The organism is Paramesorhizobium leguminum (assembly GCF_003217235.1).
Taxonomy (GTDB): domain Bacteria; phylum Pseudomonadota; class Alphaproteobacteria; order Rhizobiales; family Rhizobiaceae; genus Paramesorhizobium; species Paramesorhizobium leguminum.
Window position 1 is genome coordinate 54378 of record NZ_QJTF01000012.1, and the last position, 54843, is coordinate 109220.

A 54843-nucleotide genomic window follows, 5' to 3' on the forward strand; every position below is an offset into this window, starting at 1 on the left:
TCCCTTCCTCGAATTCGGGAAACAATATCGCTCAAGGTGCCAGATTGCGTTCGAAGAATGCCAACAAGTGTTCATGATGTTCATTTTCGGCGGCGCTTCCGGGAACATGATCCTGCCCTTCATAATAGTGAGTTTCGGATGCGCGACCGGAGCGATGCAGCCGTTCGGCCAAACGGCGCGTCATATCGACGGACCAGACCCGATCAGCCGTTCCATGACTTAGGAACAGAGGCCCTTCAAAGCGTTCGATTTCAATGGGAGTCGTAGGAAGAAGCTCATCAGAGGAGCCACGCCACGACCATGCGCGTTTGCCCGGATCCCACGATTGCCATCCGGGATCGCCTGCGTCCCGCCATACTCGACCATCGAATGCTCCGCAGATGACATCTGGCGGGCTATGAATGGCGACGGCGTCCGGTATGCCGCTCAAATTGTCGCGGACCATAAGAGATGTGAGCAGCAAGGCATGTTCCGCGCCGCGAGAAACGCCATAAAGTCCCACCTTCTTGCCCGTGACAGGAAACGCTCGCAATGCAGCAAGAGCATCGGCGGCCCTATCCAGAGGTACGTCAACGATATTTCCTGCATTCCAAGCATTGCCTCCATTTGAGTATCCAAAAGGAAACGCAAGGAAACCGTGCGCGGCAAAGATCACGGCATTTCGGTGGCTCCATCCTGACCAAGCGCCTTCCGAGCCGTGAAAGACCATGATAGCTGGGAAAGGACCATCGCCGGGCGGCCCATAGGTAGTGCCCCAATCGGGTATCAGGCGACGGACAATTTTCAGCGCCATGTTACCAACCTCTGCATCTGACAGCCCCCTCAATCCCCCTCACCAAACACATATTGCGTCACCTGCCGGTAGGTCTCCCCGGGTCGCAGCACCGCGCCGGGGAAATGCGGGTGGTGGATGGCGTCGGGGAAGCGTTGGGGTTCGAGGCACAGGCCGCCATAGCGGTGGCCTTCCCGCCCGCCGCGCAAGGGCTGCGGAACCGGGAGGAACTTGCCGTCGTAGAATTGCAGTCCGGGTTCCGTCGTCCAGATTTCCATCTCGATGCCGCTTTGGGGGCCTTCGAGGCGGGCGGCGGGGCGCGGGGTTATTGCGGGCTCCATGGCGAGGACGAAGTTGTGGTCGTAGCCGGCATGCGGATGGTCGGGATCGCCGGAACGGATCGCGCGGGGCGTGGTGAAATCGTAGATCGTGCCTGCCACGGGCGCGATTTCGCCGGTCGGGATGAGATCGCCATCGACGGGCGTATAGGCCTTGCCCATGATGGTCAGGCGATGGTCGAGGATCGTATCGGAGCCGTCGAGATTGAAATAGGCGTGGCCCGCCAGATTGACGAGCGTCGGCCGGTCGGTTTCGGCGGTGAGTTCCAGCGTCAGCGTCCGGCCTTCGATGGAATAGCGGCATGTCGCGCGCACTTCGCCCGGATAGCCTTCGTCATCGTGGGGCGATGTGAGCGTCAGCGTGACCGACGATGGCGTCAGGCCGGTGATTTCCCATAGCTTGGCGGAGAACCCTTCGACGCCGCCGTGCAGATGCGTGCGGCTGTTCTCGTTGAGGCTCAACTGGTGATCGACGCCGTCGAGCGTGAAGCGGCCGCCGGCGATGCGGTTGGCGCAGCGCCCGGCGATGGCGCCGACATAGGCGGTCTGGGCCAGATAATCTTCAAGCGTATCGAAGCCGAGGATGACCGAGTGCGGGCCGTCTTCTGCGCCAAGCGTCAGATCGGCAAGCGTCGCGCCATAGGTGAGGATGCGCGCGCGCAAATTCCCGTTGCCGATATCGATGGCGTGAACCGACTGCCCGCCCGCCAAAGACCCGAATTCCATCTTGCTCATCTTCTTCCTCCCACCTTTCAGCGCCTAATCTTTATGCGTATCTTCCCACTACTCTCCGGCGCCCGCAAATCACATAGGGAAATTGCAAATAGCCGCTTCTCTTTTCATATTACTATATGATAATAGCTAAGCCAGTTCGGGAGGACAGCGTATCGGAGGCATCTTGAGACTTGACGTCTCAGGATGGGGCGCTGGGCCGGACGTTGGAGTACTATTCTACTCAGACGACAAGGGAGGATCTAATGTCGTATTTCAAGCGCATGATGATGACCACGGTTGCGGCAATTGCGTTTGCCGGCGCGGCCAATGCCGCCGGCATGACGGTGGGTTTTTCGCAGATCGGTTCGGAATCCGGCTGGCGCGCCGCGGAGACCGCCGTCACCAAGCAGCAGGCGGAAAAGCGCGGCGTCGATTTGAAGATCGCCGATGCGCAGCAGAAGCAGGAAAACCAGATCAAGGCCATCAGAGGCTTCATCGCGCAGGGCGTTGACGGCATCTTCATCGCGCCAGTGGTCGCCACGGGCTGGGATTCGGTGCTCGAAGAGGCCAAGGACGCCAAAATCCCCGTCATTCTTCTCGACCGCACCATCGAGACGTCCAATCCCGATCTTTATCTGACGGCTGTCACGTCCGACACCGTGCATGAAGGCAAGGTTGCAGGCGACTGGCTGGTGAAGACGGTCGGCGACAAGCCGTGCAATATCGTCGAACTGCAGGGAACCGTCGGCTCGAGCCCGGCGATCAACCGCAAGAAGGGTTTTGAGGAAGGCATTGCCGGCCACGCCAATCTCAAGATTGTTCGCAGCCAGACGGGCGATTTCACCCGTTCCAAGGGCAAGGAAGTGATGGAAGGCTTCCTCAAGGCGGAGAATGGCGGCAAGAACATCTGCGCGCTCTACGCCCATAATGACGACATGGCCGTCGGCGCGATCCAGGCCATCAAGGAAGCGGGCTTGAAGCCCGGCAAGGATATCCTGGTCGTCTCCATCGATGCGGTTCCGGATATCTTCAAGGCGATGGCCGAAGGCGAAGCCAATGCGACGGTGGAACTGACGCCGAACATGGCCGGTCCGGCCTTCGATGCACTGAAGGAATTCAAGGACAGCGGCAAGGCCCCGGCGAAATGGATCCAGACGGAATCGAAGCTTTATACGCAGGCTGACGATCCGATGAAGGTCTATGAGGAGAAGAAGGGGCTGGGGTACTAGGTCCTTTTGATCTCTACGCCTGCCCCTCATCCGCCTGCCGGCACCTTCTCCCCGTGAAGAACGGGGAGAAGGAAGACGCGGCAACGCCTATGCCCCCTCTCCCCGTCCTTTACGGGGAGAGGGTAAGGGTGAGGGGCTAGCGGGAGGGTCTGCGGGTGAGGCTCAGTTGGAGGATCGCGGCATGATGGAGAATGCACTTGCGCAGACACCTGCGCGGGATTTGAGCCAGCACGACGCGCTCCTGAGCGTCGAGAATATCAGCAAGTCGTTTCTAGGCTTCCGCGCGCTCGACGGTGTCGATTTCGCCATTCGCGCGGGTGAAATCCATGCGCTTCTGGGCGAAAACGGCGCTGGAAAATCGACGCTGATCAAGGTTCTGACCGGTGTACATCAGCCGGATTCCGGCACGATCCGCTTCGAGGGCGAGGCCATCGGCGTTCGCGATACGCTGCAGGCGCAGCATCTGGGGATCGGCACCGTCTATCAGGAGGTCAATCTCCTGCCCAATCTGTCGGTTGCGGAAAATCTCTTCATCGGCCGCCAGCCCAAGCGCTTCGGCTTCGTCGATCGCCGCGAGATGGAAAGGCGCGCCCGGACGCTGCTCGCGCAATATGACATGAATATCGATGTTTCAGCCACTCTGGCGCAATATTCGGTGGCGGTGCAGCAACTGATCGCGATCGCCCGCGCCGTCGATCTCTCAGGCAAGGTGCTGATCCTCGACGAGCCGACCGCCAGCCTCGATGCGCATGAGACGGAGATGCTCTTCGCCGTCATGCGCCAGTTGAAGGCGCGCGGCATGGGCATCGTCTTTATCACCCACTTCCTCGACCAGGTCTATGCCGTCAGCGACCGCGTGACGATCCTGCGCAATGGCAGGCTTGCAGGGACGGCATTGACCAAGGATTTGAGCAAGATCGATCTTGTTTCCAAGATGCTTGGCCGCACGCTCGCCGAAGCGACCCATACCGGGCACCGCGCCGCGCCGGAACCTTCCTCCCGCCGCATCTCGTTCAGCAATTATGGTCTCGCACGCAGCATCGCACCGTTCGATCTCGATATCGGCGCCGGCGAGGTTGTCGGCGTCGCGGGCCTGCTTGGTTCAGGTCGCACGGAAACCGCGCGTCTGCTTTTCGGCATCGATGTTCCCGATAGCGGCAAGGCCTCTATCGACGGGCAGGAAATTCGTATCCGCAACCCGCGCGAGGCGATCAAGGCCGGCTTCGGCCTCTGCCCGGAAGATCGCAAGACGGACGGCATCGCCGGCGATCTCTCCGTGCGCGAAAACATCGCGCTGGCGCTGCAGGCGCGGCGCGGCTGGCTCAATCGCCTGTCCAGCCGCGAACAGGCGGAACTGGCCGACCGCTTCATCAAGGCGCTCGATATCCGCACCACCGATATGGAGAAGCCGGTCAAGTTTCTCTCCGGCGGCAACCAGCAGAAGGTCATTCTCGCCCGCTGGCTCGCCACCAATCCGCGCCTGCTCATTCTGGATGAGCCGACGCGCGGCATCGATGTCGGGGCGCATGCGGAAATCATCGCGCTCATCAACAAGCTCTGCGACGAAGGCATGGCGCTCGTCGTCATCTCCTCCGAGATCGAGGAAATCGTCGCCTACTCCACCCGCGTCCGCGTTCTGCGCGACCGGGTTCATACGGCGGAACTGACCGGAGCGGACATCAACGCGGCAACGATCATGCGAACGATCGCGGCGGATACGGGGAAGGTGCATTAGGATGTTATGCGTGGTCACCCCCCTCTGCCCTGCCGGGCATCTCCCCCACCCCCCATCATCGTCATCCTCGGGCTTGACCCGAGGATCCACGGCTAGGTGGCGGAAGCGGTATTATCACCCTCAACGGAATCATGAATCATCAGCTAGATATCGGCCCCATGCGCTTGCTGGATCGCGTCGTTGTGGTGGTAACGTCAGCGCCCCTCAGCCGTGGATCCTCGGGTCAAGCCCGAGGATGACGATGGGAGAGCCGTGGGAGATAACCGATCAGCTAAAGCAGGGTGCCATATACCTCGCAACTGTATCTCGCCATGAAAGGTTCGCACAATGAACCGCTTCATCCCTCCCTCCCTCACCAAGGCCATGCCGCAGCTTCTGTCGCTGGCGGTCATCCTGTTTTGCAACTATCTCGCCTTCCCCGGCTTCTTCGACATCCGCTTCCAGGACGGGCGTTTCTTCGGGAGCGTGATCGATGTGCTCAATCGCGGCGCGCCGGTGGTTATTCTCGCCATCGGCATGACGGCGGTCATCGCCACGAAGGGCGTTGATCTCTCGGTCGGCGCTGTCATGGCGGTTTCGGGCGCGGTGGCGGCGACGCTGGCGGTGCATGGCTATCCGCTGCCTGTCATCGTGATTGCGGCGCTTGGGGTCGGCCTCGTCTGCGGCTTGTGGAACGGCCTGCTCATCGCCTTTTTCGATCTGCAGCCCATCATCGCCACGCTGATCTTGATGGTGGCGGGGCGCGGCATCGCGCAGCTCATCACCGAGGGCAGCATCGTCACCTTCACCGATCCCGGCCTCATCTTCTTCGGCACCGGCGCGTTCCTTGGCTTTCCCATGCCGGTCATTCTGGCGGCGATTCTGGGTGTCGCCGCTATTCTCCTGGTGCGGCGCACCGCGCTCGGCTTGCTGATCGAGGCCATCGGCGTCAATCGCAGCGCCAGCACGTTTTCCGGCATCAACAGCCGGCTCATCCTTCTGCTGGTCTACGGCTTCAGCGGTCTTTGCGCCGGGCTCGCGGGTATCATCGCCGCCGCCGATATCCGCGGCGCGGATGCAAACAATGCCGGTCTCTGGCTGGAACTCGACGCCATCCTCGCCGTGGTCATCGGCGGCACATCGCTGCTGGGCGGCCGGTTCAGCATCCTGATGTCGATCCTCGGCGCGATCATCATCCAGGCGATGAACACCGGCATCCTGATTTCGGGCTTTCCGCCGGAATACAACCTCATCCTCAAGGCCGCCGTCATCATCATGATCCTGCTCGCGCAGTCCGCCTCGGCTTCGGGCCTTGGCATATTCCTCAAGCGCGAGCTGAAGCCGGCAAAAATCGAACGGCAGGAAATCCGTCCATGAACACCCGTCTTCTGCCCTTCTACGCCACGCTGCTGATCTGCGTGCTGCTCTATGCGGCCTGCGTGATCCAGTTTCCGAACATGCTTTCGACGCGGGTTCTCGGCAATCTCCTGACCGACAATGCCTTCCTCGGCATTGCGGCGGTCGGCATGACCTTCGTCATCATCTCCGGCGGCATCGATCTTTCGGTCGGCTCGGTTATCGCCTTTACCGGGGTTCTCATCGCCGTGCTGGTGACGCAGCACGACGTCCACCCGCTGGCCGCCTTCGCCATCGCGCTTGTCTTCGCGACCCTCTTCGGCGCGGCCATGGGCGCAATCATCCATTATCTCGATGTGCCGGCCTTCATCGTCACGCTGGCGGGCATGTTTCTGGCGCGCGGGCTCTGCTTCGTTCTCACCACGCAGTCGATCCCCATCAACCACCCCTTCTACACCACCCTTCAAGGGCTTTACTGGCGCTTGCCGGGCGGTGGAAGGCTGACGCTGGTCGGCGGGCTGATGCTTGCGGTGTTCGCGGCGGGCATCATCATCGCGCATTTCACCCGCTTCGGCTCTTATATCTACGCCATCGGCGGCAACCGTACATCCGCGGAACTGATGGGCGTTCCAGTGGGGCGCACCACCATAGGCATCTATGCGCTGTCCGGCTTCCTCGCCGCTCTCTCCGGCATTGTCTTCTCGCTCTACACCTCCGCCGGCTATTCGCTGTCGGCCGTCGGCGTCGAGCTCGATACCATCGCCGCCGTGGTCATCGGCGGAACGCTGCTCACCGGCGGCGTCGGCTATGTGGCGGGCACGTTCTTCGGCATTCTCATCCAGGGCATCATCCAAACCTACATCGTCTTCGATGGCACGCTTTCGAGCTGGTGGACCAAGATTGTCGTGGGAATACTGCTGTTCGCGTTCATCGCATTGCAGCGCGTTCTTGTATTTTTGTCGGAAAGGCGGGTAACGGAACGAAGCATGGCAAGGAGTACCGGGTGACGATCGATAAAACGCAGCTTGGCCAATATGATTTCAGCACGTCGGCGCAATCGCGCACCCATCATGCGCATGTCATGCACGATCTGGGATTAGGCATCGTCAAGGGTTACTATGCCGAAAACAGCATCCTGCCGGGGGATGCCGAGCTTCTGGAACGCTTCGGCGTTTCGCGCACCGTGCTGCGCGAGGCATTGAAGACGCTTGCGGCCAAGGGGCTGATCCAGCCCAAGGCCAAGATCGGCACGCGGGTGCGCGAGCGCTCGCAATGGAACCTTTTCGACCCCGATATCCTGATCTGGCATTTCGAGGCGGGCGTCGATTTGAGGTTCATGGAAAGCCTCGCCGAAATGCGGCTGGCGCTCGAGCCGGAAGCCGCCGCGCGGGCTGCGGAAAGGCGCACCGAAAAGCAACTGGCCGATCTCTATCGCTGGGCCGACCGCATGGGCGAGCGCAACGATACGGCGCAGGATTTCGTCCATAGCGATTTGCAATTCCACCTGACAATCGCGGAAGCCTCCGGCAATCCGTTCATGCGCTCGCTGAGCGCGCTTATCGAGGTGGCGCTCGTCACCGCCTTCACGCTCTCCTCCCCCATTCCCGATACGGAGCGGCATGCAGCGTCAGCCCAGAAGCACCGCGCCATCGCGGACGCCATCGCCGCCCGCGACCCGGAAGCCGCCCGCGCGGCCATGCGGCTCGTTATTTTCGAAGGAGCGGAGCGGGTTGCGCAGGCGGAGCGGCTGAAGAACGGCGTGGCGGGGTGAAGTATCGTAGATTTTTTAGGACTTTCGCGAGAAATCGCTTGGCAGGCCATACGATTTAATTCAACTATAACGATAGTTATGCTATTTAATCTGCATCTATAAGATGATTTCGGTTATTCTCAATCCTCGGGTTAAACCTACCGACATAGAAAGAAAAACGAATTATTGCCTAGATGATCCGGCCGCAGCAGATTCTCGAGACGAGCCCGAGAATGACGACAGGATGCATACAAAGAAAGGACAACCGTCTCATTATTACTCGACAGCCATCCATTATTGATTCGGCGTTAATCAAAATTTCTTAGGTGTAAATCTTTAAATACCGCATTTAATACGCAAGGCAGCATCATGTATACCTATCTCAACCATTTGATATCACGTAAACTTTTATAGTTAAAAAAACATATATTGCCAAACGTGTTTTTTACAGTACAGATTCTCATAGCAACGCGTATTTCACAGGGTGATTTGAGTACTTACCAAGACTCATGGAGCTTATCTTGTTGGCGACCATTGCAACACTTCTGCTTATGGCAAATTTGGTCTTTCTATACCTAGAGAGAAGGCGGTTTGCCGTGCATGGTGAAGGCTGGGCCGCAAGCGTTGCCACATCAACCTGGGAGTTGGAGGGTTATACGCAATCCTTCGCTCAAGCCGACTTCGGTAACGTGATTCCTATCATCAGACATCACTCACCCGGACAGGCTGCGTCATACAGCCCGCTCGGACTTTGTCATTCGACATCGCCTCCCGGCGGGGCGGAAACCGTACTTGACGATGTCCGATTTCGCGCAGCCTTACAGCAGGCCGCGTGCAGCGAGGTTGCGCATGAGAGCGGACGTGCCGAACACCCATGGCGGGCACTGCGTCGAGAGCCGGACCGTATTGGTCAGGCTGCCCAGCTCCGGATTGGAGATGGTAACGATGTCGCCCATCTTGTGCGTGAAACCTTCGCCCGGCACGTCACGGTCCTCGACGGGCGCGAACAGCGTTCCCATGAAGAGCATGAACCCATCGGGATATTGGTGATGGGCGCCAATGGTCTGCGCGACGAGGTCGAGCGGATCGCGGCTGATCTCGCGCATGGTGCTGTGGCCCTTGAGCACGAAACCATCCTCGCCCGCGATCGACAGGTCGAGATCGGCGTTGCGGACGTTGTCGATCGAATAGGTTTCATCGAACAGACGGATAAATGGACCGATCGCGGCGGAGGCATTGTTGTCCTTCGCCTTGCCCAGGAGCAGAGCCGACCGGCCCTCGACGTCACGCAAATTAACGTCGTTGCCGAGCGTGGCGCCCTTCACCGTCCCCCGACTATCGACCGCGAGCACGATTTCCGGCTCGGGGTTGTTCCACCGCGAAATCGGATGCAGCCCGACCGACGCCCCCCAACCGACCGCGGCGAGGACTTGCGCCTTGGAGAATACCTCGGCGTCCGGGCCGATGCCGACTTCCAGATATTGGGACCAGACCCCCTCTTCGATAAGGGCGGCCTTAACCCTGGCCGCATCCGCGGAGCCGGCCTTGAGATTGCGCAGACTGTCACCGATGATCGCGGTGACGCGCTCGCGGATCTTGAGCGCCAGGGCGGGATTGCCGGCGGCCTTCTCCTCGATCACACGCTCGATCATGGAACGGGCGAAGGTGACGCCGCAGGCCTTGACCACCTGCAAATCGTTCGGTGCGAGAAAGTGAATCTTCGTCAGATCGCCGGCCGCTTCCACCGACTGCGCGGCGAGATCATCGAGGGACAGAAGTCGCTCGCCGGTTCGTGCGCGGATGAACATCGCCGCGTCCTCCCGTTCGAGGAGGTCGCGCATGGTCGGCGCTTCTTTAGAAGTGACGTCGTAAAGCACGCCATCGCGCAAGGTCACGAGCGCCGGGCCTTGTGCGTCGGGCCGCCAGACACGCCCGACAAAAGTTCCGGTCTTAAAGGCTTCCGCCGCTATGATCATGGATGTCCTCCCAATGCCGTCGATCGTTCACCGACCGACGCCTGTCAAATTCGAATTAAGTCGCCGGCAGTCATTGCAGAGGACGCCAGTTCATTCAAGCCTCGCATGGAAGACAGGCTTGACACGAAAGAAGGGCTTCTCACGGCAATGAAGTTATCAACTTCTGATGCCGGCATCGGCCTGCCGGTAAGATAGCCTTGCACCTCGCCGAAGTGTTCGTTTCTCAAGCGCTGCAATTGTTGCACTGTTTCGACGCCTTCGGCGGTGGTGGTTATGTTGAACCCCGCCCCAAGCACGGCGACGGCCTGGATGATAGCGAGGTTGCGACTGTCGATTTCAATACCGGAAACAAAGCTGCGATCGATCTTGATCTTGTCGAATGGAAATGAACGCAGATAGGAAAGCGATGAATAGCCGGTGCCGAAATCATCCATGGCGATGCGCACGCCAAGCTCGCGCAAACCATAAAGCAATTGAATGTTCTGCCGGCTGTTGGAGAGAAAAACGGATTCAGTGATTTCCAGCTCGAGCCTACGCGGTTCGAGGCCAGCTTCCTCAAGCGCCATCGTTACGGTATCGAGCAGTTCCGGCCCAAATTGTGCCGGTGAAAGATTGACGGAGACCTTGACGGATTTCGGCCAGTGCGCGGCGGTTTGGCAGGCCTTGCGGAGAACCCATTGACCGATCGTGGAAATCAAACCCGTTTGCTCAGCGACCGGAATGAAATCAGCCGGCGATATCATGCCACGCTGCGGGTGATGCCAACGGATGAGCGCCTCGAAGCCTGAAATGCTGTCATCGGCGAGGGTGAAAATTGGCTGGTAATGAAGTTCAAACTGCCCGTCGGTCAGCGCCTGGCGCAATTCCAACGTCAGGAGATGGCGCTTTTCTGCCGCCAACCGCATCGAGTGCTCGTAGAAACGGAAGGTCGAACGGCCATCGGCCTTGACGGCATGGAGCGCCAGATCGGCATTGCGCAGCAGCAGACCCACCTCGTCACCATGGATCGGCGCCAGCGCAATGCCCACGCTGCAACAGACATATTCCTCATTGTGATCCAGACGAAAAGGCTCAACGAAGGTAGCCATAAGTTTTTCGACGAACAGGCTCACTTCGCCCATATCGCCACCCATGAAGGCAATGGCGAACTCATCGCCATCGATGCGCGCGAGAAAATCATCCGGTGAGATCAACCGGCGCAACCTCGCGGCCACTTCGCGCAGCAAGTGATCGCCCGCCGCATGGCCGATGCTGTCGTTGACCTGCTTGAAATGATCGACATCGAGATAAAGCAGGGCGAACGGCTCCGCTTCATGCTCCTTTTTCAGGAGCTTTTCGACATGGCGGGTGAAGTAAGCGCGATTGGGCAGGCCGGTCAGCGCATCATGCATGGCGACATGCTCGATGCGCGACAGGATTTCCCGTCTCTCGGTCACATCTTCCGAAAGGCCCATGAGATAACGCGGGCGGGAGCCGTCATTCGTCGGAATGCGGCGTTTTATGGTACGCACGGTACGCGTCTGGCCGTCGGCGCGCGTCATGTTCTGCTCGATGGTCAGGACATCGCTGCGCCGCATCGCGACCTTGTCCTGCCGGGCGAAGCGAAGCGCATCGCGGCGGGAGAACACCGCGGTATCGGTCTTGCCCAACACATCCGCCGGAGTGCAGCCGCTAACTTCACCCGCCGCCTCGTTGAACAGCACATAGCGTCCATCGTCCTCCATGTCCTTGACGAATATGCCCAAGGGAAGATTGCTCACCAGATTGTCGAGGAGCGAGCGGGTGTGATTCACCTGCCTGTAGGCCTCACTGACCTCGGTCCGGTCCTGCACGATGGCGAGAATGGCATCGCGTCCCCTGAACCGAACCTGCCGGCCATAGGTCAGAACATCGATGATCTCGCCATCGGCTTTCAAATGCTGCCAGCGCTCAGCGCGGTCGAGGTCGGACTTCTCTCTGATCGCATCCAGCATACGCTCGCGTTCCGCAGGCGGACGGATATCGAGAACCGTCAGTTGACGGAATTGTTCGCGGTCGTAGCCATAAAGCTCGACGGCAGCATGATTGATAATGATGAACTTCAGGGTTTGCGGATCATAGACCCACATGGGCGTGGGATGGGTGGTGAAAAGAACGCGGAAATCCTCGTCGCTTTCCGCCTCCATGTCCGTTGCCCTTGTCGAAGGCGACATTCGATCGTACCCCTGTCGGATTCTTTACATTTTTCGTCGCAGAGCAAATCATCAAATCCTAAATAAAGAATGTTGCGCTTTGATCCGCCTGTTTTTATCCCTCCGATTTTCGCTACCTTCCATCGAGACCGAAATCTGGTAACAGGTGATCATGACCGACAAGCCACGCATCACGATCACCTATTGCACCCAATGCAGCTGGTTGCTTCGCGCAGCCTGGATGGCGCAGGAATTGCTCTCGACCTTCGGGCAGGACTTAAGCGAGGTAGCGCTGATTCCCGGGACAGGCGGGGTTTATGAAATCCGCGTCGGCGACAAGCTCATCTGGGAGCGCAAGCGCGACGGCGGTTTTCCAGAGGCTAAGGTCTTGAAGCAGCGCGTCCGTGATATCGTCTGGCCGGAACGCGATCTGGGTCATTCGGACGGTCATAAAGCGGAAAAATAAAGCCAACCGAGAAGGCGCTATTCGTCCTCGACCACGCGTAGCCGCAACTGCCCCGTTGCGCTGCCGGCTGCCGGGCCGGCAGTTTTTGCCGGAGCGTCGTCGTCCGGCTTTTCGCCAAATTCCAGCGCTTCGATTTTCGCGCCGCGCTTCGTCACCTTGCCGGACGAAACGAGAATGTCATCGATATCCTTGTTGGCCTGCAGGAAATGGCCTTGCAGTTTACGCACCCGCTCGTCAAGGCGCGAGACATCCTCCATTAGCTGGATCACTTCGCCCTGGATCAGATGCGCCTGCTCGCGCATCCGCGCATCCTTCAGCACCGCCTGGATGACCTGGATCGACAGCATCAGCAGCGACGGCGAGACGATGACGATGCGCGCGCGATGCGCCTTCTGCACCAGCCCTTCGAAATTCTCGTGGATTTCCGCGAAGATCGATTCTGACGGCACGAACAGGAATGCCGTATCCTGCGTCTCGCCTGATATCAGGTATTTCTCCGATATGTCGCGTATATGCACTTCGATATCCCGGCGAAACTGGGCAATGGCGAGCTTCTTCGCCTCTGGTGTTCCCGCGTCGCGGATCGCACTCCAGGCTTCCAGCGGAAACTTGGCGTCGATCACCAGCGAGGGCATTCCATTGGGCATCCGCACCACGCAATCGGGCCGGTTATGGTTGGAAAGTGTCGCCTGAAATTCGTAGGCGCCGCGCGGCAGACCATCGGCGATAATCGCCTCCATGCGCGACTGGCCGAAGGCGCCGCGCGTTTGCTTGTTGGCGAGGATCGCCTGCAGCTGCACCACCTGCCCCGCCAGCGACTGGATATTGTTCTGCGCCGTGTCGATCACCGCGAGCCGCTCCTGCAACTTTGCCAGATTCTCGTGCGTCGACTTGCTCTGCTCGGTCATGGTCTGACCGATGCGGCTGGTCATGCCGTCGAGCCGCTCGCGGATCGACTGGTTGAGCTCGGCCTGCCTTGAGCCGAAGACCTCGGCCATGGTCTGCATCCGGCCCTGCATTTCCGCCTGGCTTTTCAGGATTTCCGCCATGCGCATTTCCGCGTCGCGGGCGCGCTCCGCCGCCTGCACCTCGGCGATGGCACGGGCATGGCTTGCCCGCCACGCCGTAACGAGAAAGAAAAGCGCAACGGCGCCGAAACAGAAAAGCAATGCTCCGCCGAAGGAGACTGTATGTACGCCAAGTTGAAGCAGCGGCGCGGCCAGAAGAGTGTTCGTTTCCATGCGGAAGGCTTAACTGATTCACGATGGGAAAGCGAGATCAAAACGAGAACATTTTTAACCCTCACGCTATCGGCTTATTGACGCCCGCGACCCGAACGATTAGGTGAAAGCCATGTCAATCAAGCCTCTTGTCATCCTTCCCGACCCCATCCTGCGCCAGGTGTCCAAGCCTGTAGAGCGCATCGACGATCAGTTGCGCACCTTTACCGCCGACATGCTGGAGACGATGTATGACGCGCCGGGCATCGGCCTCGCCGCTATTCAGGTAGGCGAGCCCCTGCGCATCCTTGTCATCGACCTTTCGAAGGAAGATGAGGAAAAGGCGCCGCAGGTATTCATCAATCCAGAGATCGTGGCGTCCTCCGACGAGCGCAGTGCCTATGAGGAAGGCTGCCTGTCGATCCCCGATTATTATGCGGAAGTAGAGCGGCCTGCGAGCGTGCGCGTCACCTATCTCGATCGGGAAGGCAAGGCGCACGAGATCGCCGCCGAAGGTCTGTTGGCTACCTGCCTGCAGCACGAGATCGACCATCTGAACGGTGTTCTCTTTATCGATCATATCTCGAAGCTCAAGCGCGACATGGTGATCAAGAGATTCAAGAAGCTCGCCAAGGACCGTCCGCCAAGCAAGCTCGCTATTTAGGAGAACTGCCCATGTCGCTGCGCGTGATTTTCATGGGCACACCGGAATTCTCGGTGCCTGTTCTGACCGCGCTTATCGGCCAGGGCCACGACATCGCCGCCGTTTATTCGCAGCCGCCGCGCCCGGCCGGGCGTCGCGGGCTGGAGCTGACGAAATCACCGGTGCATGATAAGGCCGAACAGTTCGGCATTGAAGTACGCACGCCGAAGAGCCTGAAAAGCGCTGAAGAACAAGAGGCGTTCCGCGCGCTTGACGCTGACGTGGCGGTGGTCGTCGCTTACGGACTTTTGCTGCCGCCCCCGATTCTCGAAGGCACCCGGCTCGGCTGCTATAATGGGCATGCATCCTTGCTTCCGCGATGGCGCGGCGCGGCCCCCATCCAGCGCGCCATCATGGCCGGCGACCGCGAGACCGGCATGATGATCATGAAAATGGACGAGGGTCTCGATACCGGGCCGGTCGCCATGGTTGAAAAGGTGGTGATAACACCCGACATGACATCAGGCGAATTGCACGACCGCCTGAGCATGATTAGCGCCGACCTCATGGTCCGCGCCATGGCCGCGCTTGAGCGCGACAGCCTGACGCTAAAGCCGCAGACGGAAACGGGCGTCACCTATGCCGCCAAGATCGACAAGGCGGAAACGCGTATCGACTGGACAGGTCGTGCGGAGGATATTCACAATCGCATTCGCGGGCTTTCGCCTTTTCCCGGCGCGTGGTGCGAGATGGAGATCGGTGGGAAACCCGAGCGCGTCAAACTGTTGAAATCGACGCTGGCGAGAGTTGAAGGCACACCGGGCATGATTCTTCCCGGCGACGGCTTGACGATCACTTGCGGCGAGGGCGCGGTGAAGCTCACGCTGCTGCAAAAGGCCGGCGGCAAGCCGCTTGGCGCGCAAGACTTCCTGCGTGGCGCGCCCGTGACACGGGTTTTCTGACGTGCCGCGCTACAAGCTCACCATTGAATATGACGGCACACCCTATGCCGGCTGGCAGCGGCAGGAAAACGGCCACACGGTCCAAGCCGCGATCGAGCAGGCGATTAAAAAGTTCTGCGGCGAGGATGTGGCCCTTGGTGCTGCCGGGCGGACCGATGCCGGCGTTCATGCGCTGGCGCAAATAGCGCATGTGGACCTGGCGAAGGATTGGGGCGCGGCCAAGGTGCGCGATGCGCTGAATGCCCACCTTGTGATGGCCAATGAGCGCGTGGTCATCCTCAATGTCGAGCGTGTGCCGGAGACATTCGACGCGCGATTCTCGGCCACTGCGCGCCATTATCTCTACCGCATCATCAATCGCCGGCCGCCCATCGCGGTGGAAGCCAACCGCGCCTGGTGGGTATCGAAGCCGCTGGATAGCGGTGCGATGCACGAGGCCGCGCAGCTGCTTCTGGGCCAGCATGATTTCACCACCTTCCGCGCCTCGCAGTGCCAGGCAAAGAGTCCGGTCAAGACGCTCGACCGGCTGGATGTCACGCGTAACGGCGAGCTTGTCGAAATCCGCGCCTCGGCGCGTTCCTTCCTGCACAATCAGGTGCGCTCGCTTGCAGGCAGTCTGATGGAAGTGGGCGTCGGGCGCTGGACGGCGGATGATCTCGTCGCCGCTCTTGGAGCGCGCGACCGCGCCGCCTGCGGGCAGGTCGCGCCCCCTTATGGGCTTTACCTTATCGGCGTCGATTACGACCTGCTTTAACGATGCAGGAGCGTGCTATCGGCAGCGGTGGGATAATCGATGCCGAAGAGATGCTGTAGTGCGACGGTAATCAGAATCGATCCGATGAAAAGCGTGATGTAGAAGGGCAGCGCGAAGGTGTGCGGTCTTTGCAAAGCCACCTGCGTCAGTCGATAGGAAAAGACTATCGACACCCCCAACAGCATGATCGAAATCAGCGCCATGAATTCAGAAGACAAGGGAAAAAACAGCCGCACCAGCGTGATGGGAACGAATAGCCACGCGATCAGCGCCGTTCCCCAGTTGGAGGCGATGACATAGGGCGCGAAGCGCCGCGAGATGCCGACGCGCCGGGCGAGAAGTCCCAGCACCAGGATCGGCAGCACCCATGAGATCAAATCGACCATGGCTGTGCGCATCACAATGCTGAACCGCAGTCCGGCCTCGTCATCACCCCGCGCGAGATCCGCCGCATAGACGACCCATCCGGCGAAGAGCGGCGGCAGCGCTACCAGCATGGCATAGAAGGATTGCCAGAACCCTTCCGCCGATATGTCGAGCAGGGTAAGGCCATCCGGCCGCCCGCGCATCATGCGCCAGCTGCCGTAGAGATAGCGATAGATATCGTCAAGCGTCGGCATGGAATGGCTCATGCAAAAAAATCTTTCAAGAAGCGTTGATAGATTCGCGTCAGCATTTCCAGGTCCGACAATGCTGCACGTTCATCGACCATGTGCATGGTCCGCCCGACCAGGCCGAACTCGACAACCGGGCAGTAATTCTTGATGAAACGCGCGTCCGATGTGCCGCCTGAAGTCGAAAGCTCGGGCTTCCTGCCGGTGACTGCTTCGATCGAGGCGCTGAGCGTGCCGATCAGTTTCTCGTCGCGTGTCAGGAAAACCGGGCTCGGGCGTTCGCTCCAGACAAGATCATAAATGACCGGCGTCTCGCGGTCCGATCGCAGCTTGTTGCTCGCTGCCGCGCGATCGAGACGGTTATGGATTTCGGCCATGATCGTCTCCTCCGTCCAGCTATCATTGAAGCGGATATTGAAGGAGGCCGTTGCCTTTGCCGGGATGACGTTGGTGGCCGCATTGCCGACATCGATGGTGGTGACTTCCAGATTGCTCGGCTGGAAATCCTCGGTGCCGGTATCGAGAGCCGGATCGAGCAGCGCCTCTATCAGCGTGACAAGGCCGCGTATCGGGTTTTCTGCCAGATGCGGATAGGCGGCATGGCCTTGCACACCGCGGACGGTGAGTGTGCCGGAAACGGAGCCGCGCCGGCCGATCTTGATCATGTCGCCGATGCGGTTCGGATTGGTCGGCTCGCCGACCAGCGCCGCATCCCAGTGCTCGCCCCGCCTGGCTGCCCAATCGAGCAACTTCACCGTCCCGTTGATCCCGGGCCCTTCCTCGTCGCCTGTAATGAGGAAGGAGAGGCTGCCCTTCAGCGGGGAGGTCTCTGTCCCGCCCTTAAGCTCCTTGTCGTCGCTGGCGGGGACCCCGTGCTCCGCGATATGGCGGGCGACGGCGGCGACGAAGCAGGCGATGCCGCCCTTCATGTCGACGGCGCCGCGCCCATAGATTTCGCCATTGTCGATAGAAGCCGAGAACGGCGGATGTTTCCACGCGCTCTCGTCGCCCGGAGGCACGACATCAGTATGGCCGGCGAACATCAGATGCGGCCCGTTGCCGGAACGCCGGGCGTAGAGATTGTGGATATCGGGCGTCCCGCTTTCGGAAAAGACCGTGCGCTCAATGGAAAAGCCAAGCGGCTCCAGCATGTTGGCAAGGGCGGTCAGCGCTCCGCCTTCGGTTGGAGTCACCGAAGGGCAGCGGATCAGGGCGGAGAGATTTTCAATCGGGTCTGTCGGCAGGATCATTCTAAATCAGCTTCCGGTGGTTCGGATCATCTATCATATAAAGTGACATATAAAATTTAACTTGACCGCACCGTAACCGCCATCGTTAGTTAACGACATATTGATGAAGAAGCCCAGCCTATGGGCCACAGCCGCAACGTTAAAAAAAAGCGCATAGCGCTTAAAGGGGAACGACGATGCGCAAATATGCGGTCGCGGCGTTAATGGCGGGAATGCTCGCCGGGTCGATTGGATTGGCGCAGGGAGCACAGCGGCTTTCCGCCGGCGGCGCCACCAGCATTCCATACGGCCATCTGGATTTATGTAAACGCTACCCGCAGCAGTGCGGCGCGCACCGGGTCATGCCGCCTGTCGCGCTGAGCGATGTGCGCTGGGGAAAGATGGAGCGGATCAACCAGTCCGTCAACGCCTCCGTCGCGCCGAAATCCGACCAGGATAATTACGGCAAGCGCGATTACTGGACGATGCCGGCGAAGCGCATGGGTGATTGTGAGGACTATGTGCTGATGAAGCGGGCGAGGCTGCTTGCCCAGGGCTTCAGCGCATCGCAATTGCTCATCACCATGGTTCGCAACCGGGGGGAAGCGCACATCGTCCTGACGGTGCGGACGGACAAGGGCGATTTCGTTCTCGACAATCTGCGCAACGAGATCCTGCCTGTTGAGAAGACGGGATATAATTACGTGAAAATGCAGGCGCCGAACCACTCCGGCCGCTGGGTCGCAATATCGGGCCACGCAACCGAGATCGCATCGAATTAAAGTTGTTCTTGGGGTGATGGAACTGCGGGCCGCTCGTCCGGCCCGCAGGGGGAATTTCGTCCGACTCGGTGCCCTTGTCATCCCGCTGTCATGAAAACGATGCATGTAGCGCGGCGGCAGCGGCCTCAGAACAAGGCATTGTTTTCAATTATTGAACGCTCGATTAGAACACACTGTTCAGGACATCGGAACAATCCCGCTCTGGTAACGATCCCGTGATAGACCGGTGATCTTATAAGCTACTGATAATACGTATTAAAAATTTCGATTAGAAAGCGAACACCCGATTTCAAGCGCACAAAAGCGTGAGCTCGGGAACATTTTCGTTATTGGAACTCACCGCTTTTGTCTTCCATTTGAACAGCAACCGGAAGGGCGAGAATCCTCCCAAGACAAGCCACTTCCGGGAAAGTTCCAAGGAGATAAAATCATGAAGAAATTTGCCCTTACCGTTGCTGCCCTTGCCCTGAGCGCGGGCGCTGCCTTTGCCGAAAACCCAACCGTTGGCACGCCCGATAATCTTTATGCCAACGACAGCACCCCTGCTGCCGCTGAGAAGGTTGATTATACGGCTCCGGCTTCGATCAGCACGGTAGAAAAGACCAACCCGGCCGCCAAGCGCTTTAGCGACGCGTCCCCGGCAAACCAGCAGTAATAAAGCCAATAGGCGCGTGAGCGAATAGGGAATTTGCCCTATTCGCTCCCCACCCTCCCTCACTATCTTAAGGAAATATCATCATGAAAAAGATCATGCTTGCCACAGCCGTGCTGGCCCTCAGCGCTGGCGCCGCCTTCGCCGAAAACCCGAATTTGGGTACGCCTGCCGACCTCCATGCCAACATCCAGGCACAAGCGGCGCAGAATGTCGATTACACACCGACAGCCAGCATCAGCACCGCCAACCCGGCGGCTGACCGTTTCGGCGATGCTTCACCGGCCAAGGGTGAATAATAGACCGGACACTAGGCATACTGTTCTCCAGTACAATTGCCGAACTGTCCAACAAGCGGCGAAGCTTCGGCTTCGCCGCTTTCTTTATTTGGTAATTCTGTTTCGGATCAGTCTCTGAGAAGATCGTTGATCGAGGTCTTTGAACGGGTCTTTTCGTCCACGCGCTTGACGATGACGGCGCAATAAAGGTTCGGGCCCGGTTCACCATTGGGAAAGGGCTTGCCCGGCATGGTGCCCGCCACGACGACGGAATAAGGCGGGACTTCGCCATAGAAGATTTCGCCGGTGGCGCGGTCGACGATCTTGGTCGATTTGCCGATGAACACGCCCATGCCCAGCACCGCCCCTTCGCGCACGATACAGCCTTCGACCACCTCGGAGCGCGCGCCGATGAAGCAATTGTCCTCGATGATGGTGGGGCCGGCCTGCATCGGCTCCAGCACGCCGCCGATGCCGACGCCGCCGGAGAGATGCACATGCTTGCCGATCTGCGCACAGGAACCGACAGTCGCCCAGGTATCCACCATCGTGCCTTCACCGACATAGGCGCCGAGATTGACGAAGGACGGCATCAGGATCGCGCCGGGCGCGATATAGGCGGAGCGGCGAACCACGCAATTGGGCACCGCGCGGAAGCCTGCTTTCTCGAATTCGAGCGCGCCCCAGCCATCGAACTTGGAGGGAACCTTGTCCCACCAGACGGACTCGCCCGGACCACCCTTGACGATCTCCATCGCGTTGAGGCGGAACGACAGGAGCACGGCCTTTTTGAGCCATTGATAGACATGCCAGTTGCCGTCCGCGCCTTTTTCCGCAACCCGGACCTCGCCGCGATCGAGCGCATTGAGCGCTTGCTCGACGGCATCACGGATCTCGCCGCGCGTATCCAGGTTAATGCCGTCGCGTTCGTCGAAGGCCTTAACGATGATCTTTTCGAGGCTGGCGAAATCTGGCTGGGACATGAAAAAGGCTCCTAAACCGGCTATTGACGAACCGCCGGTACTATGACCGGCGGACTTTAAATTGACCTATAGCATCAGTACCGAAATCGAAAATGGTTTTAATGGAATGGGAACGGAGAAGAAGAATATGAACCCGATGGAAAAGAACGGCTGGACGCCATTTCCCCATTCCGGCGAGGATGTCAAGCACGCCAGGACCGTGCCTGAGACACCGCAGACCGAAGCGCCGGCCTACCGGCTCGCTTACGCCGATCCGGATTTTCTGACCCGCCGCGAATTGCGTCCCATACGGCTGCAGCTCGAGCTTCTGAAGCCGGAGATGCTTTTCGAGGAGCACGGCATCAAATCGACAGTCGTCCTCTTCGGCGGCGCTCGCATTCCTGAACCGGGTGGCGAAGCATGGGCTGCAAAGAACGAAACGCAGAAAAAAAACCTCGAAGCCAATTCACGCTATTACGACGAGGCGCGCCGCTTCGCGCAATTATGCTCGCAGTATTCGGTGACGACCGGCTCCCATGAATTCGTCGTGGTCACCGGTGGCGGTCCCGGCGTCATGGAGGCGGGCAATCGCGGCGCGGCGGATGTCGGCGCGCCGTCCATCGGCCTCAACATCGTGCTGCCGCACGAGCAGGCGCCCAACCCTTACGTGACGCCCGATCTGTGCTTCAATTTCCATTATTTCGCCATCCGCAAGATGCACTTCCTGATGCGGGCCAAGGCAGTCGTGGTGTTCCCCGGCGGCTTCGGCACCATGGATGAACTCTTCGAGACGATGACGCTGATCCAGACCGGCCGCATGGAGCGTGTGCCTCTGCTGATGTTCGGCAAGGAATTCTGGTCGCGCGTGATCAACATCGACTATCTGGCCGAGCAGGGCATGATCGCGCCGGCGGATGTGGAGTTGCTTACCTTCGTCGATACGGCTGCGGAAGCTTGGGACAAGATCAAGGGGTTTTATGGGCTTTGATCCGATAGGACGCTCTCCAGGAACTCCACCAGATTATCGGTGACGTAGTCCACCTGATCGGTATATTCCGGGTCGCTTTCCCAGATTTCCGAAAAGGTGGGCTCGAAATTTTTGGGTACAATCAGAACGGTCTTCATGCCGAGCGTTTTCGGCACCACGAGATTGCGGGCAAGGTCTTCGAACATCACCGCCTGGCGGCTATCGACGCGGTGCAGGCCGACGAACTTGTCATAGGTTTCCCGCGCGGGCTTCGGCGTCAAATCCGCCGCGACGATATCGAAGATGTCGTCGAAATGGTCGAGGATTCCCAATTGCCGCGCCGAGCGTTCGGCATGGCCGCGATTGCCGTTGGTGAAGATGAACTTGCGGCCGGGCAGCTGTTTTATCGCCGCGCCAAGCGCCGGATCGGGCGCGAGCCACGAGTAATCAATGTCGTGCACCTTCTCCAGGAAATCGTCCGGGTCGATTTCATAGCGCCCCATCAATCCTTTAAGCGTCGTGCCGTATTCGAGATAGAATTGCTTCTGCAAAACCCTCGCCTCCTCGCGCGGAAGCTGGAGAAGCTTGGCGACATAGCTCGTCATCTTCACGTCGATCTGCGAGAACAGGTTCGACGCGTGCGGATAAAGCGTGTTGTCGAGGTCGAAAACCCAGTCGGTTATGTGGGCGAATGCGTGGGCATCAGGCGTGTTGATCATGATATCTTTATGCCATGAATTATGAGAGTGAGGTAGAGTTCTCCCACTATCTCACTGTTCACTATTCCCCATCTCGCTGACCTCCCCATGGAACTCTGGATTCCCGTAACCATCGCCGCGGCCTTTCTGCAAAACTTGCGCTCGGCCCTGCAGAAGCATTTGCGCACGTCGCTGAGCACGACGGGCGCCAGTTTCGTACGTTTCGGCTATGGCTTTCCCGTGGCGCTCGTTTATGTGTTCGCGCTGCATCATTTCGCGGGCCATGCCTTTCCCGCGTTCAACCGGACCTTCGTCCTCTGGTCGGTGATCGGCGGACTGGCGCAGATCTTCGCGACGATTCTGCTGGTCTACCTTTTCTCGTTGCGCAATTTCGCGGTCGGCACCGCCTATTCCAAGACCGAGCCGGTGCAGGCGGCGGTATTCGGGCTGATCATTCTGGGTGAGCGGATCACGGCGGGCGTCGTCGCGGCCATCGTCGTCGGCATTGCGGGCGTGATGATGATTTCAGTCGCGCGCATGCCGCTCTCCTGGCGCAATCTGGGCGCGACGCTCATTAGCCGTACAGCACTGATCGGCATCGCGTCGGGTGCGATCTTCGGCATCTCAGCCGTCGCCTATCGCAGCGCCGCACTCGCCCTCGACGGCCCGCATCCGATCATGCAGGCGGCGGTGACGCTTGCCTTCGTCACCGTATTCCAGACGGCGTTCATGCTGATCTGGATGATGGTCAAGGACGCGGCGGAGATCGGCCGCGTCATCCGTTCGTGGCGGTCCTCATCGCTGGTCGGGCTTGCTGGCGTGATGGGTTCCGCCTGCTGGTTTACAGCGATGACGCTGCAGCCGGTCGCCTATGTGCGCGGGCTGGGTCAGATCGAACTCGTCTTCACCTTCATCGCGTCGGTGTTCTTCTTCCGCGAGCGGATCAATCGGATGGAGGTGGCGGGCTGCGTGTTGATCGTGGCGGGGATTTTGCTGCTTTTGATGTGGCGTTGAGCGAGGCATACCCCCCTCTGCCCTGCCGGGCATCTCCCCCTCAAGGGGGGAGATTGGCTGACACCACCGTCGGCTTTCACTCCGCAACGTCTGCGATTGGTGCCGAGCGTTCATGAAGGCCTAATCTCCCCCCTTGAGGGGGAGATGCCCGGCAGGGCAGAGGGGGGTTCGGCCTCGCGATTTCGTCAATACAGGGACCACCTACATTTTAGCCTCACGGCACGATCAGCGTCCCCGCGCCATGCTCGGTAAACAATTCCAGCAGCACCGAATGCGGGGTCTTGCCGTTGAGGATAACCACGCCCTCGACGCCGCGCTTGATGGCGTCGATGCAGGTTTCGACCTTGGGGATCATGCCGCCGGAAATGGTGCCGTCGCGGATCAAGGCCTGCGCGTCGGCGACCGACAATTCCTTGATCAACTGCTTGTTCTTGTCGAGCACGCCAGGCACATCGGTCAGGAACAAAAGGCGCGAGGCGGCGAGCGCGCCGGCGATGGCGCCGGCGAAGGTGTCGGCATTAATATTGTAGGTGTGGCCGTCGCGGCCCGGCGCCACCGGCGCGATAACGGGGATCATCTCGGAGCGGGCCAGAAGGTCGAGCAATGTGCGGTCGACTTCGACCGGCTCGCCGACAAAGCCCAGATCCAGCACCTTCTCGATATTGGAATCGGGATCGACGACCGTCTTCGTGGCCTTCTTGGCAAAGACCATGTTGCCGTCCTTGCCGCAAAGGCCGATGGCCCATTCGCCCTCGGCATTGATGAGCGCGACGATCTCCTTGTTGATCGAGCCGGCGAGCACCATCTCGACCACTTCCACGGTCTTTTCGTCGGTGACGCGCAGGCCGCCCTCGAAGCGGGATTCGATGCCGAGCTTGGCGAGCATGGCCGCGATCTGCGGGCCGCCGCCATGCACGACGATCGGGTTGATGCCGGACTGCTTCAGAAGCGCGATATCGCGGGCGAAGGCCTTTCCCAATTCCGGGTTGCCCATGGCATGGCCGCCATATTTAACCACCACGGTCTTGTGCTCGTAGCGCTGCATGAAGGGCAGCGCGGCGGAAAGAAGCTGAGCCTGGATTTCCGCAGTTTCGGAAGCGTTGGTCATGGTAATCGCGGGCTCCACGGATAAGAGGGCGCTATCGGGTGGAGGGTCTCATAGCGCATGTTGGCAGTGGGAGGAATATATTTTTGGGAAGTGAATACCGATGATCGCGAACTTATTCCCGCGACAGCAGCACGATCGCGGCGCGTAATTCATCAAGGCCAACGCCTTTTTCCGACGACGTCGCCAAAATCACCGGAAAGGCAGCCGCCCGCTTGGCGATTGCCTTCGCCGTTTCCTCCATCAGGCGGGGTACGCCGGCGGCCTTGATCTTGTCGATCTTGGTCAGCACGATCTGGTAGGAAACGGCGGCCTTGTCGAGAAGGTCGAGCACTTCCGCATCATTCTTCTTGATGCCGTGGCGCGCGTCGATGAGCACATAGACACGCTTCAAGGTGGTGCGCCCGCGCAAGTAATCGAAGACGAGCCTTGTCCACGCATCGACTTGGCTCTTCGGCGCTTCGGCGAAGCCGTAGCCCGGCATGTCAACCAGCGCCAGCGGCGGGAGGTCTTTCCCCTCGCCGGAATATCCATCAGGCACGAAATAGTTGAGCTCCTGAGTGCGGCCCGGCGTGTTCGAGGTCCGCGCCAGCCCCTTCTGCCCGACAAGCGCATTGATGAGTGACGATTTACCGACATTCGAGCGGCCCGCGAAAGCGATTTCAAGCGGACCCTCCGGCGGCAGGAATTTCATCGCCGGCACACCGCGAATGAATATCCAGCCCTTGGCGAAAAGCATCCGCCCGGCTTCAATGAGTTCGGCTTGATTGTCTGGTTGGGTCATCGTTGATCCGCGAGGCCTTACCCTCCCCCTTGCGGGGAGGGTCGGACCGTAGGTCCGGGGTGGGGGTGGAGACGGTTGCGCTCGACATTGCACCACCCCCATCCGCCCGCTCCGCGGGCACCTTCCCCGCAAGGGGGAAGGAGGAGGCGTCGGAGTTACTCCGCCGGTTTCGGCTTCGACTTGAACAACCCCTTCAGATTATCCAAAAGCTCGATCTTGGCGCCCTGCCGTTTCATGATCACGGCTTGCTGGGTGATCGAGAGCGTGTTGTTCCATGCCCAGTAGATGACCAGCCCAGCCGGGAACGCCGCCAGCATGAAGGTGAAGATGATCGGCATCCAGGTGAAGATCATGGCCTGCGTCGGGTCCGGTGGCGTCGGGTTCATGCGCATCTGCAGGAACATGGTGATGCCCATGATAATCGGCCACACGCCGATCATCAGGAAGTGCGGCGGCACAAAAGGCAGCAGGCCGAACAGGTTGAAGATGGACGTCGGGTCCGGCGCGGCGAGATCGTGGATCCAGCCGAAGAACGGCGCGTGGCGCATTTCGATGGTAACGTAGAGCACCTTGTAAAGCGCGAAGAACACCGGGATCTGCACCAGCACCGGCCAGCAGCCGGCGAGCGGATTGATCTTCTCGGTCTTGTACAACTCCATTGTCGCCTGTTGCTGCTTGACCTTATCATCAGCGTATTTCTCGCGGATTTCCAGCATCTTCGGCTGCATCATCTTCATGCGCGCCATCGAAGCATAGGACTTGTTGGCGAGCGGGAAGAACACCGCCTTGAGAAGCACCGTGACGAGCAGGATCGCCACGCCGAAATTGCCGGTGAGCTTGTAGAGCCAGTCGATGAGATAGAACATCGGCTTGGTGATGAAATAGAACCAGCCCCAGTCGATCATCAGTTCGAACTGGCGGATGCCGAGGTTCTTTTCATAGGCCTTGATCTTGGCCACTTCCTTGGCGCCGGCGAAGATATGGTTTTCGACCGAGGCCGATTGACCAGGCTGGATCGTCACCGGATCGGCGAGGAAATCGGCCTGATAGCGCGAGCGGCCATCGGGGAAGTAAGAGAAGCGCGCCTGATATTTCTCGTTCTGCGGCGGGATCAGCGCTGTCGCCCAATATTTGTCGGTGATGCCGAGCCATCCGCCCGCGGATTTCGGCGGTGAGACATCCTTCTCTTCCGCCATCTTCGAATATTTAATTTCCTGCAGGCCATCGTCGCCGATGACGCCGATCAGCCCTTCATGCAGGACGTAAGTCGCGCTGGGATGCGCCGGCGGCTCAAAGCGCGTCACGCGGCCATAGGAGGAAAGCGTTACCGGCGCGCCGGAAGCGTTGGCCACCGTGTCATCGACCGTGAACATGTAATTGTCATCGACCGAGATAACGCGCTTGAAGGTGAGCCCCTTGTCGTTGGTGTAGGTCAGCGTCACCGGCGTCGTTGCGGTCAGCGTATCGTTGCCCTCGACCTTCCACACCGTTGCCGGGCCGGGAACCGCGCCGGTTTGCGCGTTGCCCGCATAGCCGAGCTCGACGAAATAACCCTGCTTTAGTGGAGATGGCGCGAGAAGTTCGATGTCAGGCGAGCTGTCGTCAACCGTCTCGTGGTAATGCTTGAGATAGAGATCGTCGAGGCGCGCGCCCGTCAGGTTGATCGAGCCCTTGAGGCTTGGCGTATCGATCTTGATGCGGCCGGACTGCGCAATCGCCGCGTCGCGGGTGACCGCCCCGTTCGCCGCATTATCCACCGTCTGCCCGGGAATGCCCTGCTGGCCGGTGGCGCTGGGGCTATTAGCGCCGGGAATATTGTCGGCCTGGGTGCCCATCGCCGGTGCCGTCTGCGATCCTGTCGCGGCGGGTGCCTGCGTTTGCGCCTGTTTCTGCACCTGTTCCTGGCGTTGCGCCTCGATCCGGGCCTGTTCCTTCTGCGCTTCGACCTTCGGGTTCATGTAGAACACCTGCCAGAGCGTCAGGATCAGGATGGACAGGGCAATAGTAATGAAGAAATTGCGATTATTTTCCATCGATGGTCCCAGGGCCGGATAGAGCACGATCCCGAAGAGCTGCAGACTTTTCGGATAACATCATGCGGTTAAAACTAAAGACTTTGAGCAGGATGTGTGCGGTTCAATTACATCCTGCTCAAGCCGGATCAGCGTTTTTGTTCAGCGCGTCTGGCAACCCGTTTGGCGAGTTCCCGGACAAGTTCGGTGAAGGGCGCATCAAGCGCCTCGCGGCGTGCAACGATCACATAGTCGGTACCGTCGGCCATGTCACCTGCATTGGCGCGCATGGCCTCGCGCAGGCGCCTGCGGATGCGGTTGCGGATGACCGCGTTGCCGTTCTTCTTGGTGACGGTCAGACCCACGCGTGGTCTATCGCCTACCTTCGCAGCGGCGGACTCCGCCTCGGTACGCGCCTTGACTTCCAGCAAAAATAGCGGACCCCGCCGCTTTTCGCCATTTCTTACAGCCAAAAACTCCGCTCTCTTGCGAAGGCGGAGTGGCTTTTGTTCTGTCATGGTGCTCTTGACCGCCGCGCGGGTCACGCGCGGATCGGCCCTTAAGCCGAAAGCCGCTTGCGGCCGCGGGCGCGGCGAGCGGCTATGACCTTGCGCCCGCCCGGCGTAGCCATGCGGGAACGGAAACCATGACGGCGCTTGCGGACAAGCTTGGACGGTTGGTAGGTGCGCTTCATTTTTTTAATACCGCGGCGTGCGGCCCTTCTTGGTTCTGTCTGATTTAACAGGAGCTGGCCCGGCTGGCGTCAGGCAGCACAAAACTGCCGTCAGGCCAAGAAGTCCGAACGTGGGGCGGCATATATATGCAACCCAATCCCAAGTCAATTGCTGGGGGAATGACGTTCTATTCCATTAGAAATTCATGGGGAACAGCAAGTTTCCCGACCGCCTCGATGGTATTGTTGGTAATAATGACACCGCTCTCGATAGTTGAATAATTCGTCTTTACAACCTTAATGAACTGTGGCTTGATCGAGCAATCGAAGGTTGATTCACCGCTCCGGCACTGGATGGGTCCCTTTGAGCATCCGGATGAGCCAGATGGGGGCTTCCGGCCTGGGAGGAGGGGGCCGGGTAACGGATGAGACGTGCAGGACGCCAGTCGGCGCATGGGTAACCCATCGCTCCATGCCGCTGACATACCCTGCTGCGGGCCACGGCCTGGCTTGATGGGGCCAGGCCGTGCAGCCCGCCATTTTACCGAAAAAGACCTGCGGCTAGCTCCATTCTGTGATAGTGGCTCCTGTCCCGATCCCTTCCATCGGGGGCGACACCACTGCATAATTCCTTAAATCGAATTCGATTTAAGGATAAAATTATGCAGTATTTAAAAGTGTTAGAGCGTCCTTTGCGCGTCCAATTGGACGCGCGGCGCTCTAGAACAGGAGTTTATCAATGAGCATTCGCCGCATCGAGTCCGGCCCGCGCATGAGCCAGGCCGTCATCCACGGTCACACCGTTTATCTCGCCGGACAAGTCGGCGCGCCGGGAGAAAGCGTTGCCGCGCAGACGAAAGCCATTCTTGCCGCCATCGATCAGCTTCTGGCGAAGGCAGGTTCAGCCAAGTCCAAGATTCTCCAGGCGATCATCTGGCTCGACGACATGGCGAATTTCGCTGAAATGAATGCGGTCTGGGACGCCTGGGTCGATCCGGCCAACACGCCTGCTCGCGCCACGGGTGAGGCGAAGCTCGCCGGTCCCGAATACAAAGTTGAAATCATCGTCACCGCCGCTCTCGATTGAGAGCGCGTAGCCGGCTTGTGTTGAGATTGGCTTGTGTTGAGATTCAGGCGGGGTGTGAACAATGTCATCGTTTGGATATCAACACAGCCTAAAACTTGGGTTAACTTCTCCCTGCCAAAATGTGCTCATGGTGAAGAATCCTTCTATGCGTACATTGTCCATTGTCTTTTCCCTGGGTCTGGCATTGCCGGCAATGGCATCGGAACCGTCACGTCCGGTTGCCACCCCTGCCGATATCAAAAAGGCCGATATGAAGCAGGGGCCGGCAGGTGTGAGGCTGGGTGAAGGCATAGTGATGAAAAAGAAAAATGAAACGGGCCAGCCGGAAGCCGGACAGAAAATCGTCCGCAATCCGCAGTTCCTCTATCGTTTCTACCGGCCTGAAAGCCCTACGGCCAAGACGGTGATCCTCCTGCACGGCTCGGGCGGCGATGAGACGAGCCTCGTGCCGCTTGCCTCGAAAATCTGGCCCAATGCCGTGCTGCTCGGCGTGCGCGGGCGCGTGTTGCAGGAAGGCCGTACCCGCTGGTACCGCAGCATCACGCCGGTGAAATTCGACCAGAAGGATGTGCGCGCCGAAGCCGATGCCTTCGTCATCTTCCTGACGAAGCTGGCGGAGGGGCATAATCTGGATTTGAGCCGCGCCACCTTCGTCGGCTATTCCAACGGCGCCAACCTCCTCGCCGCGACGATGCTGCTGCATCCGGATCTCGTCAAACGCGCGGTGCTGATGCGCCCCATGCCGGTGCTGGACGAAACGCCCGTCGCCAATCTGTCAAAGGCCAATGTGCTGACCGTCGCTGGCAGCCAGGACAAGGTCTACGCGCCCTATGCCCCGGCGCTCTCGACGCTCCTGCGCTCGAACGGCGCGCGGGTGGATTCCCGCACCGTCGCCACGGGACATCTTCTGGGTGACGAAGACGTGCGCATCGTCAGCGAATGGCTGGGGACGCAGGGACCGGACGGCGCTCCCGCCGTGTCGATGCAGGCGGACAAGCCGGCGAGCCGGGCCCTGCCATCGCCCACCTCGGACTAGTCGTCCGAGACGCTGGCCTTTTGTCATCCAATTATCGTACTTATGGCCTTGAAAGCACCCCATCTCGGGCGTAGGTAACAACGGCAATCTTCATTGCAATCCGCATTATTCAATCTGCGCATCCGGCTTTCCCGAAAACCCCATTTTCGGGCCGGTGCTCTCGCTGCAAGGCATGAACGGAAGGACGGGCAAAATGACATTTCACAAGAACCTGATTGACGGCGAATGGATCGGTGAGAGCAAAGTGCCCAACATCAATCCGTCCGACACGAACGATGTCGTCGGAGAGTATGCATCCGCCGGGCTGGAAGAGGCGAAGGCAGCCATCGCCGCCGCCAAGGCCGCGTCGCATTCCTGGGCGCGTTCGGGCATCCTCGAACGCCACGCGATCCTGCGCAAGACCGCCGATGAGATCATGGCCCGCAAGGAAGAGCTTGGCCGTCTGCTTTCACGCGAGGAAGGCAAGACGCTTGCCGAGGGTATCGGCGAAACCATCCGCGCCGGTCAGATCTTCGATTTCTTCGCCGGCGAGGCGCTGCGCCTTGTAGGTGAAATCATCCCCTCCGTGCGTCCGGGCATCGGCGTCGAGATCACCCGCGAGCCGGTCGGCGTCGTCGGCATCATCACGCCTTGGAATTTCCCGATCGCCATCCCGGCCTGGAAGATCGCGCCTGCGCTCTGCTATGGCAACACCATCGTGTTCAAGCCGGCCGAATTGGTGCCGGGCTGCTCCTGGGCCATCGTCGATATCCTGCATCGCGCCGGCCTGCCCAAGGGAGTGTTGAACCTCGTCATGGGCAAGGGCTCGATCGTTGGCCAGGCCATGCTCGACAGCCCTGATATCAACGCCATCACGTTTACCGGCTCGGTCGGCACGGGCAAGCGCGTGGCGGCGGCGTCCATCGAGCATAACCGCAAGTTCCAGCTGGAAATGGGCGGCAAGAACCCCTTCGTCGTGCTCGATGACGCCGATCTTTCGGTCGCCGTCGAATCCGCCGTCAACTCGTCCTTCTTCTCCACCGGCCAGCGCTGCACTGCGTCCTCGCGCCTCATCGTCACCGATGGCATTCACGACAAGTTCGTCGCCGCCATGACGGAGCGGCTGAAGGGTCTTGTCGTCGACGATGCGCTGAAGCCCGGCACGCATATCGGCCCGGTGGTCGACGCGACGCAGTTGAAGCAGGACATGGATTATATCGAGATCGGCAGACAAGAGGGCGCGAAGATCGCCTTTGGCGGCGAACGGCTCGACCGCGAAACGCCGGGCTTCTACCTGCAGCCCACGCTCTTCACCGAAGCGACCAACGCCATGCGCATCAGCCGCGAAGAGATTTTCGGCCCCGTCGCATCGGTCATCCGCGTCAAGGATTACGAGGAAGCGCTTGCCGTCGCCAACGACACGCCGTTCGGCCTGTCCTCAGGCATCGCCACGACCAGCCTGAAACACGCCACGCATTTCAAGCGCAACGCGGAAGCCGGCATGGTGATGGTCAACCTGCCGACCGCCGGCGTCGATTTCCACGTGCCGTTCGGCGGCCGCAAGGGTTCTTCCTACGGCCCGCGCGAGCAAGGTAAATATGCGGCGGAGTTCTACACCGTCGTCAAGACGGCCTATACGCAGGCTTGATCGCCAATGTGAGCGCCACCGGCTTCCGGGCCGGTGGCGCCTTTTGTTTTAGCCGCATGATCTTATCCAAAAAGTCTGCAACTTTTTGGGATCATGCTTTAATCATACCAGCTTGTTCAGCCTCTCGATGAATTTGCGTTTCGTTTCGTGCCGCGCACGAATAGCCGAAAGCCGCCGGGCAAATTCGCTTTGGTTTGCATCCTCGGCAGCCAGTGCCTGCAGATCTGAAATGAGACTTGCCGCCTTGTCGTAGCCGGATGCATTGCGGCGCTCGATTTCCTCCTCGACCTCGCTCCAAACTTTCGCGCCGCGCTGCCTCAACGATTTGAGCCGGACCTGGCGTGCTTTTTCGGCTTGTTCGGCCTGGATACGCCGTTCGGCTTCGCGACGCTTTGCCTCGGCACGCTCGCGTTCGTCCGCGATTTCCCGCGCCCGCTTCCGCAATGCGCTGACCGTCCGCAACGGTACGGATGATGCCTGATAATCAGCGCGAATCCTGCCTTTCAACTCGGCGGCAACATGGCTGTCGCCTTCGACAAGACGCAGGAGAAGCTCCGTCTTTTCGTCCTCGCTGATTGCGGCCACTGCCTCACGCAGCATGTCTTTGGATGGCAGATTGCTCACGCCGGATTCCGCAGCGGCTTCCACAAGGTTGCGATCGATACCGCAGAACTCGGCGAAGGCTTCGAGCGCACCGGTCAAGGGGCCGATACCTGGCAGCGGTTCGAGTTCATCATCGGAAACAAGCTCGCATTGGACCGCCTGCAGCCATAGGAGATAAAACAGCCTCAGATCGCTCGCCAGGACATCGGCACGCAGAGGCGCAAGCATGGCGAGCCAGCCTGTGCCGTCATCCCATTCCTCGGGTGGCTCATCCTCGTCCCAGCTAATATCGATGATCACATCATCGCCGGAAATCGACGCATCAACCCAATCGATTTCACGAAGGAAGAGATCGAGAGCCGCAGGGTCGAGAAAACGCTTCGGCACCCGCATCATCAACCGCCGTGCGCCCCAATTCGCGACATAAAGATGCAGGTCGAACCATTGCTCCATGAAGGCGCGCGGGTCGCCATCGAAGTCACCCCAATTGTAATGATTGGTGAAACTCGTCGCTGTGATCCGCGCCCGTGACGAGAACGACCGCAATTCTTCCTGAGCGGCTCTGTCCAGCGGTTGATCGATCGCTTGAAACTCATAGTATTGATATTCGCTCATGCGCAGGGCAATCCTTGAAGTTGAGCCGTAAGCGACGGTAATAATCGTATGCATCCGGCCCGCCAAGCCGCCATCCGTGGTGCATGGTTTATAAAGGAACGGCTCTGTAACGAAGGGAGCTCTCGTGATGGATGTGGATGAGGACAAGATAGACGACGCCGTTCTCGCGCTGCTTTATCTAACGCTCGACAGGGACGGTCGCGCCTGGAAAGGGTTCGATTGGGTCGCGTTGAACCGCCTGCACGAGAAGGGTTTTATCGGCGATCCGGTCAACAAGGCGAAATCCGTCCGGCTTACCGAAGACGGAATTGCCCGTTCGGAGAGGCTTTTCCGCCAGATGTTCGCCAAAGAAAGGTGAGCCACGCTTACGGAAAACGGGCCACCTCTTGAAAAAGACCGCGTGGGGCAGTAGATTACCGGAGCAAGGGTCAGGAGCACGAACCCCTGACCCCCGTTTCGCTAGACTAGGAAATTCACCCGCACTCGGACAGTCCAGCCAGTGCGGGTTTTCCTTATCTCCAGCGTGACTATGATAGGCACATAATAGCCCATATTTATCACTCCGTATCGACGGCGAGGCACTGCCAATGCTGACGCGGCCCATCCTCGTCAGTGCGCCGGCTGGATCGGCACTTTCTGCTTCCGCTATCGATAGATTTTCATAGCAAGCGGTTGCAGAAGAGTCTTCTTTCAACCCGTCTATTTCGCGCTGTTTTTATACTTTATTTTGCAAGCTTCTTCGGCCATGCAGCCAGGCGTTTTCCGGCATGGGAAACAACGCCGTGCAACAGCATTGTGAAGGCTGCCAGCACGAACAGGCAGGCGAACATCAGGTCGACTTTCGCCCGGCCATTGGCGAGCAGCATCAGGTAGCCGAGCCCCTTGGACGCGCCGACCCATTCACCCACCACCGCCCCGATGGGCGCATAGACTGCGGCAAGGCTCAGGCCCGAAGCGAGCGCCGGAAAGGCCGATGGGATGCGGATGCGAAACAGGATTGTAGCCCGTTTCGCGCCCAGAATTTCCGCTGCATCGATAAGGTTGCGATCTGTCCGGCTCATGCCATCGAAAAAGGTGGAGACGACGGGGAAGAATATCATCAATACCGTGACGGCGACCTTCGAGGCCGGACCGTAGCCAAGCCATAGCGTGAGGATCGGCGCCAGCGCGAAAATCGGGATCGCCTGGCTGAAGATCATCGCAGGCATGACGAGGCGTTGTGCGAGCGGCGACATCATCAGGCCAATGGCGGTGGCGATGCCAACCGCGCTGCCGAGGAAAAGGCCGCCCAGCACCTCGCCAATGGTGACGACGGCATTGTCTGCAATCAGGCCTGCATTGCCGACCAGCGCATAGGCGACATCCAGCGGACCGGGCAGGATAAAGCCCGGCATCCGCCCGATGCTGACGATTGCCTGCCAGACGGCCAGAGCGGCGAGCGCCGACAGGATGCCATCGACGATACGCCTTGTGCGGGAGCTTGGAGGCACAGTCTCCACTTACGCCGCCTTGAGCCCCATCTGCCAGAAACCCGCTTCAAGCCTGCTTGCGGTCGCGAAAATCTGGCAGAGCCTTGGCCAGCGCGGGCTTTTCTCGAAATCCTCGCCGATGCGATCTTTCGCTGCCCTGTCGAAGAGCTTGCCGACCGTGTGGCACATCCCCTGATAGTCAGCACCCGCATAGGTATCGATCCACTCCTGGTAGGGCGTGCCTGACGTGGCGGTGGCGGCGAGATCGAGGCCGATTTCGCCATAGCCATGCGCGCAGGGAATAAGCGCGGTCAGCAGATCGAGGAAATCGCCTGTCTGTCCGCAATCGAGCACATAGCGCGTATAGGCGAGGTTTTCCGGCTCCTCCCTGATGTTGAAAAGCTCGTCCTCGCCGATCCCCTCGCGGGCGCAGAGGCGCACATGCAGCGGCAACTCCATATGCGCAAGCCCGTGCATGATATAGGCGCAGAACCGCGTTTCCTGCAAGGTCGCGGCCTTGACGACGCCGAGCGCCCATGCGCGGGCGTAATGATGCAGGTAGACATAATCCTGCTTGAGATAATGCAGGAACGCGGTTTTAGGGAGCGTGCCGTCGCCAAGCCGGGCCACGAATTCATGCTCGATATAGGGCTTCCAGTCATCGAGCGTCGCCGCGCGGAGTGCCGTAAAAAGCTCGGACGAAAAATGCGGCTGCGGCAGGCTCATGGCTTGGTGCTCCCGGCGGCGAGTTGCGCATTCACGTCGACGGCGAATTTGTCTACGGGCAAGATGGACGGAACGAGGCCGTTCTCCTTCAGATAGGCCTCATACCGGCCCCAGCGACCGTAATCGAGACCGGCGGGGGAACGGGAGAAACGGGCGACCGTGTCCTTCCAGGCGCGCTGGTTCAAATCGTCCTTCAGCTCGGTGCTGTAGGAGGCGAAGATCTGGTAGCTCTTGTCCGGGTGATTGACGATATATTGCGCGGCCTTTTCGGTGGCGGCGAGGAAGCGGGAGATTTTCTCCTCCTCCGCCTTGTCGAGCTTGTCCTTGTTCGCGACATAGACCAGCTCGTCATAGGCGGGGACGCCTTCTTCCTCGACAGGGAAGCACTTGCCCGGGACGCCCGCGACCGCCATCTGGTTCAATTCGACATTACGATAGGCGCCCATGACAGCATCGACCTGTTTCGACATCAGCGACGGCGCGAGGGAGAAATTCACGTTGATCAGTTCGACATCGGAAAGCTTCAGTCCATGCTTGGCCAGAATGGTGCCGAGCAGCGATTCTTCCACGCCAGCGACCGAATAGCCGATCTTCTTGCCTTTCAAATCCTCGATTGATTTGACCGAGCCGTCGTCACGGGTCATCAGGCAGTTGAGCGGCGAGTCGATCAGCGTGCCGACGCGGATCAGCGGCAGACCCTGATGCACCTGCAGATGCACCTGCTGCTGGTATGACACCGCGAGATCGGCCTGTCCGGCGGCCACCATCTTCGAAGGCGTCGAGGCGTCGGCGGGCGCGATGATTTCCACATCCAACCCGGCATCCCTAAAGTATCCGAGCTTGTCCGCCACGATGATGGGACCGTGATCCGGGTTCACATACCAGTCGAGGATGAGCTTCAGCTTGTCATCGGCGTGGGCTTGGGTTGCGATAACCAAAAAGGCAAGTAGGTAACAAAGAATTTTCATCGGAAGTGTCCCTCGGTTGTTGGGCGATACAGCTGCCCCTCATCCGCCTGCCGGCACCTTCTCCCCGTAAGGACGGGGAATCGGGCGAAGCGGCAGCGTCGATGCCCCCCTCGCCCCGCTTGCGGGGAGAGGGTAAGGGTGAGGGGCAACTGCATCGGTTCATCATGCATGACGTCGGGTGGTCTCTAACCATTGTCTGACCCGCGCTTCCGGATCGCTGTTGAGCGTGATGTCTGTCACGACGGAAACGATATCGGCTCCGGCGGCGAAGGCTCCGGGCGCGCGGTTCACATTCATTCCGCCGATGGCGACGAGCGGGATTTCGCCGATCCGCGCTTTCCATGTCGTGAGCCGCTCCAGCCCCTGCTCAGCCCACTTCATCTTCTTGAGAATGGTCGGATAGATCGGGCCGAGCGCGATATAATCCGGCTTGACCGCCAGCGCGCGGCCCAGTTCTGTCTCGTCATGGCTCGAAACGCCGAGCTTCAGCCCCGCCTTGCGGATGGCATCGAGATCGGCCTCGTCCAGATCTTCCTGGCCGAGGTGGACGAAATCGCAGCCTTCCTCGATAGCGAGCCGCCAGTAATCGTTGACGATGAGCTGGCATTGATAAAACGAGCAGAGATCGCGGGCGCGGCGGATTTCGGCGCGCAATGTTTCCTCGTCCGCATCCTTGATGCGCAGTTGCACGAGCTTGATGCCGAACGGCAATAGTCTTTCTAGCCAAGCCGAGGAATCGAAGATCGGATAGAACGGATCGAGTTCCATCTTTACAACGCCGCCTTGCCGGCGAAGGGCGTTGAAGGCGTGGCGATGTCCCGCGCGTCGATCGGATCGGCCTCATAGCCAAGCCGTCCGGCTTCCACCGCCATGGCGAAGGCTTGAGCCATCTTCACCGGATCACCCGCCTTGCCGACAGCGGTGTTGATGAGGACGGCGTCATAGCCCATCTCCATCGCCTCAGCCGCGTGCGAAGGCACGCCGATGCCTGCATCGACCACCAGCGGAATGCCGGGGAAACGCGCCCGCAGCGTCTTCAATCCGAACGCATTGTTCAATCCGCGGCCCGAGCCGATGGGCGCGCCCCAGGGCATCAGCACCTTGCAGCCCGCTTCCACCAGCCGTTCGGCGACGATCAGATCTTCGGTCGTATAGGGGAACACCTCGAAGCCATCTTCGGCGAGGATTCGCGTGGCCTCGACCAAGCCGAACACATCCGGGCACAGCGTCTCCTTGTCGCCGATCACCTCCAGCTTGATCCACGGCGTGCCGAACAGTTCACGCGCCATATGCGCTGTGGTAACCGCCTCCTGCACGGTGTAGCAGCCGGCGGTGTTGGGCAGGACGCGCACGCCTAGCTCCTTTATCAGCGCCCAGAACTCCTGGCCCTGTTTGTCCGGCCCGGTTTCGCGCCGCAGCGACACGGTGACGATACCGGTCCCGGACGCGCGCACCGCATCAGCAAGGATGGCTGGCGAAGGATATCGCGCGGTGCCGAGCATGAGCCGGCTCGAAACAGAGGTACCGTAAAGTTCAAGCATTTCAGCCTCCTTGCATGGGTGCGAGAATTTCCACCCGGTCGTTGTCTTTAAGGGCGGTTTCGCCGCGCTTTGTCGCGCTCACGAATTCGCTGTTGACGGCGGTGGCGACGACGGCCTCAGCCAGATCGAGTTCGGTGAGCAGCGCCAGGAGCGTCGCCGCATCGGTTTCATGCGGCTCGCCGTTGAGAATGATGTTCATGGCTCGACTCCCAAATTCCACATCGCATGGAAATGATGCACGGGGCCGTTGCCGGAACCGACGTTGAGCTGGCCGGCGGCGCGGATCGCGCCTTGCAGATAGGCATGGGCGGCGGTGAAGGCGTCTTCCAGCGATAGCCCCTTCGCCAGCCCGGCGGCGATGGCGGATGACAGCGTGCAGCCAGTGCCATGGGTGTTGCGGGTAGCGATGCGCGGCGCCGTCAGCCTGAAGGGTGGCAGGCCATCGCGGATCAGGAGATCAACGCATTCGCTCGCTTCGCTATGGCCGCCCTTCATCAAGACCGCGCCCGCGCCCAGCGCCAGCAGCGCCCTGCCCTGTTCAACCGCTTCGTCCACGTCCTGCGCAACATCGCATTCAAGCAGACAGGCGGCTTCCGGCAGGTTCGGGGTCAGCAGCGTCGCGCGGGGAAGAAGCTTTTCACGCAAGGTGGAGATGGCTTCCATGCTGAGCAAACGGTCGCCGGATTTGGCCACCATGACCGGATCGAGCACGATGGGCTGCGCAAACCCGGCAAGCCCCGCCGCCACGGCATTGATGGTTTCCGGCACGGACAGCATGCCGATCTTGACGGTATAGACAGAGAGGTCGCTGAAAACGGCCTCGATCTGCGCCGTGACGACATCCGCCGGAATATCATGGACGGCGGTCACCGCCTTCGTGTTCTGCGCGGTGATGGCGGTGACGATGCTGGCGCCATAACAGCCCAGCGCGGAGAAGGTCTTCAAATCCGCCTGAATACCCGCGCCGCCGCCGGAATCGGACCCGGCGATGGTGACGCATATCGGTATGCTTGAGATTGAAGGGCGAGGTATTTCCAGTCTCGTCATGACGCTTCCATTCCGGAACGGAACTTTGGAAACGCCTGGGGACCGATGGACTGAGAGTCCAAAGAGGGGAAACTTCCCTCGGGTCCAAAAACGAGCCAACTCCGTTCCCTACGCAGGTATTAGCCTGAATCAGGTTCAATGGGTTGGCGCGTGAACACCTCTCAGCCTTTCGGCACCCCAACGAATTTTGCTGGTGATGAGATAGGGCGAAAATGGGGCTGGGTCAAGCGGGACGGGAGGGGACGTTACCGTAGGGCGGAACGCAAGTAGCGCCCCATTCGGTGCGCTACAGTTGCAATGCCCATAACTACCAATTGGACAGTACAGCGCGTTTCCATGTGTCCGGCGCAACGCATATGTAAACGTAATCTTCGTCCCAGCACATCTCTCCGACCTTTCCAGGGGCGTTCGAAGACTGCTTCGTCTCGCGTTTCAGGATAGGCGTCTCGGCCAGAACCAAATGCCCATCCGCTTCAAAGCGCGCGCTTTCCACCGGAGCCTGCCCTGAAGCATCGGGGTCTGGAAGGCGGGAAAAGACCATCTCACCCGCCAGATTGTTCCAAATCAACGTTCCCGGCTTGCCACGGGTTCTATATGTGTCGCCGGATAGTTCCACTTCCGCGCACAGTGCGAGAAATGGATAGCCGGCAAGCTGCGTCGCCCCCAGATTATTGCCATATCCATTCTGGTCAGGGTGGCCGAACTCGTATGCGTTGCCCTCTTTTCTTACGCTGACTTGCGCCTTCGATTGTCCCATCTTATTGCCGATGGCGACCGGGCCTTCATTGTAAAAAGTACCGGCGGCTCCATAGAACGAGTAGTTCGAGGTTTCACCATTTTTGGCCGATGCATAAACGGCATAATTATCTTTTATTCTGCCCACCTTGCCCGCACTGACAAACGACCCCGCTGTAGCGCTTACTATAGTAGAACCTTCGGAATCGCTTAAAACCTCGCCGAGAACGCCTATGGCGTCCTCGATAATCGCTTCTGATCCAGAGCCCGCCGATTGAAACCCTGCTCTCCCGTGCAGGCCAATTTGCCGGTTGAGTGTGCCTTCGTGCTTATATCCGTGATTATTTACCGAAGTCGCCCAACCGATAACGCCCACGCGGGTACCGCCGTCCGTAACGCCCGCCGGGATGTTGTTCCAGGCGTTCGCGAACGATCCCGCCCAGCTGCGATTGCTGCTGTCGGATTTCACATCGTTGAAAACCTCATATAGCGAGGTATCGTTGTTGATATAGGACTTTTCACGAGATCCGGTCCATTTGGACGTTACTCTTAGTGTGCAGGATATACGGCCATTGTTTTTGATATGAATGAATGACTCGCCGAGGAATGGCGCTGTGTAATTCGATATCGCAAGGTTTCCCTTGACCGTAAAACTCGGCCCCTCCGAGATCAGCTTGTTGAAGAGGTCATCCGCCTCTGACTTCGCGTCAAGGTCTGCCCCGTGAGTATCGGTGGGCACCTGAGCGACTGCTTTTCCCGCCACTGCAGCCACGCCGCCAAACATGGCGCCTGAAATTATGGTTCTTCTATTCATCGCAGTTAAGCCCCCTCTATAAGCAAGCACGAAAATTAACTGAATAGGCCTGCGTTGCACACCCATCCGATACCTATTGTCCAGTAACTTTTCCCCTAATTTCTTCCTCCTGTTCCACCGTCAGCGGTTTGATTCCGGCGGAGAGGGGCGCCCTATTGTCCGCGACTGGAGCAGCGGGACGCGGCGCGGGAGAAGCGCAGGCCGCTATGAAAAAAGGAAGGGCGCAGAGGATAAAACGGGCGGCAACCATGGGCAATGGAAAGAGCGCCTGAGCACGCCCCCTCTAATTATCCCCCATCTTCAGCGCCTGAATAAACGCCTCCTGTGGAATCTCCACCTTGCCGAACTGGCGCATCTTTTTCTTGCCTTCCTTCTGCTTTTCCAGAAGCTTGCGCTTGCGGGTGACGTCGCCGCCGTAGCATTTGGCGGTCACGTCCTTGCGCAGCGCGGAGATGGTTTCGCGGGCGATGATGCGGCCGCCGATGGCGGCCTGGATGGGGATCTTGAACATGTGCTGCGGGATCAGTTCCTTCAGCTTCTCGCAGAGCACGCGGCCGCGCTTTTCCGCCGCGGAGCGGTGGACCAGCATGGAGAGGGCATCGACCGGCTCGTCATTGACGAGGATCGACATCTTGACCAGATCGCCCTCGCGATAGTCCGACAGGTTGTAGTCGAAGGAGGCGTAGCCCTTGGAGATCGATTTCAGCCGGTCGTAGAAATCGAACACCACTTCGTTGAGCGGCAGCTCGTAAGTGACCATGGCGCGCGGGCCGACATAGGAGAGATCGGCCTGGATGCCGCGGCGTTCCTGGCAGAGTTTCAGGATGGAGCCCAGGTAATCGTCGGGCGTGAGGATGGTGGCGCGGATCCATGGCTCCTCGATTGCGGCGATTTTCACCACGTCGGGCATATCGGCGGGGTTATGCAGTTCCTTCACCGAACCGTCGGTCATCTTCATGTGGTAGACGACGGATGGAGCCGTGGCGATGAGGTCGAGGTTGAACTCCCGCTCCAGACGCTCCTGGATGATCTCCAGATGCAACAGGCCAAGGAAGCCGCAGCGGAAGCCGAAACCCAGCGCGGCGGAGGTTTCCATCTCGAAAGAGAAGCTGGCGTCGTTGAGGCGCAGCTTGCCCATGGCGGCGCGCAAATCCTCGAAATCGGCGGCATCGACCGGGAAGAGGCCGCAGAAGACCACGGGCTGCGCCGGCTTGAAGCCCGGCAGCATGTTCTCGGTCGGGCGGCGATCCTCTGTGATGGTGTCGCCGACGCGGGTGTCGGCCACTTCCTTGATCGAGGCGGTGATGAAGCCGAGCTCGCCGGGACCCAGTTCGTCCACATTCACCATCTTCGGCGTGAACACGCCGGTGCGCTCCACCGGGTATTTGGCATTGGTGCCCATCATGCGGATGGTCTGGCCCTTTTTCAGCACGCCATCGATGATGCGCACCAGCACTATGACGCCGAGATAGGCATCGTACCAGCTATCGACCAGCATCGCCTTCAGGGGTGCGTTGCGGTCGCCGGCCTTCGGCGGCGGCAGCTTCTCGACGATCGCCTCCAGCACATTTTCGATGCCGAACCCCGTCTTGGCGGAAATCATCACCGCTTCGGAGGCGTCGATGCCGATGACATCCTCGATCTGCTCCTTGACGCGCTCCGGCTCGGCGGCCGGGAGATCGACCTTATTGAGCACCACGACCAGCTCGTGATTGTTGTCGATCGCCTGATAGACATTGGCGAGCGTCTGCGCCTCGACGCCCTGGCTGGCATCGACCACCAGCAGCGAGCCCTCGCAGGCGGCGAGCGAGCGGGAGACTTCGTAGGCAAAATCGACGTGGCCGGGCGTATCCATCAGGTTCAGCACATAGTCCTCGCCGTTCTTCGCCTTGTAGTGCAGGCGGACGGTCTGGGCCTTGATGGTGATGCCGCGCTCGCGCTCGATATCCATCGAGTCGAGCACCTGTTCCTTCATGTCGCGCAGCTCCAGCCCGCCGGTCAGCTGGATCAGGCGGTCGGCAAGCGTGGATTTCCCGTGGTCGATATGGGCGACGATGGAGAAATTGCGAATATGGTCCAATGGTGTGCTCATGCGCGCGATTTAGCAGGCGAGCACGAAAACGCAAAGAGGGAAAGCGGGAAATGACAGGGAACACACGGGAATGCGCGTCCGTTGCATCATACCCCTTTCAGCGCGTGAAAAAACCCAGTACATCAGCGCCAGATTTAATTTGAGCCGCATTTTGCAGTTGCCGGATGGAACTATCCGGCCGCAAAATGCTTGTAAGCATTGCAGGAGATTGTGCCATGGCCGTCGAGAAAACGGGTCTTCTCAACAAACCGAAACTCGTCACCGTCTTCGGCGGATCGGGCTTCGTCGGCCGCCATGTGGTGGCCTCGCTGGCGCAGCGCGGCTACCGGGTGCGTGTCGCAGTGCGTCGGCCGACGCTGGCGCCCTATCTCCAGCCGCTCGGTAATATGGGCCAGATCCAACCCGTGCAGGCCAATTTGCGCTATCCGCAATCGATCGAGCCGGCGTTACGCGGCGCGGACCATGTGATCAACCTGGTCGGCATCGCCTTTGAAACCGGCGGGCAGCGCTTCGACCCGGTGCAGGTCGAGGGCGCGCGGGCGGTGGCGGAAGCGGCCAAGGCGCATGGCATTCCGCTCACCCATATGTCGGCCATCGGCGCCGATCCGCAATCGGACTCGGTCTATGCCCGCACCAAGGGCGAAGGCGAGAGGGCCGTGCACGAGGTGCTGCCGCACGCCATCATCCTGCGCCCTTCGATCATCTTCGGGCCGGAAGATCATTTCTTCAACCGATTCGCCAATATGGCGCGCTTCTCGCCCTTCCTGCCTCTCATCGGCGGCGGTCACACGACGTTCCAGCCAGTCTATGTCGGCGACGTGGCGGAGATCATCGCGCGTACGGTGGATGGCACAGTCGAGCACGGCAAGATCTACGAGCTTGGCGGCCCGGAGGTGATGAGCTTCCGCCGCTGCATGGAGGAGATGCTTGAGGTGATCGACCGCAAGCGAATCCTTCTCACCATTCCGTGGTTTGCGGCGCGGATCATCGGCTCCGTGGCGGGGCTTATGCCGAAGCCGGTTATCACCCGCGATCAGGTGACGCTGCTGCAGCACGACAATATTGTTTCGAACGAAGCGTCAAGCGAAGGCCGCACGCTCGAGGGGGTCGGCATCCGCCCGACGGGAACCGACGTGGTGCTGCCGACCTATCTCTGGCGCTATAGGGAGCAGGGACAGTTTACGAAGAAGGGGATGGCGTAAAGGCGCCTCCTCCTCCTTCCCCCTTGCGGGGAAGGTGCCCGCGGAGCGGGCGGATGGGGGTGGAGACGGTTGCGCTCAGTTCTGCACCACCCCCACCCGGCCCTGCGGGCCACCCTCCCCGCAAGGGGGAGGGAAGAAGGGTCATCACCCCCAAACCAGCAACGCCACCAACCCAACCGTCCCAACAATCAGCCGCCACCAGGCGAACAGCCGGAAGCCGTGGCGCGAGACGTAGTCGAGCAAGTGACGCACGACGAAGACGCCTGAGATGAAGGCCATGACGAAGCCGATGCCGATGAGTGTCGCATCGTCGAAGCTCAGGATGTTGCGGTTCTTGTAGAGATCGTAGGCGAAGGCGCCGGCCATGGTGGGCATGGCGAGGAAGAAGGAGAATTCCGCCGCCGAGCGCTTGTCAGCGCCCAAGAGCAGCGCGCCGACGATGGTGGAGCCGGAGCGCGAGACGCCGGGGATCATCGCCAGGCACTGGAAGAAGCCGATCTTCAGGCAGAGCGACAGCGGATAATCCATCACCTCGTGATAGCGCGGCTTCAATTGCAGGCGGTCGACATAGAGAAGCACGAAACCGCCAAGGATAAGCATGATGCAGACGAGAACAGGCGTTTCGAACAGCACCGACTTGATGAAGCCATGCGCCATCGCGCCGATGATAGCGGCGGGCAGGAAGGCGAGGAGAATGCCGAACACGAAATGCCGGCTTTGCGCCTTGCGCGGCAGGCTTAGCGCCAGGTTCCAGAGCCTGCCGAAATAGACGCTAAGGATGGCGAGGATCGCGCCCAGCTGGATCAGCACCTCGAAGGTTTTCCCTGTCGAGCGAAATCCGAGAAAATGGCCCACCAGTAGCAGATGGCCCGTCGATGAGACAGGGATGAACTCGGTCAAGCCTTCGAGGAGGCCCAGGATCGCGGCATCGAAAAAAGTTTTGATATCCATGCGGGGAAACTTTCGCTGACAAGAGTTGCCGTGGAACAATGGCAGGGATCGCTTGTTTCCCGCATTCGTTGCTCCTATAGGTTTGTCCTATGGGCTGGCCGGGAATCAGACGGCGAAAGAAGTACGATGCCGGCGGATGAAATACCAGCCCGCCTAAATGCCAATCCGCCTGAAGTGTTCGGGCGCGAGACCCGCAAAAACATTTTTGTTTAACGCTCCAGTTCGAAAGACCATCGCACGCAACCATGCTGACGCTCTTTCATCACCCCATGTCCTCCGGCTCGCGCTATGCGCGGCTGATCCTCAGCGAGTACGGCGTAGAAGCCGAGCTGATCGAGGAGAAGCCATGGACGCGGCGCAAGGAATTTCTGGCGCTCAATCCGGCGGGCACGCTGCCGGTGCTCTTGGCGGAAAACGATGTGCCTATCGCCGGGGCGACGGTGATCGCCGAATATCTTGACGAGACGCGCGGCGCATTGAAGCGCAACCGCCGGCTCCTGCCCGAAAGCCCGAGCGAGCGCGCGGAAGTGCGCCGGCTGGTCGACTGGTTTTTGGGCAAGCTCGACGATGAAGTGACGCGGCACATCGCGCGCGAGCGGGTGTTCAAGCTGCAGATGGCGGCGGAGGCGGGCGGCAGTCCGCCAGATTCCACCGCGCTGCGTGCCGCGCGCAACAATATTCGCCATCACATGAAATATGTGGACTGGCTTTCGGCGACGCGCGACTGGCTGGGCGGGGCGCAGCCGAGCTATGCCGACATGGCGGCGGCGGCAGCCCTCTCCGTTCTCGATTACATGGGCGAAATCAAATGGCCGGATCACCCGGCAGCGCGTGACTGGTACATGCGCATGAAATCCCGCCCGTCCTTCCGGTCGCTTCTCGCTGATCGGGTGCGCGGGCTTTCCCCGGTGGCCCATTATGGCGACCTCGATTTTTAGAGTCTGGCCAGTCTCGATGGAAGCGCGAGGCGCCCCCCTCTGTCCTGCCGGACATCTCCCGTTCCCACCTGCCGTCATCCGAAGTCCTCGGGTTAAACCCGAGGATGACCCGAGGATCCACGGCCAGAGGAGCGCTGAGCTTTTCGCCGCAACAGGGCATTCCAGCAAGCAGATAGGATCGATACCCGGCATAATGCGTCATGATTCCGTTTCGGATGATAGGACCGCTTATGCTCCCTTGCCGTGGATCCTCGGGTCATCCTCGGGTTTAACCCGAGGACTTCGGATGACGACTGGAGAGCCGGGGGAGATTGCCGGCAGGCCAGAGGGGGGCGCTGTCCCGCCGGCGTATCCGTTTTAAGATGGGACACACTCGATCCGAAAAGCTCAAGCGCTTCCTGATCGAAGAGGCGAAATCGGTGGGCTTCGACGCGGTCGCCTTCACCACGCCCGACGCTATCCCTGAAGCCGGCGCGCGGCTGCGTGAGTATCTCGCCCAAGGCAATCACGGCACCATGGAATGGATGGAGGAGACCGCGGAACGGCGTGGCGATCCGCGCGCGCTATGGCCGGAGGTCCGCTCCATCATCATGCTGGCGATGAACTATGGGCCGGAGCGCGATCCGCGCGCGGTGTTGACGCGCAAGGACCGTGCCGCCATTTCCGTCTATGCGCAAAACCGCGATTATCACGACATCATCAAGGGCAAGCTCAAGCACATCGCAAGCCGCTTCGCCGCGCGGGCGGGAAGCGATGTGAAGGTGTTCGTCGATACCGCGCCCGTCATGGAAAAGCCGCTGGCTGAAGCAGCGGGCATAGGCTGGCAGGGCAAGCACACCAATCTGGTGAGCCGCGAATTCGGCTCATGGCTGTTTCTGGGATCGATCTTCACCACCGCCGAAATCGCGCCCGATGAGGCGGAGGCGGACCATTGCGGCTCGTGCCGGGCCTGTCTCGACATCTGCCCCACGCAAGCCTTTCCCGCGCCCTACCGGCTCGATGCGCGGCGCTGCATCTCCTATCTCACCATCGAGAACAAGGGGCCGATCCCGCATGAATTCCGCAAGGCGATAGGCAATCGCATCTATGGTTGCGACGATTGCCTCGCCGTATGCCCGTGGAACAAGTTCGCGCAACTTGCCAGCGAGATGAAGCTGAAGGCGCGGGACGATTTGAAAGCGCCGCGCCTGGCTGATCTGCTGGCTCTTGACGACGCGGCCTTTCGCGCTTTCTTTTCCGGCTCGCCGGTGAAGCGGATCGGGCGCGACCGATTCCTGCGCAATGTGCTGATCGCGGCGGGCAATTCAGAGGATGGCGATTTGCTTGCTCCGGTGGAGCAGCTTCTGGCCGATCCCTCCCCCCTGGTGCGTGGAGCGGCGGTCTGGGCGCTCGGTCAACTTGCGGGTCCAGAACACGTAGCCGGTTGGCGGAAGCGCCTCGGAACTCAGGAAAAGGATGTTACGGTGCAGGCGGAATGGGAAGCGAACTGATGCGTATCTTTTTGTTTGGGGCCGGTTATTCGGCGAAGGCCTTTGCGCGGCTGGTAAGGGATGATGCCGAACGCATCGACGGAACCACCCGGAGCGAGGCGAATTTCGCGGCGCTGGAACACGCAAGCATCGCGCCGCTTCTGTTCGACGGCGAGAGCCCTGCGCAGCCCCTTCTCGACCGCCTCGCAAATTCCACCCATGTGGTGATCTCGATTTCGCCGGGCAGCCAGGGCGATCCGGCGGTGGCGCTGGTCGAGGACGCGCTCAGCCGTCCGGGCAACACGATCCGCTGGATCGGCTATCTCTCGACCGTCGGCGTCTATGGCGATCATGACGGCGCGTGGGTCGATGAAACGGCCCCGTGCCATCCCACCTCCCGCCGCAGCCTTGAACGGATGGAGGCGGAACAGGTATGGACAGCTTTAAGCGAGCGGCACGGCATCCCGCTGGCGATCCTTCGCCTTTCGGGGATTTACGGTCCGGGCCGCAATGCCTTTATCAATCTGGAGCGCGGCACGGCGCGGCGCATCGTCAAGAAGGACCAGGTTTTCAATCGCATCCATGTGCACGATATCGCGGGCGCCTTGCGCTTTCTCGCTCGCGTCAACACGGGCGGCGTCTTCAACGTCACCGACAGCGAACCCTCGCCGCCGCAGGATGTCGTCGCCTATGCCGCAGACCTGATGGGCGTGACGCCGCCGCGGGAAGTGCCCTTTGCGCAAGCCGACCTGACCCCGATGGCGCGCTCCTTCTACAGCGAGAACAAGCGCGTCTCCAACGAGCGTATCCGGGCGCTGGGCTATGAATTCGCTTATACGGATTATCGTGCTGCGTTTTCAGCGATGTGGCGGGCGGATAGCTGGCGGTAGGGAGCGCCCTTCACCCTATAACGGTTCATGGTTTAATGGAATCGCGAGACACACCCCCCTTTGGCTTGCCAGCCATCTCCCCCTCAAGGGGGGAGATTAGCTTGCATCGATGACGGCACTTATTCTGGGAATGTTGGCGATTGGCGGAAACGGCAATGACAGCGTAATCTCCCCCCTTGAGGGGGAGATGGCTGGCAAGCCAGAGGGGGGTATGCTGTCCCGCCAGCGTTTCCGTCTAAATGAACCGCTCTAAAACATCGATACACGTAAAACGCGTTGATCGCTATAGGGGGCGCTACAGCATTGCCGCCGATCTCGCCTCACCGCATACTGGCCGTAATTTGGCCGCGTTGATTCGCACTCTCCGATGGCCTGCCGGCCACGCCATGGAACCTGCCATGTTTGCATCCAGACTGAAGAAAATCATTCTCACCGCTGCGCTGGCGTCCGTGATCGCTCCGGATTTCATCGCCTTGGCCGAGGCGGAGGACATGCCCGCCAAGCAGGCTTTCGGCGGTCAGGCCCTGCCTGCGGTGGCGCCGCCGCAATCGTTTGGCTTCTATTCCAAGGGCTGTCTTGCCGGCGGCATCGCCATTCCGGTGGACGGGCCAACCTGGCAGGTGATGCGACTGACGCGCAACAGGCGCTGGGGCCACCCGCGCATGATCGCGCTGCTCGAAAAGCTGTCGCGCGAGGGTGCGGCAAAGGACGGCTGGCCGGGTCTGCTCGTCGGCGACATCTCGCAGCCGCGCGGCGGGCCGATGCTCTCCGGCCACGCCTCGCATCAGGTCGGGCTCGACGCAGACATCTGGCTGACGCCGATGCCGAAGCGCCGCCTCACCGATGAAGAGCGCGAGAAGATCAGCGCCACTTCGATGCTGAAGGGGGATTCGCTCTATGTCGATCCCAATATCTGGACGCCGAGCCGCGCCGCGCTGCTAAAGCGGGCGGCGAGCTATCCCGAGGTGGAGCGCATCTTCGTCCATCCCGGCATCAAGAAGAAGCTTTGCGACACCGTCACCGGCGACCGGCGCTGGATGGCGAAGGTCCGTCCCTATTGGGGCCATCACTATCATTTTCACGTCCGCATCTCCTGCCAGCCCGGATCGCCCGGCTGCAAGCCGCAGGAGCCGATCAACATGAACGATGACGGCTGCGGCAAGCCGCTCGCCTGGTGGTTTACGGACGAGCCGTGGAGGAAACCCGCCAAGCCCGTCAAACCGACGAAGCCGGTGAAGCCTCCGAGGCCGATGATGCTGTCGGACCTGCCCCCCGCCTGCGCGCGTGTCTTGAACGAGCCGGGGCCGACCTCCATCGCGGAAGTGACGTTAGGCGGCGCGGCGGCCATGGCTAGAGCTGCCCGTGAGGAGGCTGCTCCCACCGCACCGGCGGTCCCGGCGGCGGCTTTCAGCGCGCCCACGCCACCGGCGGATATCCCCCTGCCCGTCCAGCGGCCACGGAATTGAGCGACGCTCATTTGCCCCTTACCCTTTTATCTTATTGCCCCTCACCCTTACCCTCTCCCCGTCAAGAACGGGGAGAGGGAGACATAAACGTAGCTGCTTCTTCTTGCTGCCGGGTGCAGGGGACCGAGAAATGGGTGCAAATGCTGACGCCTCCCTCCCCCCGCGTGCGGGGAGAGGGTAAGGGTGAGGGGCAAATGGCACAGCGCCAAGCAATCAGCCCTTTTCAGGAAGGGCCTGTTTCGGTATAGGCTTCAATCGATTTAGGATATGTCCATGCCGAAACCATACCGCATAGCGCTGATCGCGCATGATCTGAAAAAAGACGACATGGTCGCCTTCGCTCGCGCCCATGAGGCCCTGCTTTCGCGCTGCGAGATCGTCTCGACCAGCACGACCGGTACTCTTGTGCTGGAAGCCTGCCCTTCGCTTTCCATAGAGCGGGTCAAGAGCGGGCCGCGCGGCGGCGACCAGCAGATCGGCGCGATGATCGCGGAGGGAAAGGTACAGGCGTTGATCTTCTTCATCGATCCCCTGTCGCCGCTGCCGCACGATGTGGATATCAAGGCGCTGACGCGGCTTGGCACCGTCTACGACATACCGATGGCCCTCAATCGCGCCACGGCGGAAGTGCTGGCGGAGAAGCTTTCCGTTGAAGAATGGGCCGATGAAGCCTCGGAGCAGAACGGGAAATGAACATGATCTCCAGCACAGACACCGACTGCATCCTGCATTTTCCGATTCTCGTCGGCGATATTGGCGGCACCAATGCGCGGTTCGCCATACTGGTCGATTCCTATGCCGAGCCGAAGCAGTTCCCGATCCTGCAGACGGCGGACTATGCCACGATCGATGAAGCGATCCAGAGCGCCGTTCTCGACCACACCTCGATCCAGCCGCGCTCGGCGGTGCTGGCCATTGCCGGGCCTGTGGATGGCGACGAGATCGGCCTGACTAATTGCCCCTGGGTGCTGAAGCCTAAGCAGATGATGGAGACGCTGGGGCTGGAGGATATCACCGTCCTCAACGATTTCGAGGCACAGGCGCTGGCCGTCACGTCGCTGGAGGCCGAATACCTGGAACAGATCGGCGGGGGAGCGAGCGAGCCCAATGGCGGGCGCGTCGTGCTCGGACCGGGCACGGGCCTTGGCGTGGCCGGGCTGATCCGCACCCGCCAGACCTGGGTGCCGGTTCCAGGCGAAGGCGGGCATGTGGATTTCGGCCCGCGCACCAAGCGTGATTTCGAAATCTTCCCGCATCTGGAGCGCATCGGCGGGCGCATCTCCGCCGAGCAGCTCCTTTGCGGACGAGGCCTCCAGAACATCTATCGCGCCGTCTGCAAGACGGACGGCGTTGCGGCGACGCTGACGACGCCGGCTGAAATCACCGCCGCGGCGCTGGATGGCTCGTCCGCCCAAGCCAAGGAAACCCTGCAGCTCTTCGTCGTCTATCTCGGGCGGCTTGCGGGCGATTTCGCTCTTACCTTCATGGCAAATGGCGGGATCTATCTTGCCGGCGGCATCGCGCAGCGGATCCTTCCGGCGCTGAAAGACCCCTCGTTCCGCGAAGCCTTCGAGGACAAGGCGCCGCACGAGGATATCATGAAGACCATGCCGATCTATGTCATCACCCACCCGCTTGCGGCCTTGAGCGGCCTTTCGGCCTATGCCCGCACCCCGGCGCGCTTCGGCGTGCCGACCGAGGGACGGCGCTGGCGCAAGGAGTGAGTGACTTCCCTCCCCCTTGCGGGGGTCCGAAGGACGGGCGAGACCCGTGGCTCGCCCCGGTAAGTGGCCCGAAGGGCCGGGTGGGGGTGGTGAAGTGTAGAGCACAATCGTCACCACCCCCATCCGCCCGCTCCGCGGGCACCTTCCCCGCAAGGGGGAAGGAGGACCTCGGCGCTTGGGATAGGCAAATCCGCCCAATAAGGCTATAGGACGCTCAGAATAAGGATTAACCTGTGAGCGTAGAAAAGCCCAAGAAGAAGATCGACCCCAGCGAGGCAACGCGCGTCATCCGCCGCATGATGTCGGAGAATGCCGGGGAATATAAGAAGAGCTACGCCATCGCGATCGTGGCGTCGCTGATCATCGGCGCTTCGAATGGCGGCCTCGCCTATCTGATGAAGCCGATGATCGACAAGATCTTCTACGAGCAACAGCTTGGCCTGATATGGATCATCTGCGGCGCGATCCTGAGCGTCTTCATCCTGCGCGGGCTTTCCAGCTATGTGCAGGCGGTGGAGCTCGCCAAGATCGGCAACAATCTGGTGGCGCGCTATCAAAAGCGCATCTTCGACCATCTGATGAAGCTTGGGCTCGATTTCTACAACGACACGCGCTCCGGCCACCTCGCCGCGCAGATCAATCAGAATGTTTCGGGCATTCGCGACCTTCTCAACATGACGGTCACCTCGATCGCGCGCGACATGATCTCGCTGATCGGCCTGATCGCGACGATGATCTACATGGACCCGATCCTGTCCGCCGCGATCATCGTGATCGGGCCGCCGCTCATTCTCGCCGTCGCCTATATTTCGCGCCGCATCCGCACGGTGACGCGGGAAGTCGTGCATCTCAACTCGCATCTTCTGGGCGCGATGCAGGAATCGGTGCAGGGCATCGCCATTGTCAAGGCCTTCACCATGGAAGACCAGCTGCGCGCCAAGATCGGCAAGCTGATCGAGCAGGCTGAAAGCCGCAGCAACAAGATCGCCCGGGTTTCCGAGCGCACGACGCCGATTTCCGAAATTCTCGCCGGCTTTGCCGTTGCGGGGGTGCTCGCCTATGGCGGCTATCGCGCCATCCTCACCCAGCAGCCGCCCGGCGCGATGTTCGCCTTCATCACGGCGCTGCTTCTCGCCTACGATCCCGCCCGCCGCCTCGCCCGCCTGCAGGTCGGGCTGGAGCGCGCGCTCGTCAATGCGCGCATGATCTATGAAATTCTCGACACCGAACCCCGGCAGAGCGACAAGACCGGCGCCGTGCCTATCCATATCGATAAGGGCGAGATCCGCTTCGAGGACGTCTATTTCTCCTATTCCGAGACCGCGCCGGTGCTGCACGGCGTCAGCTTCGCCGCCGCGCCAGGCAAGACGACGGCAATCATCGGCGCATCGGGCGCCGGCAAATCGACGTTGATCGCGCTCTTGCAACGCTTCTACGATATCGAAAAGGGGCGAATTCTCATCGACGGCCAGGATATTGCCGGCGTGACGAAGCAATCGCTTCGCCATGGGGTCGCCTATGTCTCGCAGCAGCCCTATCTCTTCGAAGGCACGATTGCCGACAATATCCGCTATGGGCGGCCGAGTGCCACGATGGAAGAGATCATCGCAGCTGCCGAACTCGCCCATGCGCATGAGTTCATCCTGCAACAACCGCAAGGCTATGACACGCCGGTGGGTGAGAATGGCGTGACACTTTCGGGCGGGCAGCGCCAGCGCGTTTCCATCGCGCGAGCCATCGTGCGCAACGCGCCGATCCTGCTTCTGGATGAAGCCACATCGGCGCTCGACAATGAATCGGAAAAGCGCGTGCAGCAGGCGCTCGACAGCATCATGCAGGGGCGCACAACCATTGTCATCGCGCACCGCCTCTCGACCATCGTCAATGCCGACCGTATCATCGTGATGGAAGCGGGCCGCGTGGTAGAAGAAGGCCGGCACGAAACGCTGATCGGCGATCCGCACAGCATCTACGCCCGTTTCCACAAGCTGCAGGGCGGGACCGACTGGCAGGTGCTGGACGATGTTGGAGAAACAGGCGAAAAGGTTGTTGAAGCTGAGAAAAAAGTCACCGCACGGCGCGGAAAAGCGGGAAGCAAGGCATGAGCGAGAAGCGCGTTTCTTCATCGGATATGAAGCTGGTTGTCGTCGGCGCCGGCGGTCGCATGGGCCAGGCGCTGATCCGCGCCATCCATGAAATCGACGGCGCGCGGCTTGCCGGCGCGATCGCGCGGATCGGTTCGCCGCTTATCGGTCGCGATGCGGGCGAAGTGGCCGGGGTTGGGCCGCTCGGTGTCGTCATTAGAGACGATGTCCTTCCCGTCTTCGCCGATGCCGAAGGCGTGCTTGATTTCACATCACCCGCCGCGACCGTCGAATTCGCCAAGCTCGCGGCGGAGGCGGGCATCGTCCATGTCATAGGCACCACCGGTTGCTCGGAGGCGTACGACGAGAAGATCCGCACCGCCGCTGCTCGCGCGCCTATCGTCAAATCCGGCAATATGAGCCTCGGCGTCAATCTTCTCTCCGTTCTGGTGGAGAAGGCGGCGAAGGCGCTTGGGCCTGACGATTTCGACATTGAGATTCTCGAAATGCACCACAAGCACAAGGTGGATGCACCTTCAGGCACCGCGCTGCTTCTCGGCGAGGCGGCGGCTGAGGGACGCGGCATCGACCTCGTCTCGCAAAGCGTTCGCTCACGCGATGGCCATACCGGCGCGCGCGAAAACGGCACCATCGGCTTTGCCACGCTTCGAGGCGGCTCGGTCATCGGCGACCATTCGGTCATTCTCGCCGGCGCGGGCGAGCGCATCACGCTTTCCCACCATGCCGAGGACCGCACGATCTTCGCGCGCGGCGCGGTCAAGGCGGCGCTCTGGGCGCGCGGTCGCAAGCCGGGGCTCTATTCGATGCGCGACGTTCTTAATCTCAACGACTGATCTTTTCTGGAGCAACCAACCATGTCCCGCACCCTCATCCTTGTCCGCCACGGACAGAGCGAATGGAACCTGAAGAACCTTTTCACCGGATGGCGCGATCCGGGGCTCACCGAGCTCGGCCACACGGAAGCCAAGGACGCCGGTAAGCGGCTGAAGGCGGCGGGACAGCATTTCGATATCGCCTTCACGTCCACGCTTTCGCGCGCGCAGGCCACCTGCCAGCATATTCTCGATGAGATGGGCCAGCCGGACCTTGAAACGATCCGCAATCAAGCGCTGAACGAGCGCGACTATGGCGAACTCTCCGGCCTCAACAAGGACGACGCGCGCAAGAAATGGGGCGAGGAGCAGGTTCACATCTGGCGCCGCTCCTATGACGTGCCTCCGCCCGGCGGCGAAAGCCTGCGCGACACCGGCGCCCGCGTGTGGCCGTATTATCTGCACATCATCCAGCCGCATGTGCTGCGCGGCGAGACGGTGCTCGTCGCCGCGCATGGCAACTCGCTACGCGCGCTGATCATGGCGCTGGAAGGGCTTTCCGGCCCGGAAATCGTAGAGCGTGAACTCGGCACCGGCATTCCGATTATCTACAATCTCAACGCCGACTCCACCATCGCATCCAAGGAAGTGCTGGAAGGCTGAAAGCGTATCGGGACAGCGCTCGAACGGGGTTGGACAAAAGCCGGATAATATTATCCAAACCCGATTGACAGAGCGCCGCCTGCCCCTTACATGGGACCCCGTTGCCCAGATGGCGGAATTGGTAGACGCGCCAGCTTCAGGTGCTGGTACCCGAAAGGGTGTGGAGGTTCGAGTCCTCTTCTGGGCACCAGCCATAAATTGCATTTTCCCGATTTTTTTAAGCCTTAAGGCATTTTCAGAGCTCGTTTGAAGCGGCTTCCCCTAGAGCATTTCATTTTTAGGTTGAAGCGATGATATTCTTTTATCGGTGCGGACTGTTTCACCGTTGAGGCATGGATTCCTGTGACAAGCACAGGAATTGTCTGTTTGTTTCATGCTTAATTGGCGCTGAGGCTGGATGCGATTCCCGGGATGGCCACCCCGGGAAT

The 54843-nt window shown here is 60.2% G+C and carries 53 protein-coding genes, 1 tRNA gene and 1 riboswitch; of the genes, 29 read left to right on the top strand and 25 right to left on the bottom strand.

Translation table 11 applies throughout. The features are described from left to right. Nucleotides 1-31 precede the first annotated feature (31 nt). Nucleotides 32-793 carry an alpha/beta hydrolase family protein gene (locus C7477_RS11330; RefSeq protein WP_110752147.1) on the bottom strand — a complete coding sequence of 254 codons (762 nt, stop codon included), beginning with the start codon at nt 791-793 and terminating at the stop codon, nt 32-34. Between the two features lie 29 nt (nt 794-822). After that, nucleotides 823-1845, bottom strand: coding sequence for an aldose epimerase family protein (locus C7477_RS11335; RefSeq protein ID WP_110752149.1), 1023 nt, complete (start codon nt 1843-1845; stop codon nt 823-825). A 260-nt stretch (nt 1846-2105) separates the two neighbouring features. On the opposite strand from C7477_RS11335, the gene ytfQ reads away from it, so the two are divergent. The 5 genes from ytfQ to C7477_RS11360 all read left to right on the top strand — a co-directional run bounded on the left by ytfQ (nt 2106) and on the right by C7477_RS11360 (nt 7894). Further along, nucleotides 2106-3053 carry a galactofuranose ABC transporter, galactofuranose-binding protein YtfQ gene (ytfQ, locus tag C7477_RS11340; protein WP_425373560.1) on the top strand — a complete coding sequence of 316 codons (948 nt, stop codon included), beginning with the start codon at nt 2106-2108 and terminating at the stop codon, nt 3051-3053. 181 nt (nt 3054-3234) lie between these two features. After that, complete coding sequence (ytfR, locus tag C7477_RS11345; protein WP_245411817.1) at nt 3235-4788, top strand: galactofuranose ABC transporter, ATP-binding protein YtfR; 1554 nt, start codon at nt 3235-3237, stop codon at nt 4786-4788. A gap of 327 nt (nt 4789-5115) precedes the next feature. Next, nucleotides 5116-6144 carry an ABC transporter permease gene (locus C7477_RS11350; protein WP_110752153.1) on the top strand — a complete coding sequence of 343 codons (1029 nt, stop codon included), beginning with the start codon at nt 5116-5118 and terminating at the stop codon, nt 6142-6144. Then, the gene (gene yjfF, locus C7477_RS11355; RefSeq protein WP_110752155.1) at nt 6141-7130 is read left to right on the top strand and encodes a galactofuranose ABC transporter, permease protein YjfF; all 990 of its coding nucleotides are present in this window, start codon (nt 6141-6143) and stop codon (nt 7128-7130) included. Before C7477_RS11350 ends, yjfF begins: the two co-directional genes overlap by 4 nt. 74 nt (nt 7131-7204) lie before the next feature. After that, complete coding sequence (locus tag C7477_RS11360; protein WP_110752240.1) at nt 7205-7894, top strand: FadR/GntR family transcriptional regulator; 690 nt, start codon at nt 7205-7207, stop codon at nt 7892-7894. 797 nt (nt 7895-8691) lie between these two features. Here the strand turns inward: C7477_RS11360 and C7477_RS11365 are convergent. After that, nucleotides 8692-9849 carry a fumarylacetoacetate hydrolase family protein gene (locus C7477_RS11365; protein ID WP_110752157.1) on the bottom strand — a complete coding sequence of 386 codons (1158 nt, stop codon included), beginning with the start codon at nt 9847-9849 and terminating at the stop codon, nt 8692-8694. A 44-nt stretch (nt 9850-9893) separates the two neighbouring features. Continuing rightward, nucleotides 9894-12041: a putative bifunctional diguanylate cyclase/phosphodiesterase gene (locus C7477_RS11370; protein ID WP_245411818.1), complete on the bottom strand. Its 2148-nt coding sequence runs from the start codon at nt 12039-12041 to the stop codon at nt 9894-9896. Nucleotides 12042-12192: 151 nt separating this feature from the next. Between C7477_RS11370 and C7477_RS11375 the strand changes: the two genes are divergently transcribed. Further along, nucleotides 12193-12486, top strand: coding sequence for an Rdx family protein (locus C7477_RS11375; protein WP_110752161.1), 294 nt, complete (start codon nt 12193-12195; stop codon nt 12484-12486). 17 nt (nt 12487-12503) lie between these two features. On the opposite strand, the gene C7477_RS11380 is transcribed toward C7477_RS11375, so the two are convergent. Continuing rightward, nucleotides 12504-13727, bottom strand: coding sequence for a DNA recombination protein RmuC (locus C7477_RS11380; protein ID WP_110752163.1), 1224 nt, complete (start codon nt 13725-13727; stop codon nt 12504-12506). 112 nt (nt 13728-13839) lie between these two features. On the opposite strand from C7477_RS11380, the gene def reads away from it, so the two are divergent. From def to truA, 3 genes are read left to right on the top strand one after another with little or no spacing between them, the layout of a single operon-like run. Continuing rightward, a complete protein-coding gene (def, locus tag C7477_RS11385; protein WP_110752165.1) occupies nt 13840-14370 on the top strand; it encodes a peptide deformylase in 531 nt (176 codons plus the stop codon). A 17-nt stretch (nt 14371-14387) separates the two neighbouring features. Beyond that, nucleotides 14388-15311 carry a methionyl-tRNA formyltransferase gene (fmt, locus tag C7477_RS11390; protein ID WP_110752242.1) on the top strand — a complete coding sequence of 308 codons (924 nt, stop codon included), beginning with the start codon at nt 14388-14390 and terminating at the stop codon, nt 15309-15311. A 1-nt stretch (nt 15312) separates the two neighbouring features. Beyond that, on the top strand, nt 15313-16065 hold the full coding sequence (gene truA / locus C7477_RS11395; RefSeq protein WP_110752167.1) for a tRNA pseudouridine(38-40) synthase TruA: 753 nt from the start codon (nt 15313-15315) through the stop codon (nt 16063-16065). On the opposite strand, the gene C7477_RS11400 is transcribed toward truA, so the two are convergent. Continuing rightward, complete coding sequence (locus C7477_RS11400) at nt 16062-16685, bottom strand: hypothetical protein (RefSeq protein WP_110752244.1); 624 nt, start codon at nt 16683-16685, stop codon at nt 16062-16064. The two genes, truA and C7477_RS11400, sit on opposite strands and share 4 nt — an antisense overlap. A gap of 8 nt (nt 16686-16693) precedes the next feature. Beyond that, complete coding sequence (dapE, locus tag C7477_RS11405; protein ID WP_110752169.1) at nt 16694-17929, bottom strand: succinyl-diaminopimelate desuccinylase; 1236 nt, start codon at nt 17927-17929, stop codon at nt 16694-16696. Between the two features lie 176 nt (nt 17930-18105). On the opposite strand from dapE, the gene C7477_RS11410 reads away from it, so the two are divergent. From C7477_RS11410 to C7477_RS11420, 3 genes are all read left to right on the top strand, one after another. Beyond that, entirely contained in the window at nt 18106-18690 is a 585-nt protein-coding gene (locus C7477_RS11410; RefSeq protein WP_110752172.1) for a transglutaminase-like cysteine peptidase, read from the top strand. A 430-nt stretch (nt 18691-19120) separates the two neighbouring features. Continuing rightward, the gene (locus C7477_RS11415; protein ID WP_110752173.1) at nt 19121-19345 is read left to right on the top strand and encodes a hypothetical protein; all 225 of its coding nucleotides are present in this window, start codon (nt 19121-19123) and stop codon (nt 19343-19345) included. Nucleotides 19346-19428: 83 nt separating this feature from the next. After that, nucleotides 19429-19641, top strand: a complete 213-nt coding sequence (locus tag C7477_RS11420) for a hypothetical protein (RefSeq protein ID WP_110752175.1) — start codon at nt 19429-19431, stop codon at nt 19639-19641. Nucleotides 19642-19748: 107 nt separating this feature from the next. Here the strand turns inward: C7477_RS11420 and dapD are convergent, their stop codons facing one another. Next, nucleotides 19749-20603: a 2,3,4,5-tetrahydropyridine-2,6-dicarboxylate N-succinyltransferase gene (gene dapD / locus C7477_RS11425; RefSeq protein ID WP_110752177.1), complete on the bottom strand. Its 855-nt coding sequence runs from the start codon at nt 20601-20603 to the stop codon at nt 19749-19751. A gap of 127 nt (nt 20604-20730) precedes the next feature. On the opposite strand from dapD, the gene C7477_RS11430 reads away from it, so the two are divergent. Beyond that, nucleotides 20731-21570 (top strand): LOG family protein, encoded by an 840-nt coding sequence (locus C7477_RS11430; protein ID WP_110752246.1) that lies wholly within the window; start codon nt 20731-20733, stop codon nt 21568-21570. Here C7477_RS11430 and C7477_RS11435 read toward each other — a convergent pair. After that, nucleotides 21558-22268, bottom strand: a complete 711-nt coding sequence (locus C7477_RS11435) for a pyrimidine 5'-nucleotidase (RefSeq protein WP_110752179.1) — start codon at nt 22266-22268, stop codon at nt 21558-21560. The genes C7477_RS11430 and C7477_RS11435 overlap by 13 nt on opposite strands. Nucleotides 22269-22355: 87 nt before the next feature. On the opposite strand from C7477_RS11435, the gene C7477_RS11440 reads away from it, so the two are divergent. Beyond that, on the top strand, nt 22356-23261 hold the full coding sequence (locus tag C7477_RS11440) for a DMT family transporter (protein ID WP_110752181.1): 906 nt from the start codon (nt 22356-22358) through the stop codon (nt 23259-23261). 214 nt (nt 23262-23475) lie between these two features. Here C7477_RS11440 and argB read toward each other — a convergent pair whose 3' ends face one another. The 5 genes from argB to rpmH form a co-directional block, all read right to left on the bottom strand. Next, nucleotides 23476-24369 (bottom strand): acetylglutamate kinase, encoded by an 894-nt coding sequence (gene argB / locus C7477_RS11450; RefSeq protein WP_110752248.1) that lies wholly within the window; start codon nt 24367-24369, stop codon nt 23476-23478. 112 nt (nt 24370-24481) lie between these two features. Next, complete coding sequence (gene yihA, locus C7477_RS11455; protein WP_110752183.1) at nt 24482-25150, bottom strand: ribosome biogenesis GTP-binding protein YihA/YsxC; 669 nt, start codon at nt 25148-25150, stop codon at nt 24482-24484. A gap of 155 nt (nt 25151-25305) precedes the next feature. After that, nucleotides 25306-27183, bottom strand: coding sequence for a membrane protein insertase YidC (gene yidC, locus C7477_RS11460; protein ID WP_110752185.1), 1878 nt, complete (start codon nt 27181-27183; stop codon nt 25306-25308). Between the two features lie 128 nt (nt 27184-27311). After that, complete coding sequence (gene rnpA / locus C7477_RS11465) at nt 27312-27680, bottom strand: ribonuclease P protein component (protein ID WP_110752250.1); 369 nt, start codon at nt 27678-27680, stop codon at nt 27312-27314. Nucleotides 27681-27721: 41 nt separating this feature from the next. Next, the gene (rpmH, locus tag C7477_RS11470) at nt 27722-27856 is read right to left on the bottom strand and encodes a 50S ribosomal protein L34 (RefSeq protein WP_068880068.1); all 135 of its coding nucleotides are present in this window, start codon (nt 27854-27856) and stop codon (nt 27722-27724) included. Between the two features lie 718 nt (nt 27857-28574). Between rpmH and C7477_RS11475 the strand changes: the two genes are divergently transcribed. The 3 genes from C7477_RS11475 (at nt 28575) to C7477_RS11485 (ending at nt 31585) form a co-directional block, all read left to right on the top strand. Continuing rightward, nucleotides 28575-28922: a RidA family protein gene (locus C7477_RS11475; protein WP_110752187.1), complete on the top strand. Its 348-nt coding sequence runs from the start codon at nt 28575-28577 to the stop codon at nt 28920-28922. Nucleotides 28923-29049: 127 nt separating this feature from the next. Then, nucleotides 29050-29958 carry an alpha/beta hydrolase gene (locus tag C7477_RS11480; protein WP_425373559.1) on the top strand — a complete coding sequence of 303 codons (909 nt, stop codon included), beginning with the start codon at nt 29050-29052 and terminating at the stop codon, nt 29956-29958. 193 nt (nt 29959-30151) lie between these two features. Then, nucleotides 30152-31585, top strand: a complete 1434-nt coding sequence (locus C7477_RS11485; RefSeq protein WP_110752189.1) for an aldehyde dehydrogenase family protein — start codon at nt 30152-30154, stop codon at nt 31583-31585. Nucleotides 31586-31687: 102 nt separating this feature from the next. On the opposite strand, the gene C7477_RS11490 is transcribed toward C7477_RS11485, so the two are convergent. Further along, a complete protein-coding gene (locus C7477_RS11490) occupies nt 31688-32803 on the bottom strand; it encodes a hypothetical protein (protein WP_110752191.1) in 1116 nt (371 codons plus the stop codon). Nucleotides 32804-32930: 127 nt separating this feature from the next. Here C7477_RS11490 and C7477_RS11495 point away from each other — a divergent pair, with 127 nt between their 5' ends. Next, nucleotides 32931-33161 carry a DUF6429 family protein gene (locus tag C7477_RS11495; protein ID WP_110752193.1) on the top strand — a complete coding sequence of 77 codons (231 nt, stop codon included), beginning with the start codon at nt 32931-32933 and terminating at the stop codon, nt 33159-33161. Between the two features lie 364 nt (nt 33162-33525). On the opposite strand, the gene C7477_RS11500 is transcribed toward C7477_RS11495, so the two are convergent. From C7477_RS11500 to lepA, 9 genes are all read right to left on the bottom strand, one after another. Next, entirely contained in the window at nt 33526-34302 is a 777-nt protein-coding gene (locus tag C7477_RS11500; RefSeq protein ID WP_110752195.1) for an ABC transporter permease, read from the bottom strand. Continuing rightward, entirely contained in the window at nt 34303-34998 is a 696-nt protein-coding gene (gene tenA, locus C7477_RS11505; protein WP_110752197.1) for a thiaminase II, read from the bottom strand. After that, nucleotides 34995-35966, bottom strand: a complete 972-nt coding sequence (locus C7477_RS11510) for an ABC transporter substrate-binding protein (RefSeq protein WP_110752199.1) — start codon at nt 35964-35966, stop codon at nt 34995-34997. The genes tenA and C7477_RS11510 overlap by 4 nt, the downstream gene beginning before the upstream one ends. Nucleotides 35967-36128: 162 nt before the next feature. Beyond that, the gene (locus tag C7477_RS11515; protein WP_110752201.1) at nt 36129-36734 is read right to left on the bottom strand and encodes a thiamine phosphate synthase; all 606 of its coding nucleotides are present in this window, start codon (nt 36732-36734) and stop codon (nt 36129-36131) included. Nucleotides 36735-36736: 2 nt separating this feature from the next. Further along, a complete protein-coding gene (locus C7477_RS11520; protein WP_110752203.1) occupies nt 36737-37507 on the bottom strand; it encodes a thiazole synthase in 771 nt (256 codons plus the stop codon). Between the two features lies 1 nt (nt 37508). Next, nucleotides 37509-37706: a sulfur carrier protein ThiS gene (gene thiS, locus C7477_RS11525; protein ID WP_110752205.1), complete on the bottom strand. Its 198-nt coding sequence runs from the start codon at nt 37704-37706 to the stop codon at nt 37509-37511. Continuing rightward, complete coding sequence (gene thiD, locus C7477_RS11530) at nt 37703-38554, bottom strand: bifunctional hydroxymethylpyrimidine kinase/phosphomethylpyrimidine kinase (protein WP_110752207.1); 852 nt, start codon at nt 38552-38554, stop codon at nt 37703-37705. The genes thiS and thiD overlap by 4 nt, the downstream gene beginning before the upstream one ends. A gap of 88 nt (nt 38555-38642) precedes the next feature. Next, a riboswitch (TPP riboswitch) is annotated at nt 38643-38744 on the bottom strand. 117 nt (nt 38745-38861) lie between these two features. After that, on the bottom strand, nt 38862-40103 hold the full coding sequence (locus tag C7477_RS11535) for a hypothetical protein (RefSeq protein WP_146226093.1): 1242 nt from the start codon (nt 40101-40103) through the stop codon (nt 38862-38864). Nucleotides 40104-40386: 283 nt separating this feature from the next. Further along, on the bottom strand, nt 40387-42195 hold the full coding sequence (gene lepA / locus C7477_RS11540; protein WP_110752211.1) for a translation elongation factor 4: 1809 nt from the start codon (nt 42193-42195) through the stop codon (nt 40387-40389). Between the two features lie 215 nt (nt 42196-42410). On the opposite strand from lepA, the gene C7477_RS11545 reads away from it, so the two are divergent. Beyond that, a complete protein-coding gene (locus tag C7477_RS11545; RefSeq protein WP_110752213.1) occupies nt 42411-43397 on the top strand; it encodes a complex I NDUFA9 subunit family protein in 987 nt (328 codons plus the stop codon). 144 nt (nt 43398-43541) lie between these two features. On the opposite strand, the gene C7477_RS11550 is transcribed toward C7477_RS11545, so the two are convergent. Further along, nucleotides 43542-44348, bottom strand: a complete 807-nt coding sequence (locus C7477_RS11550; protein ID WP_110752215.1) for an undecaprenyl-diphosphate phosphatase — start codon at nt 44346-44348, stop codon at nt 43542-43544. A gap of 245 nt (nt 44349-44593) precedes the next feature. Here C7477_RS11550 and C7477_RS11555 point away from each other — a divergent pair, with 245 nt between their 5' ends. The 10 genes from C7477_RS11555 (at nt 44594) to C7477_RS11605 (ending at nt 54605) form a co-directional block, all read left to right on the top strand. Continuing rightward, complete coding sequence (locus tag C7477_RS11555; protein WP_110752217.1) at nt 44594-45286, top strand: glutathione S-transferase family protein; 693 nt, start codon at nt 44594-44596, stop codon at nt 45284-45286. A 362-nt stretch (nt 45287-45648) separates the two neighbouring features. Further along, nucleotides 45649-46776 (top strand): tRNA epoxyqueuosine(34) reductase QueG, encoded by a 1128-nt coding sequence (gene queG, locus C7477_RS11560; RefSeq protein ID WP_110752219.1) that lies wholly within the window; start codon nt 45649-45651, stop codon nt 46774-46776. After that, nucleotides 46776-47645 (top strand): SDR family oxidoreductase, encoded by an 870-nt coding sequence (locus C7477_RS11565; RefSeq protein WP_110752254.1) that lies wholly within the window; start codon nt 46776-46778, stop codon nt 47643-47645. The genes queG and C7477_RS11565 overlap by 1 nt, the downstream gene beginning before the upstream one ends. A gap of 398 nt (nt 47646-48043) precedes the next feature. Beyond that, the gene (mepA, locus tag C7477_RS11575) at nt 48044-49111 is read left to right on the top strand and encodes a penicillin-insensitive murein endopeptidase (RefSeq protein ID WP_110752221.1); all 1068 of its coding nucleotides are present in this window, start codon (nt 48044-48046) and stop codon (nt 49109-49111) included. A gap of 273 nt (nt 49112-49384) precedes the next feature. Then, the gene (locus C7477_RS11580; protein ID WP_110752222.1) at nt 49385-49804 is read left to right on the top strand and encodes a methylglyoxal synthase; all 420 of its coding nucleotides are present in this window, start codon (nt 49385-49387) and stop codon (nt 49802-49804) included. A 2-nt stretch (nt 49805-49806) separates the two neighbouring features. Beyond that, nucleotides 49807-50835, top strand: coding sequence for a glucokinase (locus C7477_RS11585; protein ID WP_110752259.1), 1029 nt, complete (start codon nt 49807-49809; stop codon nt 50833-50835). A gap of 296 nt (nt 50836-51131) precedes the next feature. Further along, a complete protein-coding gene (locus C7477_RS11590) occupies nt 51132-52940 on the top strand; it encodes an ABC transporter ATP-binding protein (RefSeq protein ID WP_425373561.1) in 1809 nt (602 codons plus the stop codon). Next, complete coding sequence (dapB, locus tag C7477_RS11595) at nt 52937-53773, top strand: 4-hydroxy-tetrahydrodipicolinate reductase (RefSeq protein ID WP_110752226.1); 837 nt, start codon at nt 52937-52939, stop codon at nt 53771-53773. The genes C7477_RS11590 and dapB overlap by 4 nt, the downstream gene beginning before the upstream one ends. A 21-nt stretch (nt 53774-53794) precedes the next feature. Then, a complete protein-coding gene (locus tag C7477_RS11600) occupies nt 53795-54415 on the top strand; it encodes a 2,3-bisphosphoglycerate-dependent phosphoglycerate mutase (RefSeq protein WP_110752228.1) in 621 nt (206 codons plus the stop codon). 103 nt (nt 54416-54518) lie between these two features. Further along, nucleotides 54519-54605: transfer RNA gene (locus tag C7477_RS11605), tRNA-Leu, on the top strand. Nucleotides 54606-54843: the final 238 nt, after the last annotated feature.

Excerpts from the sequence above, each read along its gene's own strand:
- yjfF (WP_110752155.1), top strand. The coding sequence starts at position 6,141 with ATGAACACCCGTCTTCTGCCCTTCTACGCCACGCTGCTGATCTGCGTG.
- C7477_RS11480 (WP_425373559.1), top strand. The coding sequence starts at position 29,050 with ATGGTGAAGAATCCTTCTATGCGTACATTGTCCATTGTCTTTTCCCTG.
- C7477_RS11435 (WP_110752179.1), bottom strand. The coding sequence starts at position 22,268 with ATGATCAACACGCCTGATGCCCACGCATTCGCCCACATAACCGACTGG.
- C7477_RS11375 (WP_110752161.1), top strand. The coding sequence starts at position 12,193 with ATGACCGACAAGCCACGCATCACGATCACCTATTGCACCCAATGCAGC.
- C7477_RS11585 (WP_110752259.1), top strand. The coding sequence starts at position 49,807 with ATGATCTCCAGCACAGACACCGACTGCATCCTGCATTTTCCGATTCTC.
- rnpA (WP_110752250.1), bottom strand. The coding sequence starts at position 27,680 with ATGACAGAACAAAAGCCACTCCGCCTTCGCAAGAGAGCGGAGTTTTTG.
- C7477_RS11420 (WP_110752175.1), top strand. The coding sequence starts at position 19,429 with ATGAAAAAGATCATGCTTGCCACAGCCGTGCTGGCCCTCAGCGCTGGC.
- C7477_RS11360 (WP_110752240.1), top strand. The coding sequence starts at position 7,205 with ATGCACGATCTGGGATTAGGCATCGTCAAGGGTTACTATGCCGAAAAC.
- lepA (WP_110752211.1), bottom strand. The coding sequence starts at position 42,195 with ATGAGCACACCATTGGACCATATTCGCAATTTCTCCATCGTCGCCCAT.
- C7477_RS11600 (WP_110752228.1), top strand. The coding sequence starts at position 53,795 with ATGTCCCGCACCCTCATCCTTGTCCGCCACGGACAGAGCGAATGGAAC.
- C7477_RS11400 (WP_110752244.1), bottom strand. The coding sequence starts at position 16,685 with ATGCCGACGCTTGACGATATCTATCGCTATCTCTACGGCAGCTGGCGC.
- C7477_RS11380 (WP_110752163.1), bottom strand. The coding sequence starts at position 13,727 with ATGGAAACGAACACTCTTCTGGCCGCGCCGCTGCTTCAACTTGGCGTA.
- tenA (WP_110752197.1), bottom strand. The coding sequence starts at position 34,998 with ATGAGCCTGCCGCAGCCGCATTTTTCGTCCGAGCTTTTTACGGCACTC.
- yidC (WP_110752185.1), bottom strand. The coding sequence starts at position 27,183 with ATGGAAAATAATCGCAATTTCTTCATTACTATTGCCCTGTCCATCCTG.
- def (WP_110752165.1), top strand. The coding sequence starts at position 13,840 with ATGTCAATCAAGCCTCTTGTCATCCTTCCCGACCCCATCCTGCGCCAG.
- C7477_RS11555 (WP_110752217.1), top strand. The coding sequence starts at position 44,594 with ATGCTGACGCTCTTTCATCACCCCATGTCCTCCGGCTCGCGCTATGCG.
- C7477_RS11545 (WP_110752213.1), top strand. The coding sequence starts at position 42,411 with ATGGCCGTCGAGAAAACGGGTCTTCTCAACAAACCGAAACTCGTCACC.
- C7477_RS11485 (WP_110752189.1), top strand. The coding sequence starts at position 30,152 with ATGACATTTCACAAGAACCTGATTGACGGCGAATGGATCGGTGAGAGC.
- dapB (WP_110752226.1), top strand. The coding sequence starts at position 52,937 with ATGAGCGAGAAGCGCGTTTCTTCATCGGATATGAAGCTGGTTGTCGTC.
- C7477_RS11370 (WP_245411818.1), bottom strand. The coding sequence starts at position 12,041 with ATGTCGCCTTCGACAAGGGCAACGGACATGGAGGCGGAAAGCGACGAG.
- C7477_RS11550 (WP_110752215.1), bottom strand. The coding sequence starts at position 44,348 with ATGGATATCAAAACTTTTTTCGATGCCGCGATCCTGGGCCTCCTCGAA.
- dapD (WP_110752177.1), bottom strand. The coding sequence starts at position 20,603 with ATGTCCCAGCCAGATTTCGCCAGCCTCGAAAAGATCATCGTTAAGGCC.
- C7477_RS11490 (WP_110752191.1), bottom strand. The coding sequence starts at position 32,803 with ATGAGCGAATATCAATACTATGAGTTTCAAGCGATCGATCAACCGCTG.
- C7477_RS11475 (WP_110752187.1), top strand. The coding sequence starts at position 28,575 with ATGAGCATTCGCCGCATCGAGTCCGGCCCGCGCATGAGCCAGGCCGTC.
- C7477_RS11330 (WP_110752147.1), bottom strand. The coding sequence starts at position 793 with ATGGCGCTGAAAATTGTCCGTCGCCTGATACCCGATTGGGGCACTACC.
- ytfR (WP_245411817.1), top strand. The coding sequence starts at position 3,235 with ATGATGGAGAATGCACTTGCGCAGACACCTGCGCGGGATTTGAGCCAG.
- C7477_RS11365 (WP_110752157.1), bottom strand. The coding sequence starts at position 9,849 with ATGATCATAGCGGCGGAAGCCTTTAAGACCGGAACTTTTGTCGGGCGT.
- dapE (WP_110752169.1), bottom strand. The coding sequence starts at position 17,929 with ATGATCCTGCCGACAGACCCGATTGAAAATCTCTCCGCCCTGATCCGC.
- C7477_RS11565 (WP_110752254.1), top strand. The coding sequence starts at position 46,776 with ATGCGTATCTTTTTGTTTGGGGCCGGTTATTCGGCGAAGGCCTTTGCG.
- C7477_RS11350 (WP_110752153.1), top strand. The coding sequence starts at position 5,116 with ATGAACCGCTTCATCCCTCCCTCCCTCACCAAGGCCATGCCGCAGCTT.
- thiS (WP_110752205.1), bottom strand. The coding sequence starts at position 37,706 with ATGAACATCATTCTCAACGGCGAGCCGCATGAAACCGATGCGGCGACG.
- rpmH (WP_068880068.1), bottom strand. The coding sequence starts at position 27,856 with ATGAAGCGCACCTACCAACCGTCCAAGCTTGTCCGCAAGCGCCGTCAT.
- yihA (WP_110752183.1), bottom strand. The coding sequence starts at position 25,150 with ATGACCCAACCAGACAATCAAGCCGAACTCATTGAAGCCGGGCGGATG.
- C7477_RS11515 (WP_110752201.1), bottom strand. The coding sequence starts at position 36,734 with ATGGAACTCGATCCGTTCTATCCGATCTTCGATTCCTCGGCTTGGCTA.
- C7477_RS11335 (WP_110752149.1), bottom strand. The coding sequence starts at position 1,845 with ATGAGCAAGATGGAATTCGGGTCTTTGGCGGGCGGGCAGTCGGTTCAC.
- C7477_RS11520 (WP_110752203.1), bottom strand. The coding sequence starts at position 37,507 with ATGCTTGAACTTTACGGTACCTCTGTTTCGAGCCGGCTCATGCTCGGC.
- C7477_RS11440 (WP_110752181.1), top strand. The coding sequence starts at position 22,356 with ATGGAACTCTGGATTCCCGTAACCATCGCCGCGGCCTTTCTGCAAAAC.
- C7477_RS11495 (WP_110752193.1), top strand. The coding sequence starts at position 32,931 with ATGGATGTGGATGAGGACAAGATAGACGACGCCGTTCTCGCGCTGCTT.
- argB (WP_110752248.1), bottom strand. The coding sequence starts at position 24,369 with ATGACCAACGCTTCCGAAACTGCGGAAATCCAGGCTCAGCTTCTTTCC.
- C7477_RS11580 (WP_110752222.1), top strand. The coding sequence starts at position 49,385 with ATGCCGAAACCATACCGCATAGCGCTGATCGCGCATGATCTGAAAAAA.
- mepA (WP_110752221.1), top strand. The coding sequence starts at position 48,044 with ATGTTTGCATCCAGACTGAAGAAAATCATTCTCACCGCTGCGCTGGCG.
- queG (WP_110752219.1), top strand. The coding sequence starts at position 45,649 with ATGGGACACACTCGATCCGAAAAGCTCAAGCGCTTCCTGATCGAAGAG.
- C7477_RS11415 (WP_110752173.1), top strand. The coding sequence starts at position 19,121 with ATGAAGAAATTTGCCCTTACCGTTGCTGCCCTTGCCCTGAGCGCGGGC.
- C7477_RS11510 (WP_110752199.1), bottom strand. The coding sequence starts at position 35,966 with ATGAAAATTCTTTGTTACCTACTTGCCTTTTTGGTTATCGCAACCCAA.
- ytfQ (WP_425373560.1), top strand. The coding sequence starts at position 2,106 with ATGATGATGACCACGGTTGCGGCAATTGCGTTTGCCGGCGCGGCCAAT.
- C7477_RS11535 (WP_146226093.1), bottom strand. The coding sequence starts at position 40,103 with ATGAATAGAAGAACCATAATTTCAGGCGCCATGTTTGGCGGCGTGGCT.
- C7477_RS11430 (WP_110752246.1), top strand. The coding sequence starts at position 20,731 with ATGAACCCGATGGAAAAGAACGGCTGGACGCCATTTCCCCATTCCGGC.
- C7477_RS11410 (WP_110752172.1), top strand. The coding sequence starts at position 18,106 with ATGCGCAAATATGCGGTCGCGGCGTTAATGGCGGGAATGCTCGCCGGG.
- C7477_RS11590 (WP_425373561.1), top strand. The coding sequence starts at position 51,132 with ATGATGTCGGAGAATGCCGGGGAATATAAGAAGAGCTACGCCATCGCG.
- thiD (WP_110752207.1), bottom strand. The coding sequence starts at position 38,554 with ATGACGAGACTGGAAATACCTCGCCCTTCAATCTCAAGCATACCGATA.